Raw genomic sequence first — 50541 nt, 5'->3', positions numbered from 1 at the left:
TTTTAATTTTAACTCTTTTGAATGCTTCGGAATTGGCATAGAGCACACCTCATAAGTTTTAAAAGTCTAACTTATGGGGTGCAGTTCAGAACGGGAGGGGGACACCCACGGGTGTGCTGATCTTTTGGGTATCAGTCTGTCAACCTTCTCTCGTTTCGCCACCATTATTTGACAGTAATGTGGTGAAGCTTCTTTATACCCAAAGGAGTCCGCTATACGTACTATTTCTTCTTTATTGGCTTTTGCCAAAGTCTCTCTATTCATACCACTCGAGCAATCTATAAAGCGGTTCAATCGACTCTAGGTTTTCTACACCTTAAGAATCTAAAACACAGCAACTATAAAACTTGAGATAGGTCAGCACGCCATTTTGTGCGGCTTTTGCATGCCTGTTTTTAGCACTCATTTTAAGAGTAACGGCATTTCTATCTCATTTACATGCAACAAAAAATTATTCTAAGCGGTATATCTATGCCAAATTTACAATCTTCCTTTAAAGCATTAAAAGTGCTTCACGTAGCAAAAGACTTATTTAATCAATATGGGTTTCATAAAGTTGGTGTCGACCGAATTATTAGTGAAGCCAAGGTTTCCAAGGCCACTTTTTATAATGCCTTTCACTCAAAAGAACGGCTAATCGAGAGGTGTATCAGTTTCCAAAAAGACACGCTAAAAGACAAAGTGTTTTCCATTCTCTATTCTTACAATGAACTCATGGTGCTGGATAAACTTAAGCAAATTTATTTTTTACATGCGAGTTTAGAAGGGCCATATCATTTACCCTTTAAGGCATTGTTTGAAATTAAAAGAGTCTATCCCAAGGCCTATGGCGTTACCATTGAGTATCGAACTTGGCTCATCAATGAAATTTATAAACTGCTTTTAACTGTCAAAACTACGGCTTCGATTGAAGATGCTTACATGTTTTTATGTATGATTGACGGGGCGATGTTCCGACTTTTTGAAAAAAACAGCATTGATGAAAGCGTGCTAGTTCGATTGTTTCTTTTTAATCTGTGTCGGTCTAGATAACTCTTAAACGAAAGAAAGCCTCCCAAAAAGAGGCTTTACTTTGTATTGAAATAAGCGCTTAGCTTGATTACATAGGTTTTGCAGCCTGTTGTGCCATTCCTTCAAAATATTGAACTGCAGGCGAGCGAGCCATATAAGCTAAAGCTTGCTCGGTGTCTCCCTCATGAATTGGGTTAAATTTTGGTGAAGCCCATCTTAACGTCGCTTTCCACAAATATTTAATAGTCGGTAAGTTGTCTGAGCGAGTCGCAGTTTTTTCAAACTCTCGAATAATTTTGAAGTAGCCACGGCGCATCAATTTTTGAATATCTTCATGCTCTAAATCTTGCTTACCTAAACTACGGGCAAAGTCAGCAAGGAAGTAAATAAACAGTGGGAAAACCGCAGCCATAATCACTTGGCGCGACACATAAAACCCAAACTTGTTTGTTAAAAGGTGCTCAAATAAATCATAAGCAACACAGCGATGTTCAACTTCTTCAGCTAAATGCCAACGGAACAAATCTGCCATAGCAGGGTCAGCTTGGTCCCAAGATTTACTGTCCAGTGTCCACTGACCAATGGTTCCCGTAAAGTGCTCGATTGCAGCAATCACACCTACTCGGAAAAGTAACCAATATTCATCAAGCTTTTCGCCTTTTAAAAAGGGCATGCCGAGCGGTTTGTCACCCAATAAAATGTTAAAAACAAAATGGGCACGGTTGAGTGTTTCTTGAATGTCGTAACCATTTTCACGTAAGAAGTCCTGTGCTTTTTCATGCGCACGTGCATGAGCAGCTTCTTGGCGGACAAATCCAATCACTTCTTGTTTTAGGGTTTCATCGGTAATTAAGGGCAGGGTTTTATTAAACACACGGCAAAACCAAAACTCACCAGCTGGCAAGAGCATGTTAATGCCATTGGCTACATGCGAGCATAGCGGATCATTCGGCATCCAACAGACGGATGAATCGGTAAAATCGAAATGTACCTTTCTGGCTTTAAGCTGATGATTCCCTGTGATCATATACGTCACCTTATTCATAATTGTTCATTTAATGCGAATGCACAATTTTTAGCATTAAGTAAAAACGATCACCATGTGCTTAAGGGACAAAATGAACCACAAAAAGGTTTGTAGATATAAAAGCAGCTCCGTTAAAGACTAAGTGAATTTGAAATAAAACGAGGTTAAGTTTTATTTATTTTAAATATGAGATAAATAAAAAAAGGCTCCTTTATAAAAAGGAGCCTTAGTTTTAGATTATTAGTAATAAACTAATTTTATTTTATTAGTAAAAAATAGCTTATTTAAAAAAGCTAACTCTTTTATAGTTATATTTAGAAGTCTAGATCGCTTGCCACTGATCTTTAACTTCCTCTGAATTTTTATTCAGAATGACTTGGTCTTCTTTTACTTCCCCAATCCATCCTGTAGGAATAAGGTGATGTTGACCACTTTCGTCTCGGGTGAGCTTTAATTGGTTTTCACCTTCGAGGTGATCGACTGTTCCTACTTTAGTGCCACAAGAAGCAATAACATCTGCGTGTTTTTTAATATCATTAATATTTAAAGTGTTCATTTTAGACCTCTTCTGTAGAAATAGAAAAACGGTAAGAACTAAATTACTTTAAATAATGAACTAAATGTTGAGTTTTTAATAAACCTTACATGATCGGTTTATAAGTTCACTTAATGGGGGTATTTGAATAACAATGAAATAATTAGATATAAAACTAATAATATTTATCTTTTTATTACAATTTATATGTTTATTTAAACAGAAGTATTTAGATATGGTTAAATCAAGTCTTATAAATAATTATTTGCAATGAATATTAAAATACCTATAAATATGACGATATTAAGTATCTTGAGTGAATTTGAAGCTGCCTTAGCTGAAGAGAAAAGTAAGCTTCGTATAGATTTGCTCAATCAATTGGTAAGTTTAACTCACAATTTGCCTCACCCAGCTTCTGGCCAAACCTATCAACGTTGGCAACTTTTTGCTCAGATTGCTGGAGTCGACTTAAGTTTAGCTAAGCTTTTTGAGTCTCATTGCGATGCTTTAAGCATTTTGAGGGAATTAGATTATCAACAACAAATAGATGACCAGACTTGGGCAGTTTGGGCAGCAGACGGTGGACCAGCACAATTGCAAATAAAAGACAATCTTTGTAATGGCATAAAACCTTGGTGCTCTGGTGCTGAATTCATTGAAAAAGCTTTAATAAGTTATAAAGATCAGCAATGGCAAGCGCAGCTTTGTATTGTTGACTTAAGTCATCCATCCATTACAACCGATTTAAGCCACTGGCACGCTGTAGGCATGCACGCAACACAGACTGCACAAGTTCGTTTCGAGAATACGCCTGTTCAGATGGTTGGTCAGCCAAACAGTTATTTAAAACGTCCAGGTTTTTGGCATGGTGCAGCAGGTGTAGCGGCCTGTTGGTATGGTGCCGCCGTGCGTCTAGCTAACTTTTTGCAAGAAAGCTGTCAGGCAAATCCGAATCCTTATAAAAAATTGTATTTAGGTGAGGTCGCTCAGCAACTAGAAATCACTAAGCAGTATTTTCAATATGTTGCCAAGCTCATAGACCATAAACCAACGCTAAGTCATGAGCGCGAAATTCGAATATTGCGTGCCCAAACAGAACAATGCTGCCTGAGCATTATTGAGCGAGTAGGGAAAGCTTTAGGCGCACGTCCTTTTTGTGAAGATGCAACATTTGCTCATCTCATGGCAGATTTACCTGTGTTTATACGACAAAGTCATGCTGCTTTTGACTATGAACAAATTGCAGAACTCTGTGTGTCGGAGCAAAGCTTATGGGAACTTTAAAACATCCATTGGTTGAAGACCGCGTTATTTTTGGTGAGGGGACAGCCAAAGAACAATGGTTAAACGCATTTAAAGAACAACCGTTAGCAGCTTTAGATCTTGAGCTATTTCGCTCAAAAAGAGTGATAATTGTTGCGCCACATCCGGATGATGAAGTACTTGGCTGTGGCGGATTAATGCAGCAGCTGATTGCACTGAACTGCAAGATTTTGGTTTTAGCGGTAAGTAACGGCACCCAAAGTCATCCTAACTCTACAAAATATCCTCCAGATCAGCTTAATATTCTTCGCCCGCAAGAAAGCTTGGCAGCCTTAAATTGTCTAGGCGTAGCAGAGTCAACCGAGCATATAGAGCTTAATTTGTTAGATGGCCAGATCCATTTGCAAACCGAACAACTGTGGCAGAGTTTAGACAAGTTAGTTCAAGCCGACGATATTCTAATTTGTAGCTATGAATTTGATGGTCACCCAGACCATGAAGCCGTGGGTAAAACCGTACAAGCCTATGCAACCGCTAAGCAACTACTCTGTTTACACGTATTAATTTGGACTTGGCATTGGGCAGAGCCTTTAGACCCACGCATTGATTGGCACCGAGCAAAAGCCTACCGCTTAACCGAAGAACAGCTAACTAAAAAACATCAAGCAATTTTGCAGTTTAAAACCCAACTTGAAGCAGATGAAACTACGGGTAATGCCGCCGTTCTCTCTCCAAATGCGATTAAACGTCTTTTAATGCCTTATGAGGTTTATTTGAGTGATTCATTCTCGCATGTACTTTGAAGATTTATATCGTCATAACAGTGATCCATGGGGCTATGACTTTCATTGGTATGAAGCACGTAAAAGACAAATTTGTCTCGCGTTGCTGACAAGACCCCGCTACCCAAAAGTGTTGGAAGTGGGCTGTTCAAATGGACATTTAAGTTTTCATTTGGCGCAAAGAGCTGATGAGTTAGTGTGTATAGATGTCTCTGAGCGTGCTGTTCATTTAGCTTCCGAGCGGCTACAAGAGTTCGAGCATGTTGTGGTTGAAAACAGAAAAATACCCGAAGACTACTCGATTCAAAAATTTGACCTGATTTTAATTAGTGAGATGGCCTATTACTTATCGGCAGATGAACTGCATCAGTTTATTGAAAAGTTAAAGCATAGTTTAAATGATGATGGCGAGATTCTGTGTTGTCACTGGCGCCATGAAATTCAAGATTTTGAATTAAATGCAGAGCAAGTCCATCAAGCTTTTCAGCAACATTTTCCATTTCATCACTACCTCAGTTTAAACGATCCAGATTTTATGATTGATTTGTGGACGGCGAACACTTCCTCTTTAGCACAGCAGGAAAAACTAAGATGAAAATAGGTATCGTCATTCCAGCGCATAACGAAGAGTATTATCTATCGGCCTGTTTGCAATCTATTCAGGTCGCCATAGATAACATTAGTGGTTATGAGGTAGAAGTGCTTGTTGTACTCGATAGCTGTACAGACCAGTCGCGGTTGATTGTCCAAAGCCATCACATTAACTGGATTGAATGCAACTATGCATGTGTCGGCAAGGCGAGGGATTTAGGAATCCGTCATTTAATCGGGTGTGGTGTAACTTGGATTGCATGTACCGATGCAGACACCGTGGTGAGTCCTGATTGGCTGCGCTATCAAATCCAGCATCAACCAACAGATGCAATTTGCGGTACTGTAACGCTAGACGATTTTAGTCATCTCTCTATAACGAAACAGCAAAAATATTTAGCACACTATAAAGATGAAATGGACCACGCGCATATTCATGGGGCCAATTTAAGTTTTAGTGCAGAGGTCTATCTTTTGGTCGGTGGCTTTGAGCCGATTTCATGTCATGAAGATGTGTCTTTAATCAAAAAATTGATCAAGCATTGTTGCAATATTACTTGGAGTAATCTGGTACGAGTAACCACAAGTAGTCGTTTAAATGGGCGCGCCCCACAGGGATTATCGTATTTTTTAAATAATCTCTAATGACCTAAATCATCACTTCGCCCAATATCGAAATATTCTTTAAGTTTTTAGGGTCATATTTAATATTAATAATACTACCGACTTTATATTTATAGTGATCTTGCTTAGCAATAAGCACCTTTAGATTTTCAGTAATGACTTGGCCTTGCTCAGTTTGAAATTTCAATTTGACATAACATAAAGGGCGATATTCCACCTTAGCTAATGAGTCTTGAAAATATACGACCTCGGCAGAAGCAATCTTTCCTCGTTTATAAATCAAAAATCTTTGAACCTGACTTTTAAGAAAAAATGTCCAAACAATATAGATAAACAATAAGCTGAACCAGACTGTTCCAATAAAAGTCAAAAAATCAGAAAATTTCACTCACTCAAACCAGAATTATTCGTTTAACGCATTATTCTAAATGAACCGATAAGCCCGATCTAGTTTATATAATTGGTCTGAAACATAAGCAAATGAAGCTTTAAAATTAACGGATCATAATTAAATTTGGACAGGGTATATAACTTAGTTGTTGTATTTATGACTACATATGTAAACAAACCTTATGAGAAACGTTCTTAACCCCTAAAATTCTACAAAAGAAATTTTAAAGGTGTATAGGTTTGGATTTTTTAAATTTTTTCCGTGATATTCGGGGTGAGTTAAGTCAATATCCTTGGCTAGAAATGTTGGTTTCACTCACGATTTTGATTTTATTTGCTGCAATAGCAAATTTTATTGCCAAACGCATTATTGTTCGGGGCGTTCGTCATTTAGTCACAAAACTCAAATCACCAAATCAGTCTATTTTCGCTCAGCATAGCGTTATAAAGAAATTTGCAAATATTGTTCCTGCTGTTGTGATTATGAACGGCATTGCAACAGTGCCTCATCTATCTCCAAAGTTTATTGCTTTTGTAGAGATGGCAGCGCAAGCATTCATTTTTCTTACACTCGCGCTTACGGTTAGCGAGCTATTAAATATCTTTAATCTTATTTATCAGCGTAATCCAAAATCTAGAAACAAACCGATTAAAGGTTACTTACAACTGGTTAAACTCATTTTATTTGTTGTCTGTGGCCTTATGATTTTGGGGACCTTCCTTAAAAAGGATGTGTTCACGTTACTTGCAGGTTTTGGTGCAATGGCAGCGGTATTAATGCTGGTTTTCCAAAACACCATTTTGTCTTTGGTGGCGAGTGTACAAATTGCCTCTTATGACATGGTGCGTATTGGGGACTGGATTGAAATGCCATCACTCAATGCAGATGGTGATGTAATTGATATTTCACTGCATACCGTGACTGTTCAAAATTTCGATAAAACCTATACCACCATTCCAACTAATAAGCTCGTGACCGACACATTTAAAAACTGGCGTGGTATGAGCAATTCGGGTTGCCGTCGAATGAAGCGTTCACTTTTTATCGATCAAAGTAGCGTTCATTTCATGAGTGATGAAGAGCAACAAAAGCTCAAAGACTTTTTATTGCTAGATCAATACTTAAATGCAAAGAATTCTGAAATTGAAGAATTCAATAAGCATTTAAGCAATCAATCTCGTTACAACAAGCGCCGTCTAACCAATATTGGTACATTTAGGGCCTATGTAGAATTTTACTTGCGTCAGCACAAGGGTATTGCTCAAAATCAAACTATTATTGTTCGTCAATTACAGCCGACCAGCCAAGGGTTGCCGCTAGAGATTTATGCATTTACCAACACGATTGCGTGGGTTTCTTATGAAGCAATTCAGTCAGATATTTTTGACCATTTAATTGCAATTCTTCCCGAGTTTGGTTTACGTGTTTACCAAGCACCTTCGGGTCATGACTTGCAAAGATTGACGGCAGAAATTCATCCAAGTTAAGTTTTAGGCTGCTAAACGAATTTTAAAAAGCTCCCAGACGGGGGCCTTTTTACTCATACTCTTCACAAAAGATTATCCGGCAAACCAAATATTCTGATGATCACACATGGGGCTCAAATGTTTAATGCGTAAATTGTCTTGCTCAAAATTACCAATATTTCCAGTAATATCTAATATGCCCCCTAAGCCGATCTGCTGGCCTTTATAACTTAAAGTGTTTTTTTCAGCATCCCACTGAGCGCTATGTTCTGGAAAGACAATGAGTATATCTTTCACATAAAGACATCCTTGCTTTAACTCCAAGTTTCCTTTTAAGCGTGCTGAACCAGAGAAACCATCGTACTGATAGGCTGGGAGTTTCACAGCATTTGTACTGTCGTTTGCTTCTTGCTGGTGGCATCCTGCAACAAGGGCAAATACAACCGTGTAAAGCAATTTATTATTAATACCCAATTTTGTTCCTATAGGGATTTGCATATATTTGATAGTAATTGTCTAAAGTTGCATATCAATCTTTAGATTGTTAAAGAAGATTTCATTCTATTACCGCTCGAACTTAAGATTTAAAGACTAAACTTTCTTATTCATGGGCTTATAAAACTTTGGATTATTATATTTTATTTATTTATATATTGTTATCTTTTCATGAGTGATTTGAGGCACGATATGACGTGTCATCCACCAAAATAATAGAGCCAAGAAACTTACACCTGCACCGAGTGCACACACGCCAAGCCAACCAGCATAAGCATAAGTCGCTGTTGTGCTGATTGCACCCAATCCACTACCTACTGCATAAAAGAGCATGTATAGACCAACAAGACGGCTATGCGCTTCTGGACGAGTACGAAAAATCATACTCTGGTTGGTCACATGCAAAGCTTGCCCACCTAAGTCTAGTAATACGATGCCAATCACAAGTGCCCAGAGCGAGTAGGCCATGAGTGAAAGCGGACCCCATGCGAGCAGTAATATTAACAGTGCTGCCAAGCTTGTACGCTGAGCATATCCACGGTCTACCCAGTAACCCGCACGTGCAGCAGCCAGAGCACCTACAACTCCGACGAGTCCAAAAGACCCAATTACAGTATGCGAGAAGCTATAAGGCGGGGCACTTAACGGCAGTACTAATGCGCTCCAGAAAATATTAAATGCCGCGAACATGAGTAAAGCTAACACACCGCGCACTTGTAGCACTTTTTCTTGGCGTAGTAGTTTTAACATAGAGGCTAGAAGCTGCGGGTAGCGCATGGCACTAGGTTGAATATTTAAATGAGGCAGACGTTTCCAAAGCGGCAATGCAATCATGAGCATGATGATAGCTGCGCAGAAGTACACGCCGCGCCAACCCGCCACATCACTAATTCCCCCTGAAAATACACGGGCAAGCAGTAAACCAATGAACACACCACTTTGTGCAGTACCAACTACATGTCCTTGCTCATGTGGGAGAGCAGCACCAGCAGCATAGGCGATAAGCCCTTGGGTCATGGCTGTGCCAAGTAAACCTACCGCAAGCATTCCTGCCAAAAGAATAATCGTAGAATGGGCAAAGCCAACTGCTAGCAAAGCAAATATTAAGGCTAGTAACTGTAGAGCCATTAATCGACGTCGGTTTACCAAATCACCCAACGGCACTAAAAAGATTAAAGCTAGGGCACAACCTATTTGAGTGGCTGTCACTACACCACCAATGGCGGCATGACTAACATTAAAGTCTCTTGCCAAAATGTCGAGCAAGGGCTGCGCATAATAGACATTTGCTACGCTTGCACCACTAGCAATCGCAAATAGCAAAATTACGCCACGAGGCATGCTTGAAAGCGGTTTATCACTTTCAGTGGTTGAGGTTGAAGATGCAAGAGAAGCTTTCATTGTCCTAAATCCAGTTAATCTAGTTTTAAAATGCAACTAGTTGAATGTTAGATCGACTAGTTTTAAAATGCAACTAGATAACTTGTTGCTGATGATTGGTAAGGAAACTCAATGGCGAACTCTACATTGATAAAAAATGAACCTTGTCCTGTTGCGCGCTGCGTCAATCTCATAGGAGATCGCTGGTCACTGCTTATTGTGCGTGATGCTTTTGATGGAATGCGCCGTTTTGGAGATTTTCAGCGCAGCTTAGGCGTTGCACGAAATATTCTTTCAGATCGACTGAAAAAATTAGTCGATGCTGGTGTTCTTGAACTACAAGATGCTTCGGATGGCACGGCTTATCAAGAATATGTATTGACCAATAAAGGGGAGAGTTTGTTCCCAGTGATTGTGGCTTTACGACAATGGGGAGAGCAAAACCTATTTGAAAGTGGTGAGCGCCATTCTCTGTTAATTGATAAAACTACAGGACAAGAAATTCCATTTATGGCACCAGTCGCGGCAGATGGAACAGTGCTGAGAGCTTCTAATACTCAAGTGCAAAAGGTGAAATAAAAGAAGAGAAAACAAAAATAACCTTTTTTAACTTAAATTTGCAGAGATTAGTTGATAACCTTGCGCGTCAAATTAAGGTGAGATTATGAGATTTATATTCCTCTTTATCAGCGCAATTTCAATTCAATGTTATGCAGCATCAGAAGCAATGGAACTTCATTACTGTGAAACTGTGAAAAAAGCAGCGAGTGGCGTAATGGATGCTAGACAACATGAAGTGCCAGCTAAAGAGTTACATGACATCGCCAATCATCTTGAAGAGCAACAAGCCAAACAACTTTATCAAGAGCTTATCAAATCTGCATATTCTTCAAAGCTATTTGAAGACCCTCTTATCAAATCAAAAGCTGTCGAGAATTTTCAAACCACTTGGCATGAACAATGTTTGGCAAAAGAATTAGCTAAAAATATTTGAGGGTTGAATTGAAATATAGTTAGCTGGCAGATGATAAAAAACTATTTAATTAGCTTCTGAACGTCCAATTCTCTGAAATTACTGCAAGTAGTTGCAGAATGAATGTGCGAGCAGAATTTAGAAAGATAGATTTTAATGGCCGTGAAATAGTGAAGCTCTATTCTTTAATAGTTGGTTATTGACTTAGCTGAGTTATTGTTTGAGTAAAGAGAGGCTTTTTTTACGTTCTTATATTGCCGTATAAAAAGCACTCAGAGCTTTTCCGTGATAATTATTAAAGAGGATATAAAATTCAAATTTTACATAAATATCTGAAAAATTAATTCGGATAAGATCTTTTAAAGATTATCTTTTAACCAGTGTGAACCTTTAGAATTAAATCCTTTCCAAGCAGCTACACTAGTAAGTCCTGCTACGAGAAGTTCATCATCCTCATCAATATATGGCGAAAGAAGATCTCTAATTTCAATAGTAGATTTTGTGGATTTAATAATCCATGTTGAATCTAAGTGATGCCACCAGATACCTGAAATTTTCTTAATTTGATTAATTAGGCCACTATAATCTTTACCAGATTTATTAAGATCATAACCTATCATATATGAATTCACGATAAATACTCCTTTTAGCTGTTTAAATTGCTTGAATTAAAATGTTCTGCGAAACACATTCTGCGTTTGATACATATCTAATATTAAGATATAAGTCCAAATTCAAAAAATCAATAATTTCTTCATAATTTTTAAAATTTCTTCATTTTTTTTAATATTTATTCATTTTTTTTGAAAAATATTCATTGTTGTGTATAATGCTCTTGTTATGAAAAAACGTACTTTGAGGTTGGAATGGATCATTTATCAGAGGTTTTAAAGATAATTGAGGGGGGTATAAAGGGGAATACAACTCAAGTCACCTCATATGCCTCATTATTAGCAGATAAGTTGGAAAAAGAGGGATTGGAGCGACAAGCAAAAAATATCCTTAATAAAATTAATAGTTCGCTTTCATCAATTCAAGGTTATACCACTGCGACTATGAAATCTGGTGTTATAAATGCTGCTCTTCCTATAGACGGAGATAGTAGGTTGACTCTAGGAGATGAAACCAAGCCAGTTTTGGAAAATAATCAAGTAGTCTTTAGTGACTATATACAGAATCAAATTGATGAATTTTTAAAATTCATTGATAAATCAAGTTTATTAGAAAATGAAGGGGTGGGGATAGCGCCATCTATGCTTATTTATGGACCACCTGGGTGTGGTAAAACCATCTTAGCAAACTATATGGCGGCAAACCTTGATTTACCATTAATTACAGCTAGATGTGATACCTTAATTTCTTCTTATTTAGGGTCAACCTCAAAAAATTTAAGAAGTCTTTTTGACCATGTGGCTAGTAGACCTTGTGTATTCTTTTTAGATGAGTTTGATGCTTTGGCAAAAGCTCGAGATGATCAACATGAGCTTGGAGAATTAAAAAGAGTAGTAGTAAGTTTACTTCAGAATATTGATTCTTTGCCTACAAGTACTATATTAATTGCGGCTACAAATCATCATGAATTACTAGATCCAGCAGTTTGGCGTCGATTTGCATACCGAGTTCAAATACCTCTACCAGATAAGTTCTTAAGAGAGGAATTAATACAAAGATTCTTAGGCAAGTTTTTACCAAAAAATATTAAGAATGTGGTTGAAGCTAGCCATGGTATGAGTGGGGCAGTTATAAAGCAAGCTTGCCAAAGTGCGATTAGAAATGCAATTTTAAATGATAAAAATACTATTGAAATTGATGAATTAATATTTAGATTAATTCATAATCAGTACGATGAAATAATTTCAAAAGATATTAGTATTGAAGAGAAAGTTAAAAAATTGAGAGAGCTTAATCCTAAATTATTTACAGGGACTAAGTTATCTTCATTATTTAATATTTCATCAGGAAAAGTATCGAATATTTTAAATAATTAAGATGGGTTAGGGGGTAAATATGACTAAAAGAGAAAATCCAATTTTAATGGTTACTCCAACTACTAGGGATCATAGACCACCTGTAAGAGTTACTCCTGGTCCGCCTAAGGTTTTTGGTAACGGAGCTTGTAAATCAAGAAGGGAGGAACTTGCGGAACAGACAGATCAGATACTTGATTTTTTTCAGTCTGAATTTAAAAGATGGCCTGATTTACCAGCTGTAGCAAAAATCACCTTAAAAGAAGAAGCAATAGCAAAATCTCACCGCCCGACTGCTTTATTTTCTCAGTCCACTTGTCCCATTATTGGGACTATGGGTTTTGGGGAAATTTTGGTAAGCGCAACTCCGCAAGGGTTAAAAAGTCTTAAAAATAAAATTTTAACAACTGAAGCCAAAAAACCAACTGCTAATATTTCTACTATTGAAAAAATAGAGCCATTTACTGAAAGAGAAAGGCTAAACTATTATGATTGGAATCAATTAAATAAAAAAATAAATAATAGTCTGATAAAACTTTCAATTTTTGATCATCAAGATTTTGAAGAGAATGAAAAACTAAAAAAGGCATTATTTGAATTAGCAAAAGAGCATAATATTCCTATTGAAGAACTACATTATGGGAGTATAAAAAATTTATATGTGGCAAGAGTTGAAAATGATAGTGTAAGAGATGTGCTAGGGAATTTTATTGGATTACGTTCTGTACTACCCATGCCATACTACCAAACCTTAGATACAATTAATCCTATGGTGGTTTTAAGTAACGCAGATATTTCTGTCTTTCCTGCACCAGATGCTACTAAAGATTATCCTGTGGTGGGGGTAATTGATTCGGGAGTATGTCCAAATAATACATTATTGTCACCATGGGTGGTTGCTAGAGAGTCTTATGTTCCTTCTGGCTTGGAAGATTATAATCATGGAACAATGGTTGCGGGATTGATTGTTAACAGTAAAGCTTTAAATCATAATGATCATAGATTCCCTAGCTCTCAAGCAAAAATTGTAGATGTAAATGTTTTTCCGCGTTCATCGGTAGGTATTTCTGAAGATGATCTCATATCAGCTATAGCAGAGGTGATACCTAAGTATCCTGAAGTAAAAATATGGAATTTATCATTAGGTGCTTCCAACCCTGTTGGTGAAACAGACTTTTCTGATTTAGCTTGTTTTTTAGATGAAATGCACGATAAATATCAATGCTTATTTATAATTGCGGCGGGGAATCAAAGTGATAATAGTTGTTGGCCTACAATGGATAATATTGCTTCTTTGGCAAAAAATAGACTTTCCTCTCCGGCAGATTCAGTTCGTGGTTTAACAGTAGGTAGCCTTGCACATAAAGACACACCTTTAACATTAGTTAGAAATGAGGATGTATCACCATTCTCTAGAATTGGTCCGGGCCCTTGTTTTATCCCTAAACCAGAAATTACACATTATGGTGGTAATAATTGTATAAATGGTAATTTTACACAAACTGGCGTTATTAGCTTGGGACCTAATAATACTTTATGTGAAAATATTGGTACTAGTTTTGCAACACCTATAGTTAGTAGTCTAGCGGCAGAAATTTATCATTTTCTTTCATATAATAAGTCAGAAAAAGTTACGCCTGAAATGGTTAAAGCGCTCTTAATACATTCAGCACTTATCTCCAATACAAAAAAAGTTTCTGCAACTAATTTACATTATTATGGTTTTGGCCGTCCCCAAAATATTACTGATACATTATATTGTGAATCAAATTCAATAACCTTATTTTTTAATGTGGATGTACGTCATGGAGGATTTGAATTTGAGAAGGTTCCATTTCCCATGGCATCTTGTTTATTAACATCAGATGGCAAGTTTAAAGGGGAAATATTAATGACTTTAGTCTATTCACCATTAACTGATAAAAGTTTTGCATCTGAGTATTGTAGAACAAATGTTGATGTTGGAATGGGAAGTTACGATTTTAATGAAGAGAAGGGTAAAAATGAATTTCATAGTTTAGTTCCCGCAACCCCAGATGATATTAATGAAAGATATGAGGTATCGCAAATAGAGCATGGTTTTAAATGGTCACCTGTTAAAGCTTACTATAAGAGATTTCCAAGAGGAACAGGGGTTGAAACTTGGCGGTTAAAGATGAAAGTAATGCGTCGAGCAGAAGAGGATATGCCTCAAACAGCACAAAATGCTATTTTAGTATTGACCATAAGATCTTTAGACCCTGAGTTACCAGTATATAATGAGATGATTCAAGAGTTTCGTAGTATGGGGTGGGTAACTCAACCTATTGATAATCATTTAAGATTACGTCCTTAAAAAATTGTAAAATAACGGGTGATATTTTTAAATATCACCCATTTAATATCCAAAAATCGACGACTTTATATCTTTATTGGTCAAACATTATCTTTTATACAATTTAGAATTTACGGATTCTAAATACATACTACTTTTCGATCTAATTTTAAATTCTATGAAAAAAACTCTAATTTATTCTTCTATAATCATAGGAATTTTTTTGATTTGTTTGAGTTCATCAATTATTTTTAAACATTTTTTAGATATTGAAGCGGATTATCTTTCGGCTTTTGCAACTCTAATAGCTGCTGTTGTTGCAATGAAGCTTTACAATGATTGGCGTGAACAATTACAGATTGATATTTTTGTTTCTTCTAAAGAAAATTTAAATAAACTCTTTAATGACCTATTGATAACTCATGATGAAATGTTAAGGTTTTTATATGATGTTAGAGATGCTGAAGAAGAAGATAATTGGCCAAACTATCATATAATCTTAAAAAAACTCCTTATTAGCCTCGAAGATATTTATGCAGAATTAGATAATAATATCCTTATTTTAGAAAAGCTTACTAAAAGTAAAAAGTTAAATGATGATTTTACGCCCATAGTTGTTTCTGCAAATAATTGTTTAAAAAGTATTTTAGATAGAATTAATGAATTAAGTAGTATAAAACCAGCTCCTCGTTATTACGCAAATTTTTACAAATTATTAGCGAAGGATGGATTTGAAATCGAAAGTTCAATAGGAGATTATAAGGTGAAAGTTCGAAAAAATAATGAAATGGTACTAAATATATTGCTTAATGAAAAATAAAAGGACATTACCCTCTTGAGTTTTTTTTCGACTGCCGTTGCTGCCTTTGAATATAAAGTTTTTAAGCGCAGCTCGTGAAATCTGATTAAAGATATTTATGAGGAAAGGTTGGAGTAATCCAGCTTTAGCTAACCAATAGACAATAAAAAACCACCTAATTCTTTCGAATTAAGTGGTTTTTAAATTTTGGAGCGGGAAACGAGACTCGGACTCGCGACCCCAACCTTGGCAAGGTTATAATAAATATTAAATAACAATAGGTTATATTTAAATGGTGCCGAAGTGGTGTCGAATAATTTTTTACAATTAAAGCAGGGATATTAAGCGATTTGGAGAGTAATTAGTTTAACAATTACTATATAAAAGAAAAGTGCATTTCAATTAATGAAATACACTTTTAGTAGATGTTAAGTTATCCAGCAAACCAAATACTTTTATGATCACATAAAGTACTTAAGTTTTGAATTCGCTGGCTATCTCGTTCAAACTGACCAAAACCACCAGCTATGTCCAATTCTTCACCTAAGGCAATTTTTTTACCTTTATAAGTTAAAGTCTGATTTTTGCTATTCCATTCTGTAGATCGTTCAGGAAATACAACTAAAATGTCATTCACATATAGACACTCATCCTTAAGTTGTAATGGTCCTCTTAATCGTGCAGAAGCAGAAATACCATTGAATTGATAAACAGGAATTTTTACTGAGTTAAGTTGATCTTTATTTTCTTGCTTACTGGGTACTTGCTGCTGACATGCAGCAAGTAGTCCTAACGAAGCAACCGCTAATAATATTTTATTGATATACAAGTTGAGCTCCTATATCAGCCAAGTAATCTACGCTGGTATAAATGACTGTATTTGTGATTGTTTCGCCAGTATCTTTCCATGAGCATGCTGACTGAATACCAAATGCTACATTTAAAGCAAACCATGGGCCGCCACTGTCACCACGCACACAACGCAAAGTACCTAAGCCAGATGTATGATTAGTGCCAGCTCCACTTTGGGTATTGGTAACAACTACATAAGTGTTTCCACCTGGATGATGATTCGCACCAGTAATTGATATTACTTCACCACAGCTTTGCATCAATGCTGGATTTGTTGGTGAAGTTTGTCCAAGGTGACAAACATAAGATCCTTTAACTGTTCCACTTTTTACTGCAGTACTTGTTCGATTTCGTTTACCTGTTAATGCTCGAGCTGGTGATGTAGCATCCGCATAAAACTCTGGTACAGCTTGTTGAGTAGTAGTCGTTCCAGCTTTCATAAAAGCTAGATCCATTCCAGTATCGTCACGATACATACCTGCTACTGGTGAAATAGCATATTGAGTTCCATCTTTATCTTTATAATTTAAAGGAACATTTGGATCTATACAGTGGCCTGCAGTTATAACACCGAGTTCACCAGTTGAGATCCTTTTAGCAGTAAAACCAGTCATACAATAGTTACCACCTGAATTTGTTACTAACCATGATCCACCACGTGTTTTAGTAGGGCGAATACCAGTAGGAATTTCAGATAAGTCTACTTTGACGTTGAGTAGTCTTTCGAGAGCTTGTTTATCAACTTGTTTTAGAGATTTCACATAGACTAATGCATTTCCTGTCTGCTCATTATCTAAAATCATTTCAACTGTAGGGTACGCCTTTTTAACAGCAGCAAATGATTTATTAAGATGATTTACTCGTTGTTGCTTAGTATTTGAAGCTCCTTGTATAAGGGTAATAGGGGCACTTACACCGCGCTCAATAGCTCTATATGCTGATTCCACTTCAGTTTCAGTTAAATTTGCCAGCTTTCTAACTTGAATACGTTCTTGAACATTTTTATTTTTTAAAAGTTTAACTGATGTATCTGGTTTTCTTTCTAATTTAAAAGCTTGTTGAGAATTATTATTTCCAACAACTTTTACTTTTAATCCGAAGTCAGGTCCATTATCAAAATATAGACCAGAAATAACATTTTTATATTTATCACTTAAACCTGCTACTTGGTTATCTGTACCATGCATAATAAGTAATCTTCGCATAGCTTCGTCTAATGTAACTCCATAAGATGCTGCATAGTGTTTTGCATCAAATGCTAATGTCTCAGCGACATTCATTACAGGTTTTTGTTGATTTAAATTACTATCTGCTGCAAATACACCAGTCGAAGTGAATGCAATAAATAAGGTGGTTGAAAGGGTTTTTAATTTAAATTTCTTGTATTTAGATGACATTTTTTATCTCACAATGGAATCAATTATGAGTCTAAAACCTAACATATAGTTTTTTTATAAAATATTAAAGCGTGTAACTAAATATTTTACCAATTGATAAAATATAAGAATTGATATGTTAAATAGTTAATATAAATATAAAAATAAAATCATTATAAAATTGTAAATAAATTAATTTATAAGTGGTTTTTACATTGAATAACTTTATTAAAAACATTGTTTTTAAATTTGTGATTTTATTTATTTAAACTTGGATTTTTGGGGGAATATATTTTTATGAGAAATAATGAAGGGGCGTAAAGCCCCATATTAATTCTTCCGTCTCGACTGCCGTTGCTGCCTTTGTCTATTTAAATTTTCAAGGATAGGAATAACTTCATTTGGATCGTAAAGATGCTTGCCATCAGTCCCTTTATTGAATGGACGAAGCTCATCAATAATCAATTTACGGGACAGGCTATAGCGCTCCATTAACCATGCTGCAGTCACACGGTTTGGTATTTCCTCAGCTTTCATTTCAATGACTCTCCCCACATTAGGAATAATTTCATGAATGAATACCTGAGGTGGTTTTTCTGCTTCAACAACGACAATATATTTTCCCATACCTTTACCTATCTAATTACCCCTAAATACTGCAATGTTCTCAAGAGTGACCGCAGAGGGTCAGCAATACAGTCACTCATGTAGAACATTGCAGCTCTAAAATTGTTTTACTTTCTCCAAGTCGCTTCTTTAAATTTCGCCTCATCAACTAAGCTATCGATTTGAGACGCGTTCACATTGTCGTAGTAATGGTTCATCAGGTTGCCGAACACAATCAGTGTTCGGGCAGTAGAGGAGTAACGGAAGCTCATAGTTAGTCCTCCAGTAAATAATCTGGTTCGTTGGTAGCGGCACTTTCTAATTCAAAGCGACGCTTTTTAACAGCTCCCATGAGCTTTGGTTGAATTAGTGGATCTCGTCCTGAAACATCAATTTCCAAAGCATCTAAAGTGGTAAGGTCGGATGCAGTCTGGATTTGAACCAACAACGACGGTGGCTCACTATGTATAGGCTTTACTTCTGCAAGTTTGGTTAGACGTTTATGCGTAGCTTGAAGTAAAGGTTCCATTTGCTTATCAGTCCACGCACGTGTATAGCGATAAACAGCGTTTACTTCTGCAGGTGTCTTTGACTCACTGACTCGTTGTAGAAGGGTATCTAAGGTTTTTTGATAATCATCTTCGATACTTTCGTTTCTTTGTTCTGCTTCAGTTAATGTCTTTTTTTTAACATCATCTGATGTTGATTTTTGGACATTTGAAGCATCGTTAATATTTTCAAATGGCGCAGGTTTAACTTCTGAGAGCTCAGCTTTTAGTCGTTTATTACGTTGTCTTTTCGGCTTGTCATTAAATCCATCTTTAATTTCAACATCGCCAATTACCTGACCGAATGTCGCGCCAATAGCTTTTAGTTGCAAAATTGCATTTTCAACATCTGCCTGAGCAAAACCGTTCATTACACTGCAAAGAATCTCGCTATTTTCTTCATCAAACTTCGTTCTCAATATGCGAGTCGGCATTACAATATAGATTTCTTGTTCTGCTTCTACATCGTGGGGAGTTAAAGGCTTGGTAAATTCAATACCAGCTAGTTCCATTAATTCAGCTTTAATACAAAACTCGTAATAGGGAAGTCCAAATACAGTTGCAGGCATTTGATCAAGGGAACTGAAAGAACTATCAGCTTTAAGTACGCCATCACCAGCGTAGCGACAAAGAACTGTTTTACCTTTCTGGAGAGCAGCAAATGCTTCAGTTGCGTTTAATAAATTAGACATAAATAGCTCTCCTTATCAGTGGTGCAATGATGATGGTTGTTGTGTTTGCTGCGGAACATTTTTAGAGCTCCATCCCATTTGATCAGCACGTGCTTGGCATGCTCTATTAATACCCGCCTCATAAGTAGTACCTTTAAACTTTTTAATCGCAGCATTTAAGATGTTAGTGTCTGGAGCATCTTTAATTGCTTTTAATGCATCTTGATAAAGTTGGTCCTGAGTACGAGGTGGCTTCTGGTTACCACCCTGAGCGGTTGTCTGATTATTCTGATTTGTATTTTGACCTGCTGGGGTAGAGGTAATTTGCTCTTGGTAAGCATAGTCATAGTTGTATAGATATTTACTTCCATCAAAATTACCGAGGTAAACATCAGCTGCCACACCAACAGCTTTAAACGCTACTCCTAGAGCATCAGTAACGGCCTTTTTATAACCTTCATCAATCGCTACTAATTTGCCTTTGTGAATTTCAGCAATTGCTGAACCACCGTTGCCGAAAAACTCTTCACCCCAAACACCATCAATCTTGGTTTTTACTGCTACTTCAGCAAAAGCCATAATGGTTCCATCTGGAGCAGTTTCAGACCATAAACGAACATGTCTATAAGTCCAGCCATGACCAACAGGACCAAAGGCCTGAGTCATAGCCATTAAACGCCATTGAGGGTTAATGTCTGACTTGCCTTTCAAATAACCAATCTCAATCTTTTTAAGAAAATTGGTAGGCGTCTGCTTAACTGCATTCCAAATATGTAAGTTGTCTTTTGAATTTTCAGTAGTCATTTTTCTTATCCTTATTTTGAACCCGTAAAGCCGCGCTTCTTCTTATAAGCTTTACGGTCATACGAAGGGATATTGCTAAGTTGCAGGGCAGTCGCTAATGCTTTTTTACGCTGGAAGTTAATTTCTTTCATTAAGCTTGCGTAAACCTTAGGCCGCTTCGCCTTAAACTCTTCAACATTTAAAGGTGTCTTCACTTCACCTTTTACGGTGTACAGCACACTGCCATTTGCATTAGCTGCATAAACAGTCCAGCCGATACGTACAGAGTAGAGACCTGTTAAACGGTCATGACCGATATAGGCTTTAATACCATCTGGATGTGGTTTGAATTGAGCATTCATGATTAGCCTCCCATCATCCAAGATGCAGCAGCTACAGCAATTACCCAAAGGATGAATGCAAGAGTAATAAACTTAATAAAGTCGATGACATTCGCTTTAATAATGGCGAAACGAGAAGGGCGCTGTTCTTCAACAGTTGGGTGTTGATATAAGCGTGATGTGGTTTGACTAGGAATAGGGTTTTGTTTCATACTTACCTCGCGTAATGCAAAGCACCCATGAGTTCGAAGGCAGGGGTGCTTTTTTATTGTCTACGAGATAAATATTACCAAAAAGGTAATTTAATTCAAGGGTAACACAAAGAATTTATAGAAATAAGGTAATATTTCTAAAGGGTAAATAATAAAAATTAATTTAATTTATTGATTTATTGCATATTAATTTTATTACCTTATTCATGGTTAACTTAATGTTTTTACTGTATAGGTGTTAAGTAAATTGAATAAATATGCCATTCTTTTACACCTATAGTTCTGTTTTCTAAATGAAGTGGATGATCATAAAGTAAACTTACATCTTTAGAATGTAAATTAGCAAACAAAGCACTTGCAATAGTCGTGGGTTTTGTCCCTAAAGGAGCAACAAAAAGTTTTTGTCCATCATCTAATGATTTTTTATAATAATTTAAGAGCTCAAAGGAAGAAGTAGGATCCAAAGCAGAACAGAAATCAATTTCAAAATTTCTATTATCAATGAGTAAATTTAAATGGGGAACAATGGATTCTAGCTCTAATCCAGAATTAAATGCAGGAGTCGCAAAAATTGTCTTAATTGATTTTCCTTGTATCATTTGGAATTCTTCTAAAGCAATTTCCATCCTAGATGGGTCAAATCCTACAAAAAAAACTCCTAAATCTAAATCGTCATGGTGTAAATCTCCCACTGCGCCAGGAATAGGTTTATATCCAATTGGGTAGTGCGATAATTTATAAAAATCATCACTTTCATCTTTATTGTATTTCAATGGTTCGATATAGATAATTTTAAAGTGTAAAAAGCTTAACGCAATGAATTGTTTAATTAAATAAAATATCTCAGGTAAACCTAAAGTGGTACTATCAATAATAATTGTATTTTCAGCGTTTATGAATTCACTTAAGTATTCAATATTATTAAATTCAACAATTTTGTTATCAATAGAAAATTGCATTGTATTAGGTTCAAAATGAACGGAATGAATAGTCGAGCTTTTTTCTGAGAAAACCTTTAATAATTCTCTTCCTCTATCGTCAAGTGCTTTACCACAAAATAAGTGAATATTTGAAGTAGTCTGAATAGAAAAATTATCTTTAATATCAGTGTATATATGAGCTTTAAACTTTTTCATTCAAAAAAACCTAATTGAATAGTATTTTGTTGATCACTATTTAAAATAACTCTTTTGGGGCGAACTAGTTGTGTTAGTAAGCCTTTATATTCTGTTTCTGTGCCATTAATTAAATAATGGAAATCTTCAACTGATAGTTCGATCTTTCTTTTTCTTCTATAAGAAATATTGAAATAAGGAGCGTAAATGGGATTTAAAAGATAATCAACAATATCTAATCCTATTTTAGACTTGGTTTTAGTTTCAGAAGATTCTATAAGAATACTGTGTTTTTTTGCTTCTTCAATAAATATTAACTCATCCTCATTTAGCAATCTGTTTCCTGAGTTGATAGTAAATTGGTTTTGCTCAGGTTCGCTTAGTAGTGGGTTCTCTTGTAATACTCTAAAAATATTACCCAACCTTAAAGTAAATATTCTTAACTTCTCTCCATACTTACCTAATGTTCTAATTTCCTTTATTAGAGCATTTGAGGCCTCAAATGCAGATTGAGCTTGGATTTCAATATTAAACTGATTATTATCTAAATCAAACATTTCATTAATTTCTAGAGTTTTATAGCAAAGTATTAAGAAGTGTCTTAAATTTCCATTTGCCATTGTATAAAATGCTTCGAATCCACTAAATAATGGGCATTTATTATCATTGAATGGTCTGTACAATTCTAATAAAGCACCAAAAAGATTGTTGTGAACCCAATCATTAAACTTACTAGGTTGCTTATTATGATAAGCAATATATTGTTCAAGTATAGATTCAGGAGTATTACTTTTCCTTTCTAAGAGAAAAGGAATAATTATTAAGGCTTCAGGAAGAAAGCCTGCAAATTTAAAATCAGAAAGATTAATAGAGCTTTTTTCTAATTGTTTACTAATTTTTTGATCTATTTTATTAGAAATTCGCTCAGTTTTATATGCGTTCTCTGCATGTTCTTTTATAGTTATACTCGGGAATTTTTCTTTAATTAATTGAATCATATTGTTTTGATAATCTACATCAGCTCGTTCGCTTAAGCGAGTTTCATCTGTTACAAGATTTATATCAATTTTTGTATCTTTATTAAAAGCTAAATTAAAATTATTTATAAAGACTTCAGAGAAAAAAGCTCTTCTTTCATTATCTTTCATTAACTCATCTAAGTCTTTATAGTTATAATCATGTGTAGCATTAATTGATTCATTTCCAATAGTCATATTTTCATCAAAAAAAACTTTTGAAGTAAAGTTTACAATTAAAGGTTTTTGTGAATGTTTGAGAACGGTATTCATGAAACGTCTTTGATAACTAAGAAGATTCTCAATTTCATCGATATAAATATAGAAGTTAATATTGCTTAATTTTTCATTTGATTTTAATGATTCGATAAATACTTGTAAAAAATTGAGACCTGGAGGGTAAGCTTGGGGTTCAACAACTTCAATATTTGAAATCCAAGAGCTAAAAGATCTATGTTTTACTTTTAAATAAGTTTCTAGCTCTAATAGATTTGTAGGAATATCTAAACCAAAATCAGCTAATTCATTAAGTTTAATATTTTTAAGATCATCATGGTTAAAAAAGTTATAATTACTTTTAGAAATATGATAAAGGGATTTGCAAATTTCACTAGAAATTATAATTGCAAAGTATTTTTCAAAAATATTAATCCATTCTTCAATACTTTTATTTCGTTTATACATGGAACTACTAAAGTGAGTATCAATCCTCCAATAAATACCTACATGCTCAATCTCTTGTTGAGGAATAAAGTCTCGCTTCAAAGAAAACTTTGATTGATAAGATAAATATTTAAGTAACATTGTTTTACCGCACCCTCTTTTTCCAATGAAATAAGTAGGTTTGGTAGCATTAGTTAGATTTAGACGTTCGAAATATGGAGGGATATAAAAAGTACCCCATACATCCGCATCATGTTCTTCCGCTCGGGTTTTTGTAAGTAATTTATAATCAATAGTGCTCATTTATCTACTCACTAGACTTGTCCACGAAGTGGAGTTATCTCTAAGAATTTGAATTGTATTATCTGGTGCCCCAAAAAAATATGAAAGCAAAAGAGCTTGATTCAAATGACCTAAAGAATTTTTTTCATGAAAAGACGCTCTTTCGTTTATAGCATTAAAAACATCTATAGGTGCAGCATAATTAGATGGCCAAATAGATGATTCTACCCATTTACTACATAGCTTTACAAAAGATCGGTCGGAAGTTAGAAGTTCACCATAAAAAACTTTTAAAGAAGGAAGTTCTTTTTTTAGATAATTTAAGGCATCTTCATGGGCTAAACCTACAACAAGTGCCGAAGTTGAATTTTCATCAAGCATTAAATTTTTGTAATGTCTATTTATCCATTCCTCAATTTGATGTCCACTTAAAATAGCATCATCGATTAAAAAGTAAGCCTCTTTAGCATTAAGCCCCATTCTATAAGAATCAGGATATTGAAAATTACCTCTTGGAACATATTTTTTTAATAAAGGTATAATTATTTCTCCACTTTTACCTGGTTTACCATATCCATCAATATTGAAATTTACAGGACCCATGTAAAATATTTTGCTGTTATATCCTTCAAATAATATTTGTTGCCATGTAAATCTATAACGATCTTCATCTTTGATAAAATAACTAATGGCTCTTCTAATAGCCTGAAGCATTAGCTGAGTCATTTGTTTTTCATTTCTTACAATCATATTTCTAACTATAAGATGTCCTAGAAGCTGTTCTTCAGGCCCTTCAAATTGCCTTAACCAGATTCTTGCACTTTCATGAGTAATATTATCCCATAGCTCAATTTCACTTAATTGTTTTATTTCTCTTTTTAATTGAAATAATTTTGAATTAAAAGACATGTATATCTTCCATATTTAATGGTAAATTTAATATTTGATCATGTGTAATATATTTTGCGCCTGTTCCTTGTGAAACAGTTTTTAAATATTCTTGACCATCATTGCTTGTAAGTATCTTATAAATGAGTTTTGTTTTATTTTTTTTAGGTCTTATAACAATAATTGAGTCGGAAATTTCTAAATTATTAATATCTACTATTTTTATTTTTTTATAAAAATGTCGACCAACTCTTGCTATTAAAATATCATTTTTTTGCGCGTATTTTATACAAATATCTGCAGAAGAGTTAGAAGTAATAGACAGAAAATTCTTTTCATTATTATTAAAATTAGTTGTATGAAATATTTTCCTATTTGGATTTTCTTTGATAAACTTTGAAGAGACATTCCCTCTAAATATAGTTTCAATGTAATTGCTAAGATTTTGATTATTTTGTGGATTTCTATTTAAAAAGTAATCCATTCTTTCATAGCATGATATATTTGATCTTAATGCTGGATTAATTAATTTATTTTTTACTAATTCATAAAACTGAATTGGATATTTATTGTCTGGTACAGAATTCTCAATTATTAATAAGTGGGCGTAAGTTTCTGTTGAATCAAATACATAGGGTTCTAGTTTTATAATTGTGTTAATTTTGTATTCGTTAAGCAATATTTTTCTAATATTTTTATAAGCCTTATTTACTAATAGGCCATTAGGAAAAATTAAACCTACTTTTCCATTTTTTTTAACGGCACTTAAAATTTTTGTTAAAAAAATTAATGGAGCAGGAATTCTATTTAATTTAATGATTTCTTTTTCTAAAGATGTTTCACTTTTTAATTTTTCTAATATTTTTTCCTTTGAGAAATAAATATAAGGAGGATTACTTATACCAATATCAAAACTTTCATATGGAATATTTCCATTAATAATGTCCATATTATAAGTAAAGATGTTTTTCTTTTGAAAAGAAGCTAATCTGTTAATTGCTAAAGTATCTATATCATAAGCATGATAAGTACAATTTTTCCAACTTTTATAAGAACCTAAAATTAAATTACCGCATCCGCAGCCTAAATCAATAATATTTTGATTATCTACCTTACCTACAAGCTCACATAAAATTTCAGCAATCGAAATTGGGGTATAATATCTACCTAGTTTATCTGTAAGCTTACGAGTGTGGATTTGATTATTATAAAAATCTGATAAATCCATTAATTCATTTTTTTCAAACATCTCTGTAAAGTCCTACAACTTTTCCAACTAGTTTGCATCCTTCTCGAAGTTCCATAATTTTTTCATGCCATTTTGGATTCAGTGGTTCTAAATACATACCGTTGCTTTCTACAATCAATTTCTTGAAAGTTGCTTCTGTTTCCCCATCACACGACACAATCACCAAATCACCTGTTTTTAAATCACTTATTTGAAAATCAGGATTTACATATATTTTGTCACCTGGTCTAAAATCAGGAGACATAGATTCTCCTACCACAATTAAACCGTAGCCATTTTTGCCACATTTAGGATTTGGAGGTAACCATTCCTTGAATTGAGTTCCTATTGGAACAGAATCTGCTGTAGTCCAAGTGCCAGCCTGAACCCAAGAAATTACTGGTACTAACCGTCCAGCTATTGGAAAAGGAGTAGAAATATTTTTATCAATATTATTTGTAGCTTCTTTCTCTTCGTGAACTTGATCTAACCACCCATGTGGTTTATTAAATGCTTCTTCAATCTCTCTTGCTACTTTATTACCAATCCCTTTAATTGGATTAGTTCCAGCAAATTGACTAGTTTGAGACTGACCTTTATTAATCTTTTCAGCAAAATTAGATACGCCGCCCACTTGCTCTACAAGAATACGTGTATTTAGATAGCGGATACTCTTACTGTCCATAAAATTCTCAAAATAAAATCAGTTAAAACTGATTATTTAAGCTTTTGTTTCTACAAATATTTATAGAAATAATAAATAGGCCTTGATAAGTAAGTACTTACTTACGTACTTATTTTATCTTTATCACCTTTAAGGTAAACAAGAAAAAAGGTTGTATTTGTATTACCTAAAAGGTAATATTTGGATTGATTAATGAGGATCAATCTATGAAGTTTCGTGATTTCATCCTGAATATGACTCCAGATGAACTAAATCAATATGCAAAAGCTACTGGTACAACAACTGGTTATTTAAAGACGCACCTTTTGTATGGTTATAAAGAACCACGTAAGAACTTACGTAAAGCTTTAGCTGAACAAAGTGGGGGGAAAGTTTCAGAGCAAGAAGTATTACAACATTTCGGGTTGTATCCCACCTCAAATTTATTAAACCAAAATGGTAATGAAGTAGCTCAGACTTAAATTTAATAAGCAAGGGAGCTGCTCTTTTCATGAGAACCGATGAAATGAATGAAGCAAGAGAGTTGGGCTTTTTAGGTGGAAAGCTCGATAACCCTGTAACGGTCAAATTTAATGACTTGACCGATGAGTCCATCGAAGGCGTGGCAAATGCCAGCGACATGACGAAAGCAGACTGGATACGTGAAGCTTGCATAGAAAAACTCTTGGTGGAGAGACGCAAGTTCAATCGTATGCGGAAGGTGTGGGGTCATCCTAAGGAAACAAGAGATGCCAGAGGATGCCATGAGAATACAGGGTCAAATTTAGAGCAATAAAAAAGCCTGATCTCGGAAATCAGGCTTCTAGGCATTCAATTGAGGTGAATCAAATGAACACAAACAATTTATCAGAACAACCAATTGAACTCAACTCAGAAGAATTTGTAGTCGGTGACATAGTGGTTGTTAATGAACTGGATCATAACGAAATTTTTGAAGTGTTTGGGTTTTACTACAGCACACCTAAACGACTTTTTGTTAAGTCAGTATGCGGAAAGCAGTTAGCTCTACCAGTTCAATTCTTTAGATCAGCATCAATTGCTGAGTTAGAGGCAAAGCGTCGATTAAGTGCTGAAGAGTTAGCACGGGCGGAGGTGTCATGAGTAGTTTAAAACATCCGCTTATCCGTTATCACGGTGGAAAGTTCCGGATTGCTGATTGGGTTATCTCATACTTTCCCGTCCACAAAACTTATGTTGAGCCATTTGGTGGTGGAGCTTCCGTTCTATTTACTAAAGAACCTAGTGTTATTGAGATCTATAACGATTTAGATAATGAAGTCGTGAATTTATTCAAAGTACTTAGAGAGCCGGAGCAACGAAGATGTTTAGAAGAGAAATTATATTTAACACCATTTTCTCGCACTGAATTCTATGATGCCTACGATGAAACTGAAGACCCTGTAGAAAAAGCGAGAAGAATGATCATTCGAGCTCAGATGGGTTTTGGTTCAGCTGGAGCAACTAAAGGAAAAACTGGTTTCCGAATGGCGGGTGGCCGGCAAAAGAATTATGAAATTGCATTATGGGAACGTTATCCAAATCGATTATTGCAGTTTGCTGAGCGCTTAAAACAGGTTCTTATTGAAAACCAGCCAGCTGCAAAAGTAATTAGCCAATATGATGATGAGAACACATTATTTTTTGTGGACCCACCGTATGTAAGAAGTACTCGAACATCAAACATGACGGCTTATCGATATGAAATGAGTGATCAGGACCATATCGATTTATTAGATCTATTAAATCAGGTCAAAGGTAAAGTCATTTTATCGGGTTATGACCATGAGATTTACAACTCACGCTTAACACACTGGGTAAAGAAGACTAAAGCTGTACAGGCCTCAGGGAATAGAGGTGGTGTGAGTCGCCAAGAATGCCTTTGGATTTCTCCAAATGCCCAACAAACCGATTTATTTGGAGTGGGCTTATGAGTCTGGACGCAACCATTTGGGCTTTCAAAGCAGAGGTTAAAACTTCAAGTCAGAGACTCGTTTTATTGGCTTTGGCTGATAGAGCGGGAGAATCTCACAAGTGCTACCCAAGCATTAAGCGAATGGTTAAAGACACTGTCCTTAACCGTAAAACAGTCATCAAAGTATTAGATGAGCTTGAGGCAATTTCATTAATTAGATTTACAGGTGAAATCACAGGAAATGGTGTGAAGGTTTACCAGTTACTTGGTGTTATGGGCCGTGAAGAAGCTGATTTAACCAGTCCCAAAAATGGGACTAGTACCAATAACGGAACTAGTTCCAATTTCGGTACTGGTTCCAAAAACGGTACTAGTACCAATAATGGGACCGCAACCAGTCCCAAAAACGGTACCGAGACCAGTCCCAATATTGGGACACAGAACCTATCAGGGAATCTATCAGATGAATCTATAAATAAAAAAACATGGTTGAGTTTGAAAAAACTTGGTGAAGAAATTCTTTTGGCAACTGATCGGGAAACTTACGAGCAGATCAAAAACGCGACATGGTTCGATCGAGAGTTACGTGCATTTGAACTCTACAACGCTGAGAAGAATCTCTGTGATGAACTTATGAATTACCACTTTGCAGATTGGTTAATCAACGCATGTGGCAAATACCAAGCTCGTGAACAGGCAAAGATCCAAAATTCAACGACGCGGGTTCTAGTCCCGCAGGGGGAATCAAATCAACTCAGCGATAAACAGATTCACACCTTTGCTCAAAAACTCTCTCAACATCCTGAGTTCGCAAGTCAGTTTGCAGCCGCAGGGGAAAGCTACGATCAACTCGCAGCACGTATCGCCGTGAAACTTAGCGATCCAGTTCAGGCCAAACAATGGGAACCGTATCTCAAGCAAGTCGGGTTCAAAGGCTCATTGCAGGGGGTAGCATGACATCAATGAGCCTTGCTGAATACCGTGAATTATTTCCAGTGAAGACAAAGAAACGCCGTTCAGCAAAGCAAGGTATCAGACAGCCAAGTGAAGGCGAGACGGTACTGGCAACACACTTAAGAGCATGCAAGATCAGTTTTGAGCAGGAATACAAATTCCATCCAAAACGTAAATGGAGAGCTGATTTTCTGATTACCGGTACAAAGATTCTGATTGAGATAGAAGGCGGTATCTGGATGGCAGGCGGTGGACGTCACACAAGAGGTAAAGGTTATATCGGGGATATGGAGAAATACAACGAAGCAGCAATGATGGGTTTTACAGTTTTACGGTTCAGTACAGAGCAAGTGAAGTCAGGTTTAGCGGTTCAGCAAATAGAGAAAATGGTTGGGGGAATGAATGACACTAATGATCGATAAGAAGCATGTTATGCACTCAGTGGACTGGACACGATTCGATCTGGAAGGCTGGTTATATCAGTTCGGTGCATGGTTAGATGAAAAGAGTTTTACCGGTATTCCTTCTGGTGTATATAGCAATCCGATTGCCTCAGCGATGGTTCAGGCTGAAAAGCAGCGCCGTTTAAAACGATTAGGTAAGAAGAAACAACGAGAAATCATCGCCAATTACTTTGTGAGTGAATCAGATCCGTTTCGTAAAACTAAATCTAAAACCCAGTGCCAGATTGTTGACAATGAAGCCCGTGCAGTACAGCGTTTAATATTGGATTTAATGGGGCAGAGTGAAGTTATGGATGAATGGATGGACGCGATTATTGACCGTTACTTCCGTGGGCAGTCATGGCCTGAGATGGTAAGAGAAAATCGTTCACAGTCAGATGCACGTAGTGATGTGAAATGTGGGTTGGCAGTGTTGCATTGCCGGTATGGGTTTATTGAATATTAATTTAAGTTATTGTATATATTAATTTAAAATATAAAATATTGTGGGCATAATGTTAGAACCTATATTAAAAAATGAAGGTGTGAATGAAAGCGAGAGACAACTATCTAAGCTTTTGAATACTACTTTTTTATCTTTGTGGAGTTATATTGGCCCATACAGTGATGAAGGGGCTGCTAAAAATAAGCAAGGTAAAGAGATATGTGATGCCTTAGTCGTTTTTGGAAATAAAGTAATTATATTTTCTGACAAGGAAATAAAGTTCAATGAAGAAAAAAGTTTAGATGTAGCTTGGAAGAGATGGTACACAAAATCTATTACAGATTCAGTACGTCAATTGCATGCTGCGGAGTCTTGGATAAAAAACAATCCACAAAGAATATTTCTGGATAATTTTTGCACAATTCCTTTTCCCATTAATTTAGATAATAAAAACTTAGAGTTTCATCTAGTTGCTCTTACAAAAAACACCTTAGTGCCTGCTAGAAAATATTTTGATACTTATCAAGAAGGAAGTACGGGTACTTTTATTCATTTTTATCCATTAGAAGAAAGTGAGTGTCTAAAAAAGCCTTTTGTTCTCTGTGACGTTAATAAAAGTAAAACCTTTGTACATATTTTTGATGAATTTTCTATAGATTTAGTCATAAATGAATTGGGAACAATAACTGATTTTTTAAACTATTTAAAAACTAAAGAAAATCTAGTTAGAAAATATAATTTACTGAATGTTCCTGGTGAAGAGGATTTACTAGGATATTATTTAAATAATGAGAAATTTTCTTATGGTGTAAATACATTTGAATATCCCAAAGAAGATAACCAATTATTAGTTATTAGTGAGGGATATTGGAACAGTTATAAAAAGTTTAATTATAAAAAACATCAGTTTATAAAGGAGATGGGAGCATCTTGGAATAAATTGGTTGCTAGTATTTCCGACAGTATTATTACAGCTAAAGTTGGTGAAGGAAAAGATAGTCCTTTTAGTATGCATGAAAGAGCTGCTCGATCGCTTGCATCTGAAAACAGATCATCTAGAGCATATCTAAGCCAAGCATTTTTGGATAAAATTCAGAATGTTCCAGATAACCGAAGATCAGCAAGATGTTTACAGTCTCCTATAAATAAGTCTAAATTTTATATTTTAGTAATATTGCCATTTTCAGAAAGTGAAAGCATAGAGGACTTTAATCAAAAACGGCCAATAGTAGCATGGCAATATTCATTAGCTTTGAAGTATAGACAGTCAAAAGCAAAGGAGATAGTCGTTGTCATAATGCAACCACAAGATAGTGAAATACAATCTGAAGCAATATATACTTATGATTACTCAAAGCCGCTTGATTATAAAGACACAATTTTAGCGAAAAAAATAATTAAAGATTATTCCATACTCAGTGAGTTTACAGACTATAGTGATTCATCAAAAGACCATAATGCTAAATTGAAAATTAAATGGGGAAGAAATGAAAAGTGTCATTGTGGCTCTGCATTAAAATATAAAAAATGCTGTCTACATAAAGATGAGCTCACTCATAGTAGATACACATAAAAAGCATCTCTCAGTGCTTTTTAAACTTTAAAACTCTCATCAAAACTCTCATCGGGTCGTAGTTTTTTATGTACTAAGGAAACAGGTTCATACAAATGATATGAGGAGAAGAGTGGCTTGGCGGTATTACATTTTCAGTATGACTTTATTGGTTATTAGTATTTGATTTTAATTCAATTTTCAATTATTTTAATCGAAAATCTAAATATGATAATTTACTTATGAATTTATACGAATATTTTAAGACTAACGATTTAATTTCTAAAGTAGGCGAGTTCAAGCTAATTCAAGTTGGGGTAAAAAGCGGCGGAAATTCTAATGTACTTTTCTTTAAACAAAAAAATGGAGAAAAGGAATTTGCAGTGAAATTTTTAACTGAGCAATCATTGAGCACCAGAAAGCTTAAAAGATTTGTAGATGAATATTTTTCTTTAATTCAATTACCACCCCATAAAAATGTTGTCAGACAGTACCACTTGGATAGCTTTGAATATCCAAGTAAAGCAGGGAATAAAATTGAAATTTCTTACATCATAATGAAAAAATATAGTTCAAGTTTAAAAGATAAAGCTGTTCCAGATTATGATGGGCTAAAAATTCTAAAGCAAATTGGAAGTGGATTGAAACATCTTCATAATTTTGGTGTTATTCATAGAGATATAAAACCAGAAAATATTTTTTACGATGATGAAATAGGTGAATATGTAATAGGTGATTTCGGAATTGCTCATTTTGATGAGGAATTTGTTACAAAACTATCAAGTACTTCCCCAACAGAGCGTTTGGCCAATTTTTCTTTTAGTCCAGAAGAATCGACTATTAGAGGGTATGTTGCAAATCCAAGTTATGATATTTATTCATTCGGTCAGGTCATACATTGGTGGTATGCAGGTCAAGCTTCAAAAGGTACTAGAACACCATTCGTAGATGATTCTTCTGATCCACATTTAAAAGCTTTAGATAAAGTTGTACATAATTGTATATTTAATAATCCTAAACAACGCTTTCAATGCATTGATGATATATTCTCATTTTTTAATGATATTCTTTCTAATAAGAGAGATGTTTATCAAAGAACTTATGATTTAAATAATGCAATTACTAAAACAGTTCCATTTATAAAGAGTATAGAAACTATAGATACTTTAAATAGGTTTGAAAGTTTTTATAAAAATTTAAATGAATTTTTGATTTATGAAGAGTTTTGGTGGGTGGATTTAAATGGAGGTGATTTAGATTTTAAGGGTTTAGTTAAAATTGATAATAATAAATTTTTATTTAGTAAATTTTATGAAATAGAAGTCGAAAAAATTATTTTTTATAAACATGATTCTAGGCTATATAATAACTTTTTTATTGTGTTAACTAAACCTTCAGAAATGTTTGATATTTATGATAGAGATGGAAACATAAAACCTAGAAAAAACTCCAATTACTACAAAGATATTGCAATTTTATTTGATGGTAAATATTACGATCCCTCGCTTTTTCAAAATAAGTATTTTGAACTACCTGATGGTCAAGTAATAGATTTAACTGATCATATTTTTGAAGAAAGGCATCGATTTTTAAAACCGTTCGCATTTCTTGTATGTCCTAAATTAGCAGGACCTGCATGTGGTGGTAATGATATTGCTGCTGAATTACTAAGAACCGTTCGACAGAATGATGAGTTAACAGAAGATGATATGAATCTATATTTAAGAAAAATTCGTAAATATCACTCATCAGAATTTACAATGTGGGATTAAAAAGAAGCACCTTAAGGTGCTTCTTTTAACTTTTTAATCCTTGAAATCGGTTGTGCAGATTGTTCCGGTGGATAAATTATAGCTTCTTTGTTATCTAGGGAAATTCCATAGCATTTGTTGTAACCGCATAGAATAGTTTTGACTCGTACTTTTGTATTGTTGGAAGTTATATATCCATCTGAAGTATCACAAGCCTGTGAATTAAAAATTTCCTGAACTTTATCTTCAATCTCTTTTATCCCTAATTTATAGTAAAATAGAATTAATAAAAAAGTAAAAATAAATATGACAAAATATAAGCCTAAAATTCCAACCAAAGAATTAATTGCTTTTATTAAATCCTTTTTTTGTTTATCTAAGCCGATTTTTACTCTTTTGAAACTTTTTTGAATATATTCACGATATTCAATTTTTGTGCCTTTATGCTTTTGTAACCAGCGAATACTGAAAGTCACAAACACAATACATAAGATCAAAGTTATAGATATTGCTGACCAAAGAATAAATTGTAGTACTGGTAGAGAAATATATAAATATCCCATTAACACTACTTCTGGGTAATTTAAACCCAAAGAAGTAACGTGAATATTTAAAGGCTCGCCTAATCCTGCATAATAGGCAAATTGACAGGCATATACTAATGCGGGTAAGTAGATAAGAAAAAAAGATATACGTTTTAAAAACTGTTCCATTATTTATCCATTACTTTTTCTATGAAATGAGTATGTTTTAAGAATGTGTTTGTAAATTTCTTGTCTTTAATAAGAGCTTTTCCCGATCTGCCTCAGCATTCACAACATGCATTTTCTTATGGCAATTCGGGCAAAGCGCTACCGTATTTTCGACGGTGTCTGGTCCGCCGTGAGCTAACCATTCAATATGGTGAGTTTCCAGGTAAGGCTCACCATTTTGGTCTTTAAAAGGGGCAGGCTGTTCACATAGCTGACAAATACCATTCGCTAAACGTTTTGCAAGCTGGGCAATCGCATCTGAACGAATAAAGTATTTTGTTTTGGTATTACGGTAGCTGACTTCTGTTTGTGCTGTAGCTTGAGCATCTGCCATCAATTGCTCAATCGATTTCTTCTTATACTTACGCTGCTTTTTCTGACTAGTTCGCTCTATGGTCTCTACGCTGATCGCCGTATTAGAATCAGACAATTTAAGTGGGAATATCCAGACTAACCGATCTTGTTTATTGGCATCCGGTTGAACTTTTTGATATGGATCTGCCACTAGAGTAACAGGACCCTGGTAGATATATTCTTTATCGACAAACACTTCAAAAAGATGGACAGAAACGCCATTACTATTACTTTCAGCTAGTGTTCTATTTTGATTTATCAATCCCTGGTCACCGAGCTGGCCCATACCTGTGTAATGCAGCTCATCACCGATCCATCGGTCTTCATAGACGGACTCTATATGGTTTGAAACAATGATGAGGGTGTTGGTCTTATGAGATCTACGCATTCCGCCCTGAGGTGAGCAAAGGAAGTAATCACGTAATCCATCATTATCTAAAATGGTACCTGGTTTTAATTGTCTAAAATCTTTCAACATGCTGCAGTCTTATTATCAAGTAAGTATTTTACGATGGGGATATCAGCAGCAGCCCAGTCGAGCTGTTCTAATTCATCGATAGTGCACCATTGTACATCCTGGTGCTCACTTAAAACCAATTCTTCAATAGTCTTGGTCATGCACATAAAAGTGGCCAGCTCGATCTTAAAGTTGGGGTAAGCATGCTCTACAGTTAATAGATACTCTGTTACTTCAATATCTAAATTGAGCTCTTCTTTAATTTCTCGAATGAGTGCTTGCTCGAGTGTTTCTTCAGCCTCAACTTTGCCACCGGGAAATTCATATTTATTGGATAAATAAGGGTACTTATGTTCACCTTTAAGGGCACATAAAATTTTATCCTGGTGTTGGATGACTGCGGCAACGACTTCTAGAGATTTCATAAGCACTTAAAATAGTTATCTAACTATTCTTCATCAAGAAATTAATGGCTATATTTTAGCTCTAATGGCGTCAATTTATAGTTGAGTCGATATTTAATTCTTAGTGCCTTCGCTACCTTAATGGCATCTAAAACTTCAGTATCTGAACCAGGGTCTTTTACTCCTACGATTTGTGCTTCAACCATAGGTTGATAGGAATCATTTCTTACCCCAGAAGCAATTTGATAGTTTGAGGTCACAAGAGTACCTTGATTCATTTTGGGAATCTTAAAGTAGCGAAAATCATTTTGCATGACTAACTCAGCACCGCGTAGAACAACAAAATCTCTTGCTTGTTCTGGTGAGCTACCACGATCACCTTTATAGCTGACATAGAAGGAGTCCTTACTCGCTTGTCCTTCTCTGAAATGTGACATCACTGCACCAGGATTATAAGCTGGAGGAATTAAAACAGCACAACCTGATAAGGATAATAAAAGGACGGATAGGAAAATTTTATTCATCTATAGAATTCTCTTTATATGAGTTGAAGAAGGTTGTTATTTTTATCTTCATAAATAGTTCGTGAGCAGTATATCGAAAAGTAATCAATATGCGAATTCTGGAATTTATAAATATCAAAAAATTAAAATTTGATAGTGCAGTGCCTTTTATCGTAATTTTTTTTTATATAAATCTTATGATAATTATTAGGTTTAAAAATTTAATAAAACTAAACTTAATCTAAAGGTACTAAAAATGAAAAAAGAGATAATTTTAGCACTGTCTTGCTTACTTCCTTTTCCTGTTTTAGCTGATTGTAATGTTGGAGCTATGACATTAACAGGAGCTTCTAATAGTGGGCAATGGTCCAGTTTGGTTACACTCACAGGGCAGAAGTTAACTTCTTATACTCAAGCTAACAACTCTTTGGAGAGTCAAGCAGTAACTAATAGTCCAACTAATTTACCTGCATCAAATATCATTGCTTTCGAATATAGATCTGTAACACCTATAAATTTAATAGGCAACGAACAGACCGCAGGATGGCTTCTTCATAGCTCTAGCACGAATGGCACAGTTACTAGTGGAGCATTATTTACTCCGACATCGGATAGTACTGGTTTGAATCTCGTTTTAGTTGGGGTAGGCAACCCAACACCCAAATATCAATCCTTTGAAACTTTAAATAGTGGAAGTAATAGAATAGGTGTGTATATCAACAGACAATCCAAGCAGATTGGATATATTCTTAATGGGGTAAATAAAGGATATAAGTGGACCTTTACTGATCCAATCAACAATATTAGTTTCGTTCTGATAAATGGATTTTCAGGTTTCATAAATAGCTCTTCGAACCTTGGAAAAGAAGTGACTATGGAATTAATAACGGATCATTCATTATTGCAATATACCTATCCAACAGGAGCTACAGATATATGTGGCAATTCTTTATAATAGCTATAGAAAACTTGGCGTTGATCAAAGAAGTGCTATTTTGCGTTATAGTGGTCGAAGTGTAAATGAAGATCGCACAAAATATTAAAAGCTCATCATTTGGTGAGCTTTTTTTGAATTCTAAAAAGAAAATTAGTATTTTCGAAATGCGAATATCCGTTTTACGACTCGCAATAAAGACTACACTGAAGTTTTTGTGTGTCCCGTTTTTTTTGATAAGTTGTTTTTTTATAGAAATTTTTATTAACTGGAAAAATCAAAGTTAAAATATTTATAAGAAAAAGCTAAAGAAATTTTTACTTCTTTAAGAAATAGAATAAATGTATATTAAATGTTCAAAAAATTAAAAATGGAAATCACGATGAAAAAAATAGTTTTAGGATTAACTTTGGGTCTGACGAGTATGGGTGCTTGGAGTATTTGTCCATATAATTTTGATGTTACCCAAGATCAGATTCTAAAAATTTCACCAGTCCCTCCCAGTCAGGCTGATGTTTTTCCTGTTATTAGTGGACAAAAAGTTAGTTTTAAATTAATTGAAACTACCAATCCCAGTAAAGGAAAAGGTTACCTTGCTACTAGTAAGGAGTTTGCTAATATTTGGATAGCTGCAATGGCACCAACTACTACAGCGAGCTTAACTAATACATATTCAAAATTATTAACCAAAAATAATTTAAAATTATCAGTTAAGAATAGTTTGCCTTCTTCTAATACTCGAACTGCAACTCAATCAAGCATAAATATCTATGGGGATAAAGCTATACCACAAACTGGTATTCTCGCATTTGAGTTTAGATTTAAACTGATTAATCAACTTACCACAGGCCAGATAGCTACCTTCCCAGTTCCAGTATCAGCTTTTGGCCAAACTCAAACTGGAGAAACTATTACTTTAGGGGCATTCTATGCTAACAACAGCTCCAATAATGTTTTGAGTTCTACAGTCGCAACAAATCTGGATATTCTGAATCCAGCTAATCCTATTTATAAAGAATTTATTACCCAGGAAGGCTATCAGCATATAGGTTTTTATATTAATCAGAATAGTCACCAGATTGGATTAATCATTAATGGTACGAATAAAGGTTACATTGCTACGCTTCCTTCGAAATTAAAAAATATTGGTTTTATTATTCCTTTTGAATATGGCTACATAGAGCCAGAATTCCTGAATAAGGAAATTTCAGCCGAATTAATTACTGAGCGGAGTAAGTTGCAGTTTTCATATCCATCAGGCACTACAGATATTTGTGGTGTAGGAGTCTAAGAAAAAACTAGGAACTATTAAAAAGCTCACTTAAATGTGGGCTTTTATCTGTCTATCTGTTCAATAATATATGCTGTATAAATGCAAAATCTTTTGCAGAGATTTAAATCCATGCCTATATTTACTTTAAATAATAATGAACTAAATGCAGTTGAGACCACCTCTTTTAAAGAAGAAGCTATTCTGGAAAGATTGCATCTTCAGCAGGCACTTAAGAAAAATATCGGAGTAATTGCTGAGGACTGTCTTGTTATTGCTGAAGAGTATGCTGAATGGGATGGTTCAAAGAGAAGAATTGATTTACTGGCAATCGATAAAAATGCAAATCTTGTAATCATAGAGCTGAAGCGTACTGACACAGGTGACCATATGGAGCTTCAGGCTCTCCGGTATGCATCAATGGTTTCTACAATGACTCTGGATATAGCGATAGATATCTATCGTCGATATAAAATAAATAATGGCTATCCATCTTTTGATCACGACAATGCACGTAAAGAAATTTCAAATTTTGTAGATGTTGATAATCTGGATGAAAGTAATTTTGCGGATGACGTGAGAATCATTCTGGTCTCATCAAACTTTTCAAAAGAACTAACCACCTCAGTGATCTGGCTTAATGAGCGTGATCTGGATATTACTTGTATAAGAATGCAGCCATATACTCACAATTCTCAGATTCTGGTTGATATTCAACAAATCATCCCTTTACCGGAAGCAAAGGATTATCAGATTAAGGCACAGAAAAAATCAGAAGAAAGACGAGAAGCTAAGCTTACGAATGCAAGGGATTACTCAAGCTTCATGTTCAATGGTAAAACTCTGAACAAGCGTTATCTTGCCCTTGAAATTATTAAAAGCCGGTTTAATGAAATTCAAAATAAGAATATCGAAGATCTTAGGGCAGAGTTTAATGAATATCCGAATCTGGATAGATTGCTGGTTAAACTTAACCAACTGGATGAGCAAAGATATGACCGTTATTTTATTGAGAAAGAACATCATCTACAGATGAGTAATGGAGACATATATGTTATTTCCAATCAGTGGGGCAAAGGTAATATTTATCAGTTGATAGAAATTGCAGCCAACTTTAACTATGAAATTATTAACACTTCAAAGGATCAGTTAAAACGTTCAGTTGAATATGGTGATTATTTGATAGAACAGTTAGAAGACACCACTATACTGGTTTATAAAAATGGCGAGAAAGTATCGGCTTACGGGGTTTTGCTAGAGCTGGCAACTAGCAAAGGTATCAGTCATTTAAATAGTAAAGGTGGTAAAAAGAACACAAGGCAACTTGGTAAAGACTTGATTGATCAATTAGACACTAACTCGTAGATCTATTAAATTTTACCTAATTAAAAAATAGATGCTTTAAATACAAAACTTGACCCTGTACAGGGTAAATGCTATTTTTGCGTTAGAGTGGTCGAAGTGTAAGTAATTTACTTAATATCACAAATGTGATTTATCGATTCTTGTTGAAATACGTTTGCAATTGCAATTTATTTTGATACCACGAATGTGGTTAATTTTAAAAGCTCATCATTAGATGGGCTTTTTTGTTGTCTATGTTATATTTATTTTAATAGATATAAGAGACTTAAGTCATGGATATGGAAGAATACTATTTAGAATTTCCAGATCAAAATCCTGAAAACTTTGATGAGAACGGTAATTTAAAGGAAGAAATAGCTATAGAAATAGCACTAGAGAGAGATTTTTTCTACCTTGAGAAACTGCAGAAGGTAAAAGACATTCGTGAAGAGCAGAAAGCTCTTTTACTAAAACATAAAGGTATTAAATAATCCTCAACAGAGCTCCTTTAAATTCATCATCTTTTAATTTTAAATTATTAATAAATTTGACTATTTCTTAGAGAATATATTTAACTTATAATTCAATTTATTAGCATAGCTTAGAAAATTAAAAAACAAGGTTAGATATGAAAATTAAAATGAAAATATTATTTTTACTCGTTGTATTTCTTTCTGGTTGTGCTCAGTTAAATATCAAACCAGGAAAAGTTCTATCGGAAAGTACCAATAAAGGAGTATTAGCTGTAGGACTCACTGCTGAAAATGATATTCCTAATTTTTATTGGAAACTCCGTAAAATAGGAACTAATCAGTCAAAGGATTTAACCTTTTACACTTTGTACGATCCATTAATTTGGAGTAATCCTCGCGGGCGTTTAGTAGTAATTGAATTAGATGAAGGTAATTATGAATTCTATGATTGGACTATTGTTCTTGGCCTAACTCCTAAATCCTACTTCTCTATTCCTTTTACCATAGAAAAAGGTAAGGTGACTTATCAAGGACGGCTACATCTTAAAGCTGATAAAAAATCAATGATTTATGCAATTAATGTATCTGATCATATATTAGAAGATAAAAAGATAATTAGTAATTATATTATTAATTTAGATGATAAAAATATTACCAAACAACTAGCAACTATTCATAAATGCAATGATTTTGAATGCGTAAAACCCAAAAAGCAGGACAATAGTTATTTCACATATCCAATTTTCATTCCTAGTACTCGATAATTTAAATAAAAACCCATCATCAAAGCTGTTTTTTTATTGGATTTAATTTATGAAAAATGAAGTTAGCTTTCATGTTCAATTTAGGCCAATGCTTTTTTATAAAGTAGTCTGTTACGGTTGAGCCTGTAAATATTATAAGAGTTCCATATAGCTGATATTTTAATATTGATTTGTATTTGTGGAGATAGATGAGTGAAACTAAAACTTATAGTAATTTTAATGTCAGTTGGAAGTCTATTGCATGCTGAAGAAAATGAATTAACGGTCTGTGAAAAGCTTAACAGTGCAGCATATCAAATCATGTTAGAAAGACAGTCTGGTATTAAGCCTCTTGATTTGCTTGAAAAGCTACTTATTCCATTAGATCAAGATAAGGAAAATTTAATACTGAATTACCATATCAATCACTTTTTTGGTCATGTAAGTGGTTTGGCTTATGAGACACCTCTATATACAACAGAAGATGAAAAACAAAAAGCAGCTACAGATTTTGGTTTGAGAATTGAAAGAATTTGTACAAAGGATAAGACGGCATTATTTGCTCCTCCGCGATTTCAGACTTTTGAGGAATAATTAGATTAATGCTAAATCAAAATGAACCGATTAATAATATAGAGCAATTAGAAGTCGAGGATGAGCAAAAGCAAGAAAACTCTGTGCTTAATTCTGTGAATCCTGATCCAGTCGATGTGACAGATTTGCTTGTAGAAATCGGGAAAGAAGTAGTCGATTTTGCGTCATCTATTCTAGACAATATTGATATAAATTTTTGATTTAAAACTTCCTCAAAAAGGGAGACTTTTTTATAGAATTTTGAAATATGAATTTGTAGTTGCGTATATGCGAATATCCATATATAGTTCATATCAAATACTGCGCTGAAAGTTTTTGTTTTTGTGACCCGTTTCTTTTAGAAGCGGGTTTTTTAATATTTACTTTTTAACTTGCTGAGAGTATTACGGCATAAAATGGCCCCGCTAAATATCGATTATTGGCGGGTCTCATCTTTTTTTTAACTATTTTTAATCTTTAGCGATATACTTTCTCAATAAAATTACCTTCTTAGAATGTTGATAAATATGAAAGTGCATTTAATAATAAGTTCTTTGCTATTGGGACTTATTTCATTTCAGGCATATCCAAAATCGAAATTAGAATTTTTAACAGAGGCCAATGTTCTATTTAATGCACGCGAAGAGGCTATCAATAGATTCCAAACACTAGGAATGCTTTCAGAAGAAAGACAACTTAACTTTAAAGAGCAGTTAGAACTTACAAATTCAGTTTGTGATCTGGCTAATGCAAATGAGCAGATTAAAAAATTCTATAATGATAATTTTGAACAATCTCAAGAATTAGCAAAAGAGCAAACCACTCGTGAACAAATGAATCTAGAATTTGATAAAGAAAATCAGTCTTATCTTGATATTGCTAAACAATTAACTGGTACTCCTTATGAGTGCGGTAAGCAGAATTATAAGAAGTTGCTGTGATAGTTTTACTATTTAAAAACCACCTTTGAGGTGGTTTTTTTATTGGACTTAATTTATGAAAAATGAAGTTGGCTTTCATGTTCCTGTTCGTCCAATCCCTCCAGAATGGCTTTTTGAAATGGATACACCAAACTTTGCACCAGCTCCAGAAATGTGGGAATGGATTAAACAGGTGTTTCTAGATCCAAAATCAAAATTATTTAATCCAGACCATTTGCACTTACGGTCCTTTAGATATCCCGATATTGCAGTGATGTGGGCTAGATCTGGTTTTAAAAAGCAAGGACGTCAGGTCATTGGTACTACTGAAAAAGTCATGATCAATGCTGGTGGCTGGAAGAAAGAACGACAAGAAGAACAATTTATACAGTGGTTTAACCATATTCCTGAATATCTCATTACTTTTGATGCTTCTTATTCACAGATTGCTAGTGATGTGAACTTTTGTGCCTTAGTTGAGCATGAGCTTTACCACATTGCACATAAGAAAGACGAGTGGGGAACACCTGCATATAACCGGGAAACAGGTATGCCTAAATTAGCTATACAAGGGCATGATGTTGAAGAGTTTACTGGCGTTGTACGTCGATATGGTGCAAGTGAGGATGTCAAAAGAATGGTTGAAGCAGCTAATACAAGACCTGAGATGTCGAGAGTTGATGTTCACTATGCATGTGGCACTTGTTACTTGAAGGTGGTTTAAATTTTTTTGCCATTCTTCTTAGATGTACTTAGATGGAATGGTTGAAATGGCACGTATTAATAAAAAGGTGAAATTATTCATCGTTAGAATGCTTGCCGAATTTGAAACACCCACTGAGGCAGCTAAAACGGTTAAAGAAATATTTAATGTAGATGTAACCCCGCAACAATGTGAAGCATACGATCCTACAAAGAAGATTGGAAAAGACTTAAGTCAGGAGTTTCGAGATTTATTCTTTACATGTCGCCGTAAAGCCAATGAAGAGCTAGAAGCCATACCACTTGCCAATAAAAGATATAGATTGCAACTCTTGCAGGGTCTAGTTGAAAAATATCCTGACAATCCAGTATTGATGCCTAAATGGATTGAACAAGCTGCAAAGGAAATGGGTGGGCTATATACCAACCGTCAAGTGATAACAGGGGGAAGTAGTAGTGAAGAAGGCCAAACCAAAGCTGAAGTAGAACTTGAGATCAAAAAGCTTGAACTTCAGAAGTTACAGCGTGAAGTAAATCCACCAGAACATAGACCACCTGATGAGGATTATAAACTTGTTTTGAATCCTGATGAGGAGATCCCTAATGAGCCAATTCTTTAATCCTCCTGAAGGTTCAGTTCAATTAACACCTAAACAAGCAAATATCTATTTATGGGGCTGGCAAAAAGAAGCCCGATTTCGCGATGCTGTTTGTGGCCGACGTTTCGGTAAGACCTTCCTAGCAAAAGCGGAAATGCGCAGGGCCGCAAGACTGGCGGCTAAATGGAATGTCTCTGTTGAGGATGAGATTTGGTATGCAGCACCTACATTTAAGCAAGCTAAACGGGTTTTCTGGAAGAGATTAAAGCAGGCAATTCCAGCATCATGGCGAGCTGGTAAGCCGAATGAGACTGAATGTTCAATCACACTAAGAAGTGGTCATGTCATCCGTGTTGTAGGTTTAGACAATTATGATGACCTTCGTGGATCTGGCCTATTTTTCTTAATTATTGATGAATGGGCGGATTGTAAATGGGCCGCATGGGAAGAAGTACTTCGCCCGATGCTTTCAACTTGTAAATATGTGGTAAATGGAGAACAACGTGTTGGTGGACATGTTTTAAGGATTGGTACTCCTAAAGGGTTCAACCATTGCTATGACACATTCATGGATGGTCAACCAGGGCATGAACCAGATTGTAAAAGCTTTTCTTATACATCCCTACAAGGGGGAAATATTCCTGAGTCCGAAATCATTGTTGCTAAGCGCAAGATGGATCCTAAGACATTTAGTCAGGAATATGAGGCAAGCTTTGAAAGTTACCAGGGCGTTATCTTTTATTGCTTTAATCGTTTACTAAGCGCATCAACAGAAACAGTTCAGCCAAATGATGTGCTTCATGTAGGGATGGACTTCAACGTAACCAAAATGGCTGCGGTTGTATATGTTCGCCGTGGTGAGCAGATGCATGCTGTTGATGAGTTCGTAAACCTTTTTGATACTCCAGCAATGATTGAAGCTATTCAGGAGCGTTACCCTAAACATGAAATAGCTGTATATCCGGATGCTTCAGGTGAGAATCGAAAGTCGAGCAATGCAAGTGAGACGGATCTAGCCTTACTTAGAAAAGCAGGATTCAAAGTCCATGTGAATAACAGAAACCCTGCTGTTAAAGATCGCATCAACTCTATGAATGGCATGCTCTGCAATACGTTATCTGAGCGTAGGCTCTTCGTGAACGTGACCAAATGCCCGCACTTTGCTAAATGCTTAGAGCGACAAATTTATGATGATTATGGACAACCTGATAAGAAATCAGGATTTGACCATATGAATGATGCTGGTACATATCCAATCGCGTATTTATTCCCGATTGATAAAAAATCAATTGGCATGCGTAGGATTCGCGGCATGTCTTAAACAACGCACCTTTATAGGTGCTTTTTTATTGGTGTTTTTATGGCAGTTACTGATAAACATCCGCAGTATATTGCTGCACAAAAAGTCTGGTTGGCTATGCGTGACGCCGTTTCTGGTGAAGAGCAAATTAAACAGGCACAAACCAAGTATCTTCCTAAATCTGCAGGGATGATTGAGGCTGAAAAGCAGGGAGATACGACTGGAGAGATTTATAAAGCCTATCTCAGTCGTGCTCAGTATCCACTTTGGGTTCAAGATTCACTACGCACGATGATTGGTTTAGTTTCAAAGCTTGAACCCCACATCGTAATTGAAAGCTCTCTTTTAAAGGGTTTGATAGAGAATGCAACCAATGATGGTTTTGGGCTTAAACAACTCTTTATCCGTATTTGCCTAGAGTTACTAGAGTATGGTCGCTGCGGCTTGCTTGTCGATGTAGATGCTAAAGGCGTACCTTACTTCGCGCTCTATGATGCGTTATCCATTATTAACTGGAAAGAAAACAGTATTGGTGGCCGTAAGGATCTGAAACTATTAGTGCTCGAGGAGCAATTTGATGATAGCGAAGATGAATTCGGGCACGATACAAAGACGGTCCACCGGGTTTTAGCTATGCAGGAAGGTGCTTTAACAGTCCGTTTGTTTGATGGATCTTCCGAAGAGGATAAAACACCAGATCTTGGTGGTAATAAGCTTTCATTTACACCATTCGTTTTCTGCGGTACCACTGATAATTCTCCACAAGTTGGTACGGTACCATTGCTTACCATGGCAAAAGCAGCACTTAAGTATTACCAGCTCAGCGCGGACTACTTTCAGTCTCTTCACCACACAGCTCATCCACAGCCTTGGATTAATGGTTTAGACGGGGAAGAAGATGATGATATTAGTGTTACAGGTGTTATGGCTGTCTGGAGCCTACCTAAGGAATCTCAATGCGGTTACTTAGAGATTTCTGGAAATGGTATCGAACTGACTAAGAGTGAAATGGATGCCCAAAAGAATGCAGCATTAGAAGCTGGTGCAAAGGTCATCGATACCAATACACAAGAATCAGGTGAAGCTCGCCGTGCACGTCAGGATGACCAGCATGCAAGTCTACATAGTATTGTGATGTGTGCGGCTCAGGCGATCGAACAGGCAATTAAATACGCTGCTCAGTGGTTAAAGCTGGATGCAACCAAATATACATTTACAGTAGAACCTGAGTTTATCGTTCAGCAGTATGACATCAATCTCGCAAAGCAGCTTTATGAAGGTGCTCTTGCAGGTAAGAACTCATTCCAAACGTATTGGGAATATATCGCCACAGGCAAGCTACCAGCTCATGATTTTAAGGAAGAGCTGAAGCGAGTTGAAAGTGAGCGGAATAGTATAACGCTTTAGAGGTGTTAAATGACTTCAAAAGATAAAACGCTGATTGAAGTACTTACACAACATCAGGCGTACTTATATCGGGCTTCTTCTCATTCAGTGAATGAGTTACTAAAGATCTTTAATGATGAATCAGCTGTAATGCTGGCAAAGCTTCGGGACTTACTGGATGAGTTAAATGATTCTGAAAAATTAGCGCTTGCTGGTGGCCAGTACACCACAACAAACCTAAAAGAGATTCGTGATTTAATCTCTCAGTGGTTTACGGCCATAAACACTTCTTTACCAGAAGCCTTCGCCGTATCTGCTACAGCATTGGCCGTATATGAAGCGAATTACACAGCTAAGCTATACGGTGGCAAGATCAGAAAACCAAATGGTGAAAAGCTTTATGCTGCAGCCAAAAAAGTACCTTTGGTTGGCGGAGCATTGGTTGATGATCTTCTTTCCAAGATTGCTGAAAGCGCCCGCCAAAAAGTTGAATATGCGATTCGCGATGGAATTGGCTCAGGTAAAACGAATCAGGAAATTGTTCAGCGTATTCGTGGTACTAAGCGTCTTAATTATGAGGATGGTCTATTAACTAGTTCTAAGTCTGATATTGATCGGACTGTTAGAACTTTACGTAGCCACGTGGCGAATCAAGCTTATCTGAATAGCTTCACCCAGATTGGCTTTGAATATGTAAGACTTGTTGCAACGCTGGATGGTAGAACCTCAAAACTTTGTGCTTCATTAGATGGTACTGTCTGGGAAATTAACGATCCTGCAAAGCGTGTACCGCCATTGCATCCAAATTGCCGAAGTATTCTGGTACCAGTTGAGAAAGACGGTCGATTAGTTGGTGAACGCCCATTTGTTATGGATGAGCGAAGAGTTAAGGATATCCCTAAGGATGAACGTGATCACTTGATTGGCCAATTGGATGCGAACACCACATTCAAAGAGTTCTTTAAGAAAACAGATGATTTCTTTCAAAAAGAATGGCTCGGTCCAAAGCGTTATAAACTCTATAAAGAAGGGAAATTTGATTTTGAAAAGTTCTTTGATCCAGAAGGTAGGTTATATAATCTGGAAGAGTTAAAAATATTGGACAACAGGGCTTTAGAAGAATTGGGTTGATAAAAGATACTTGATATCATCGATATATTTTAAATAGGAGATATTTAATTAAATGAAAAGAAAAATTCTAAGATATATTTTTGGTGTTTTCGTTAGTGCGCTTTTTATAATACTTTTATTAGCTCTAGGTTGTGCTATAGAAAACAATGAAAAGTTTATTCCTGTAATTGTGGGGTTGATGAGCGTATTCTCTGGTTTGGGTGGTGTTTGGATAACAAACTATTTTAATAATAAAAATCAAAAAGAACGTTTTGAATTTGAATCTAATCAAAAAGAAACTGAAAGATCTTTTAACCTAAAAAAGGATATATATTTAAATGCAGTTGATGAGTTGATTAAAATTAACTCATTGATAGGTCAAGTTCCTAATTTAGAATTTGATTTAAAAAGAGCAAATGAACAATTTTTTCAATTTTGTTATGCAATTAATCGCCTACAATTGATTTCTAATGTATCCACAACAAAGCAAGCAATACAAGTTATGAAATTATGCTCTAAATTGTATTTCTTAATGCTTAAAGAGAGGAAGCATTTAATAGACTTAACTGCTGAATTGAATGCAATTAAACCGTATATTAAGGTTTATGAAAATGAAAGAAATAAGGCTCTTGCACTGATTAAAGAAAATGAATTTTCTAAAATTTTTGATCATGAATTAAACAAGAAATTATGGAATGAATACAATAATAATGAGAAAAGAAGAAGAGATTTAGAAGATGAACATTTAAAATTATTAGAAGAATCAAATTTGGAAGTACAGAAATTAAATGAAATTTTTATGAATCGAATTTCAGATGCGAGTGTTGAAATTAATAAATTAAATGTCCTAATTCGAAAGGATTTAAATGGGGGAGATATGATCAACGAATTTGAAGATGTTTTATCTAATAGTAGCTCTGATGCTATGAATTATATGAAAGAAATGGTGAGAGATTTTGAAGAAAATTATAAAAAAGACGATGGAGAGTAGAGAATCCCCATTTCTAATTTCCTAATTCCAATTGAAGGAATAAGCAGCCAAATGGCTGCTTTTTTATTGCCTTGAGATAAGGCTCAACTTAATCAAACGAGAGGTTTGAACATGTCACTACCATTTATTGTCGATTCACTGGACGACGTTAAAGAAGAACATCGTGGCCTATATGTCGAGGAAGACGGGAAGTTTCGCCTTGATCTGGATGGCTACGAAGATCCAAAAGGACTTAAAACTGCACTTCAAAGCGAGCGTGATGCCGCCAAGACAGCAAAGCAGGAACTCCAGAAGCTTCAAAAACAGTATGAAGGTATTGATCCTGAAACAGTCAAAAAACTGTTTGCCCAACTGGAGCAGGATGAAGATGCGAAATTAATTGCTGAAGGTAAGGTGAGTGAAGTCATCCAGAAGCGTACCGAGAAGATGCGTGAACAACATGACAAGTTGCTCAATGCCGAAAAAGAACGGGCCGATAAAGCAGAAGCTTATGCCAACAAGTTCAAGCAATCGGTTGTTCAGAGCCAGATTGTACAGGCTGCTCTTGAACTAGAGGCTTTGCCTGAAGCAACTGCAGATATCGCATTTCTTGCTCAATCCAAATTTGTACTCGACGAAAACGGTAAGGCCGTAGCAGTCGATACACAAGGTGAAGTGATCATTGGTAAAGACGGTAAGACGCCGTTATCACCAAAAGAATGGGTCGAAACCTTACGTGAGCAAAAGCCTTATTTCTGGCCTAAAGCAAATGGTACAGGTTCACCAGGTAGCTCCAATACAAAAGGACAGGTCGATATCACCAAGCCAGACGGTTCGGTGAACCTAACCAAACTTGCTCAATTACGAAATGAAAACCCGCAGCTAGCTAAAGAGCTGGCGGCAAAACACGGTATTAATCTTTAAGGAGTAAAGCCTAATGGCTGAGACAAAAATAGCTGATGTAATCGTACCCGAGTTATTCACTCAGTACGTTTTAAATAAAACTGCCAAGAAATCTGCTTTATGGCAGTCGGGAATTGTAGGGGAGCTGGATGTCGAAGTTGCATTCGGTACACAAGGCGGTTCCACCGTTAATATCCCATTCTGGAATGATTTGGACGGTGAGTCTGAAGTACTTTCAGATGCGACACCTTTAACCGTAAACAACATTGCAGCGGGTCAGGATATTGCCATTTTACATGCACGTGGTAAGGCATGGGGTGCCAATGATCTAGCGAAAGCATTATCTGGCGACGATCCCCTTGGTGCAGTTGGTGATCTGGTTGCTGATTACTGGGCACGTGAGTTTCAAGGCTTTACCGTGAATACACTTAAAGGTGTGTTCGGTTCTGCAAGTATGGCAAGCAATACACATGACATCTCTGCTGGTACTGGAGCCGCGGCAGTTATTGATGGTGTTTCATTTATCGATGCCTCATACAAGCTCGGGGATGCCGTCGATAAATTAACGGCTATTGCCATGCATTCTGCAACCATGGCTGCACTGGCTAAGCAGGGCTTGATTGAAACCGTACGTGATGCAGATGGTGTGGTTCTCTATAAAACCTTCATGGATCGCCGTGTGATTGTCGATGACGGTATGCCAGTTGATGGTGATGTATTCACATCATTCCTCTTTGGCCAAGGCGCTATCGGCTTTCAGGATATCGGTGCTCCTGTAGGGGTTGAGACGGATCGAGATAGTCTCGCAGGCTCGGACATTCTCATTAACCGCCGTCACTTTGTCTTGCATCCTCGTGGCATCAAGTGGGCTGGTGCAATGGGTGTTGCACCGAACAATGCAGG

General features: G+C 35.5%; 59 protein-coding genes (1 of these 59 only partly in view). 36 read left to right on the top strand and 23 right to left on the bottom strand.

From position 1 onward, the window contains the following. Positions 1-471 precede the first annotated feature (471 nt). A complete protein-coding gene (locus ACTJJH_RS15950; protein WP_274861358.1) occupies positions 472-1032 on the top strand; it encodes a TetR/AcrR family transcriptional regulator in 561 nt (186 codons plus the stop codon). Positions 1033-1099: 67 nt separating this feature from the next. On the opposite strand, the gene ACTJJH_RS15945 is transcribed toward ACTJJH_RS15950, so the two are convergent. Together ACTJJH_RS15945 and ACTJJH_RS15940 are read right to left on the bottom strand one after the other, a co-directional pair. After that, positions 1100-2038 carry a metal-dependent hydrolase gene (locus ACTJJH_RS15945; protein ID WP_440601442.1) on the bottom strand — a complete coding sequence of 313 codons (939 nt, stop codon included), beginning with the start codon at positions 2036-2038 and terminating at the stop codon, positions 1100-1102. Positions 2039-2360: 322 nt separating this feature from the next. Beyond that, on the bottom strand, positions 2361-2594 hold the full coding sequence (locus ACTJJH_RS15940) for a DUF2171 domain-containing protein (RefSeq protein WP_014206240.1): 234 nt from the start codon (positions 2592-2594) through the stop codon (positions 2361-2363). Positions 2595-2843: 249 nt separating this feature from the next. Between ACTJJH_RS15940 and ACTJJH_RS15935 the strand changes: the two genes are divergently transcribed. From ACTJJH_RS15935 to ACTJJH_RS15920, 4 genes are read left to right on the top strand one after another with little or no spacing between them, the layout of a single operon-like run. Further along, a complete protein-coding gene (locus ACTJJH_RS15935; RefSeq protein WP_440601441.1) occupies positions 2844-3857 on the top strand; it encodes an acyl-CoA dehydrogenase in 1014 nt (337 codons plus the stop codon). Then, the gene (locus ACTJJH_RS15930) at positions 3845-4639 is read left to right on the top strand and encodes a PIG-L deacetylase family protein (RefSeq protein ID WP_440601440.1); all 795 of its coding nucleotides are present in this window, start codon (positions 3845-3847) and stop codon (positions 4637-4639) included. Before ACTJJH_RS15935 ends, ACTJJH_RS15930 begins: the two co-directional genes overlap by 13 nt. Then, on the top strand, positions 4614-5213 hold the full coding sequence (locus ACTJJH_RS15925) for a class I SAM-dependent methyltransferase (RefSeq protein WP_440601439.1): 600 nt from the start codon (positions 4614-4616) through the stop codon (positions 5211-5213). The genes ACTJJH_RS15930 and ACTJJH_RS15925 overlap by 26 nt, the downstream gene beginning before the upstream one ends. After that, on the top strand, positions 5210-5854 hold the full coding sequence (locus tag ACTJJH_RS15920) for a glycosyltransferase (RefSeq protein WP_440601438.1): 645 nt from the start codon (positions 5210-5212) through the stop codon (positions 5852-5854). The genes ACTJJH_RS15925 and ACTJJH_RS15920 overlap by 4 nt, the downstream gene beginning before the upstream one ends. Positions 5855-5858: 4 nt before the next feature. On the opposite strand, the gene ACTJJH_RS15915 is transcribed toward ACTJJH_RS15920, so the two are convergent. Then, positions 5859-6221, bottom strand: coding sequence for a DUF3592 domain-containing protein (locus tag ACTJJH_RS15915; protein WP_440601437.1), 363 nt, complete (start codon positions 6219-6221; stop codon positions 5859-5861). A 242-nt stretch (positions 6222-6463) separates the two neighbouring features. Between ACTJJH_RS15915 and ACTJJH_RS15910 the strand changes: the two genes are divergently transcribed. Then, positions 6464-7711 (top strand): mechanosensitive ion channel family protein, encoded by a 1248-nt coding sequence (locus tag ACTJJH_RS15910; protein ID WP_005070199.1) that lies wholly within the window; start codon positions 6464-6466, stop codon positions 7709-7711. Between the two features lie 72 nt (positions 7712-7783). On the opposite strand, the gene ACTJJH_RS15905 is transcribed toward ACTJJH_RS15910, so the two are convergent. Beyond that, positions 7784-8188 (bottom strand): hypothetical protein, encoded by a 405-nt coding sequence (locus ACTJJH_RS15905; protein ID WP_075382625.1) that lies wholly within the window; start codon positions 8186-8188, stop codon positions 7784-7786. Between the two features lie 144 nt (positions 8189-8332). After that, positions 8333-9586 carry an MFS transporter gene (locus ACTJJH_RS15900; protein ID WP_440601436.1) on the bottom strand — a complete coding sequence of 418 codons (1254 nt, stop codon included), beginning with the start codon at positions 9584-9586 and terminating at the stop codon, positions 8333-8335. A gap of 111 nt (positions 9587-9697) precedes the next feature. Here ACTJJH_RS15900 and ACTJJH_RS15895 point away from each other — a divergent pair, with 111 nt between their 5' ends. Next, positions 9698-10144, top strand: a complete 447-nt coding sequence (locus ACTJJH_RS15895; RefSeq protein ID WP_440601435.1) for a winged helix-turn-helix transcriptional regulator — start codon at positions 9698-9700, stop codon at positions 10142-10144. Positions 10145-10229: 85 nt separating this feature from the next. Further along, positions 10230-10559, top strand: coding sequence for a hypothetical protein (locus tag ACTJJH_RS15890; RefSeq protein ID WP_016138707.1), 330 nt, complete (start codon positions 10230-10232; stop codon positions 10557-10559). 338 nt (positions 10560-10897) lie between these two features. On the opposite strand, the gene ACTJJH_RS15885 is transcribed toward ACTJJH_RS15890, so the two are convergent. Beyond that, positions 10898-11170, bottom strand: a complete 273-nt coding sequence (locus tag ACTJJH_RS15885) for a hypothetical protein (RefSeq protein WP_440601434.1) — start codon at positions 11168-11170, stop codon at positions 10898-10900. 234 nt (positions 11171-11404) lie between these two features. Between ACTJJH_RS15885 and ACTJJH_RS15880 the strand changes: the two genes are divergently transcribed. The 3 genes from ACTJJH_RS15880 (at position 11405) to ACTJJH_RS15870 (ending at position 15639) form a co-directional block, all read left to right on the top strand. Next, positions 11405-12526, top strand: coding sequence for an AAA family ATPase (locus ACTJJH_RS15880; RefSeq protein WP_440601433.1), 1122 nt, complete (start codon positions 11405-11407; stop codon positions 12524-12526). 19 nt (positions 12527-12545) lie between these two features. After that, positions 12546-14840: a S8 family anti-phage peptidase IteS gene (gene iteS, locus ACTJJH_RS15875; RefSeq protein ID WP_440601432.1), complete on the top strand. Its 2295-nt coding sequence runs from the start codon at positions 12546-12548 to the stop codon at positions 14838-14840. 211 nt (positions 14841-15051) lie between these two features. Continuing rightward, positions 15052-15639, top strand: a complete 588-nt coding sequence (locus ACTJJH_RS15870; protein ID WP_440601431.1) for a hypothetical protein — start codon at positions 15052-15054, stop codon at positions 15637-15639. A gap of 412 nt (positions 15640-16051) precedes the next feature. Here ACTJJH_RS15870 and ACTJJH_RS15865 read toward each other — a convergent pair whose 3' ends face one another. The 13 genes from ACTJJH_RS15865 to ACTJJH_RS15805 all read right to left on the bottom strand — a co-directional run bounded on the left by ACTJJH_RS15865 (position 16052) and on the right by ACTJJH_RS15805 (position 26884). Continuing rightward, entirely contained in the window at positions 16052-16447 is a 396-nt protein-coding gene (locus ACTJJH_RS15865; protein WP_031960191.1) for a hypothetical protein, read from the bottom strand. Beyond that, the gene (locus ACTJJH_RS15860; protein WP_057075392.1) at positions 16434-17867 is read right to left on the bottom strand and encodes a hypothetical protein; all 1434 of its coding nucleotides are present in this window, start codon (positions 17865-17867) and stop codon (positions 16434-16436) included. Before ACTJJH_RS15860 ends, ACTJJH_RS15865 begins: the two co-directional genes overlap by 14 nt. 309 nt (positions 17868-18176) lie before the next feature. Next, entirely contained in the window at positions 18177-18473 is a 297-nt protein-coding gene (locus ACTJJH_RS15855; protein ID WP_440601430.1) for a hypothetical protein, read from the bottom strand. 107 nt (positions 18474-18580) lie between these two features. Then, positions 18581-18724 carry a hypothetical protein gene (locus tag ACTJJH_RS15850; protein WP_164905565.1) on the bottom strand — a complete coding sequence of 48 codons (144 nt, stop codon included), beginning with the start codon at positions 18722-18724 and terminating at the stop codon, positions 18581-18583. A 2-nt stretch (positions 18725-18726) separates the two neighbouring features. Next, on the bottom strand, positions 18727-19692 hold the full coding sequence (locus ACTJJH_RS15845) for a hypothetical protein (protein WP_440601429.1): 966 nt from the start codon (positions 19690-19692) through the stop codon (positions 18727-18729). Positions 19693-19707: 15 nt separating this feature from the next. Continuing rightward, entirely contained in the window at positions 19708-20475 is a 768-nt protein-coding gene (locus tag ACTJJH_RS15840; RefSeq protein WP_440601428.1) for a hypothetical protein, read from the bottom strand. Between the two features lie 11 nt (positions 20476-20486). Beyond that, entirely contained in the window at positions 20487-20816 is a 330-nt protein-coding gene (locus ACTJJH_RS15835; RefSeq protein WP_440601427.1) for a hypothetical protein, read from the bottom strand. Between the two features lie 2 nt (positions 20817-20818). After that, entirely contained in the window at positions 20819-21007 is a 189-nt protein-coding gene (locus ACTJJH_RS15830; RefSeq protein WP_440601426.1) for a hypothetical protein, read from the bottom strand. Between the two features lie 224 nt (positions 21008-21231). Further along, entirely contained in the window at positions 21232-22143 is a 912-nt protein-coding gene (locus ACTJJH_RS15825) for a hypothetical protein (protein WP_109428879.1), read from the bottom strand. Then, the gene (locus ACTJJH_RS15820; RefSeq protein ID WP_213066329.1) at positions 22140-24104 is read right to left on the bottom strand and encodes an ORC-CDC6 family AAA ATPase; all 1965 of its coding nucleotides are present in this window, start codon (positions 24102-24104) and stop codon (positions 22140-22142) included. Before ACTJJH_RS15820 ends, ACTJJH_RS15825 begins: the two co-directional genes overlap by 4 nt. Beyond that, the gene (locus ACTJJH_RS15815; RefSeq protein WP_440601425.1) at positions 24105-24992 is read right to left on the bottom strand and encodes a phosphoribosyltransferase-like protein; all 888 of its coding nucleotides are present in this window, start codon (positions 24990-24992) and stop codon (positions 24105-24107) included. Then, positions 24982-26220 (bottom strand): N-6 DNA methylase, encoded by a 1239-nt coding sequence (locus ACTJJH_RS15810; protein ID WP_440601424.1) that lies wholly within the window; start codon positions 26218-26220, stop codon positions 24982-24984. Before ACTJJH_RS15810 ends, ACTJJH_RS15815 begins: the two co-directional genes overlap by 11 nt. Then, a complete protein-coding gene (locus tag ACTJJH_RS15805) occupies positions 26213-26884 on the bottom strand; it encodes a LexA family protein (protein WP_109428882.1) in 672 nt (223 codons plus the stop codon). Before ACTJJH_RS15805 ends, ACTJJH_RS15810 begins: the two co-directional genes overlap by 8 nt. A gap of 206 nt (positions 26885-27090) precedes the next feature. Between ACTJJH_RS15805 and ACTJJH_RS15800 the strand changes: the two genes are divergently transcribed. The 9 genes from ACTJJH_RS15800 to ACTJJH_RS15760 all read left to right on the top strand — a co-directional run bounded on the left by ACTJJH_RS15800 (position 27091) and on the right by ACTJJH_RS15760 (position 33962). Continuing rightward, positions 27091-27345, top strand: a complete 255-nt coding sequence (locus tag ACTJJH_RS15800; protein WP_109428883.1) for a hypothetical protein — start codon at positions 27091-27093, stop codon at positions 27343-27345. A 29-nt stretch (positions 27346-27374) separates the two neighbouring features. After that, positions 27375-27659 (top strand): hypothetical protein, encoded by a 285-nt coding sequence (locus ACTJJH_RS15795; protein ID WP_272345403.1) that lies wholly within the window; start codon positions 27375-27377, stop codon positions 27657-27659. A 53-nt stretch (positions 27660-27712) separates the two neighbouring features. Continuing rightward, positions 27713-27985, top strand: a complete 273-nt coding sequence (locus tag ACTJJH_RS15790; protein ID WP_440601423.1) for a hypothetical protein — start codon at positions 27713-27715, stop codon at positions 27983-27985. Next, positions 27982-28815, top strand: a complete 834-nt coding sequence (locus ACTJJH_RS15785; protein WP_440601422.1) for a DNA adenine methylase — start codon at positions 27982-27984, stop codon at positions 28813-28815. Before ACTJJH_RS15790 ends, ACTJJH_RS15785 begins: the two co-directional genes overlap by 4 nt. Then, the gene (locus ACTJJH_RS15780; RefSeq protein ID WP_440601421.1) at positions 28812-29753 is read left to right on the top strand and encodes a helix-turn-helix domain-containing protein; all 942 of its coding nucleotides are present in this window, start codon (positions 28812-28814) and stop codon (positions 29751-29753) included. Before ACTJJH_RS15785 ends, ACTJJH_RS15780 begins: the two co-directional genes overlap by 4 nt. After that, entirely contained in the window at positions 29750-30172 is a 423-nt protein-coding gene (locus ACTJJH_RS15775; protein WP_440601420.1) for a DUF559 domain-containing protein, read from the top strand. The genes ACTJJH_RS15780 and ACTJJH_RS15775 overlap by 4 nt, the downstream gene beginning before the upstream one ends. Continuing rightward, entirely contained in the window at positions 30153-30659 is a 507-nt protein-coding gene (locus ACTJJH_RS15770) for a hypothetical protein (RefSeq protein ID WP_440601419.1), read from the top strand. Before ACTJJH_RS15775 ends, ACTJJH_RS15770 begins: the two co-directional genes overlap by 20 nt. A 49-nt stretch (positions 30660-30708) precedes the next feature. Further along, on the top strand, positions 30709-32211 hold the full coding sequence (locus ACTJJH_RS15765) for an SEC-C domain-containing protein (protein ID WP_057069712.1): 1503 nt from the start codon (positions 30709-30711) through the stop codon (positions 32209-32211). Between the two features lie 221 nt (positions 32212-32432). Beyond that, positions 32433-33962 carry a protein kinase domain-containing protein gene (locus tag ACTJJH_RS15760; protein WP_440601418.1) on the top strand — a complete coding sequence of 510 codons (1530 nt, stop codon included), beginning with the start codon at positions 32433-32435 and terminating at the stop codon, positions 33960-33962. Between the two features lie 11 nt (positions 33963-33973). On the opposite strand, the gene ACTJJH_RS15755 is transcribed toward ACTJJH_RS15760, so the two are convergent. The 4 genes from ACTJJH_RS15755 to ACTJJH_RS15740 are packed head-to-tail and all read right to left on the bottom strand — an operon-like array spanning position 33974 to position 36432. Next, complete coding sequence (locus tag ACTJJH_RS15755) at positions 33974-34654, bottom strand: hypothetical protein (RefSeq protein ID WP_440601417.1); 681 nt, start codon at positions 34652-34654, stop codon at positions 33974-33976. A 37-nt stretch (positions 34655-34691) separates the two neighbouring features. Continuing rightward, a complete protein-coding gene (locus ACTJJH_RS15750) occupies positions 34692-35525 on the bottom strand; it encodes an HNH endonuclease (RefSeq protein ID WP_440601416.1) in 834 nt (277 codons plus the stop codon). Beyond that, positions 35519-35929: a (deoxy)nucleoside triphosphate pyrophosphohydrolase gene (locus ACTJJH_RS15745; protein ID WP_440601415.1), complete on the bottom strand. Its 411-nt coding sequence runs from the start codon at positions 35927-35929 to the stop codon at positions 35519-35521. Before ACTJJH_RS15745 ends, ACTJJH_RS15750 begins: the two co-directional genes overlap by 7 nt. Before the next feature lie 41 nt (positions 35930-35970). After that, the gene (locus ACTJJH_RS15740) at positions 35971-36432 is read right to left on the bottom strand and encodes a CC0125/CC1285 family lipoprotein (RefSeq protein WP_440601414.1); all 462 of its coding nucleotides are present in this window, start codon (positions 36430-36432) and stop codon (positions 35971-35973) included. Between the two features lie 235 nt (positions 36433-36667). Between ACTJJH_RS15740 and ACTJJH_RS15735 the strand changes: the two genes are divergently transcribed. From ACTJJH_RS15735 to ACTJJH_RS15660, 16 genes are all read left to right on the top strand, one after another. Further along, on the top strand, positions 36668-37366 hold the full coding sequence (locus ACTJJH_RS15735) for a DUF4882 family protein (protein WP_440601413.1): 699 nt from the start codon (positions 36668-36670) through the stop codon (positions 37364-37366). Positions 37367-37727: 361 nt separating this feature from the next. Further along, entirely contained in the window at positions 37728-38636 is a 909-nt protein-coding gene (locus tag ACTJJH_RS15730) for a DUF4882 family protein (protein ID WP_440601412.1), read from the top strand. Between the two features lie 81 nt (positions 38637-38717). Then, positions 38718-39980 (top strand): hypothetical protein, encoded by a 1263-nt coding sequence (locus tag ACTJJH_RS15725; RefSeq protein WP_440601411.1) that lies wholly within the window; start codon positions 38718-38720, stop codon positions 39978-39980. A 272-nt stretch (positions 39981-40252) separates the two neighbouring features. Further along, entirely contained in the window at positions 40253-40450 is a 198-nt protein-coding gene (locus ACTJJH_RS15720; RefSeq protein ID WP_004791071.1) for a hypothetical protein, read from the top strand. Positions 40451-40587: 137 nt separating this feature from the next. Next, complete coding sequence (locus tag ACTJJH_RS15715; protein ID WP_440601410.1) at positions 40588-41196, top strand: hypothetical protein; 609 nt, start codon at positions 40588-40590, stop codon at positions 41194-41196. 219 nt (positions 41197-41415) lie between these two features. Continuing rightward, positions 41416-41769 carry a hypothetical protein gene (locus tag ACTJJH_RS15710; protein WP_057069684.1) on the top strand — a complete coding sequence of 118 codons (354 nt, stop codon included), beginning with the start codon at positions 41416-41418 and terminating at the stop codon, positions 41767-41769. A gap of 8 nt (positions 41770-41777) precedes the next feature. Continuing rightward, positions 41778-41969 (top strand): hypothetical protein, encoded by a 192-nt coding sequence (locus ACTJJH_RS15705; protein WP_440601409.1) that lies wholly within the window; start codon positions 41778-41780, stop codon positions 41967-41969. Positions 41970-42275: 306 nt separating this feature from the next. Continuing rightward, on the top strand, positions 42276-42689 hold the full coding sequence (locus tag ACTJJH_RS15700; protein WP_440601408.1) for a hypothetical protein: 414 nt from the start codon (positions 42276-42278) through the stop codon (positions 42687-42689). A gap of 55 nt (positions 42690-42744) precedes the next feature. Next, the gene (locus ACTJJH_RS15695; protein ID WP_440601407.1) at positions 42745-43392 is read left to right on the top strand and encodes a putative metallopeptidase; all 648 of its coding nucleotides are present in this window, start codon (positions 42745-42747) and stop codon (positions 43390-43392) included. 46 nt (positions 43393-43438) lie between these two features. Next, positions 43439-43990 (top strand): DUF2280 domain-containing protein, encoded by a 552-nt coding sequence (locus tag ACTJJH_RS15690; protein WP_287083609.1) that lies wholly within the window; start codon positions 43439-43441, stop codon positions 43988-43990. Further along, positions 43974-45290: a phage terminase large subunit family protein gene (locus ACTJJH_RS15685; protein WP_347750601.1), complete on the top strand. Its 1317-nt coding sequence runs from the start codon at positions 43974-43976 to the stop codon at positions 45288-45290. The genes ACTJJH_RS15690 and ACTJJH_RS15685 overlap by 17 nt, the downstream gene beginning before the upstream one ends. A 39-nt stretch (positions 45291-45329) precedes the next feature. Next, positions 45330-46676 (top strand): DUF4055 domain-containing protein, encoded by a 1347-nt coding sequence (locus tag ACTJJH_RS15680; RefSeq protein WP_440601406.1) that lies wholly within the window; start codon positions 45330-45332, stop codon positions 46674-46676. Positions 46677-46685: 9 nt separating this feature from the next. Beyond that, positions 46686-47786, top strand: a complete 1101-nt coding sequence (locus ACTJJH_RS15675; RefSeq protein ID WP_440601405.1) for a minor capsid protein — start codon at positions 46686-46688, stop codon at positions 47784-47786. A gap of 52 nt (positions 47787-47838) precedes the next feature. Then, positions 47839-48756: a hypothetical protein gene (locus tag ACTJJH_RS15670; protein ID WP_440601404.1), complete on the top strand. Its 918-nt coding sequence runs from the start codon at positions 47839-47841 to the stop codon at positions 48754-48756. A 111-nt stretch (positions 48757-48867) separates the two neighbouring features. Then, positions 48868-49659, top strand: coding sequence for a hypothetical protein (locus ACTJJH_RS15665; protein WP_057069653.1), 792 nt, complete (start codon positions 48868-48870; stop codon positions 49657-49659). Positions 49660-49672: 13 nt separating this feature from the next. Continuing rightward, positions 49673-50541, top strand: the 5' portion of a protein-coding gene (locus tag ACTJJH_RS15660) for a major capsid protein (RefSeq protein WP_057065992.1). The gene runs 82 nt beyond the window's last position; 869 of the gene's 951 nt are visible here — the first part of the coding sequence; the start codon lies at positions 49673-49675; its stop codon lies beyond the right edge, outside the window.

Origin of the sequence: Acinetobacter sp. 22301, from assembly GCF_052045285.1 — a bacterium.
In the GTDB taxonomy this organism is placed as follows: Bacteria; Pseudomonadota; Gammaproteobacteria; order Pseudomonadales; family Moraxellaceae; genus Acinetobacter; species Acinetobacter pittii.
This window is presented reverse-complemented; position numbering and strand designations above follow the sequence as displayed.

What these genes read in the sequence shown, in the direction of transcription:
- ACTJJH_RS15950 (WP_274861358.1), top strand. Translation starts at nt 472, where the DNA reads ATGCCAAATTTACAATCTTCCTTTAAAGCATTAAAAGTGCTTCACGTA.
- ACTJJH_RS15945 (WP_440601442.1), bottom strand. Translation starts at nt 2,038, where the DNA reads ATGATCACAGGGAATCATCAGCTTAAAGCCAGAAAGGTACATTTCGAT.
- ACTJJH_RS15940 (WP_014206240.1), bottom strand. Translation starts at nt 2,594, where the DNA reads ATGAACACTTTAAATATTAATGATATTAAAAAACACGCAGATGTTATT.
- ACTJJH_RS15935 (WP_440601441.1), top strand. Translation starts at nt 2,844, where the DNA reads ATGAATATTAAAATACCTATAAATATGACGATATTAAGTATCTTGAGT.
- ACTJJH_RS15930 (WP_440601440.1), top strand. Translation starts at nt 3,845, where the DNA reads ATGGGAACTTTAAAACATCCATTGGTTGAAGACCGCGTTATTTTTGGT.
- ACTJJH_RS15920 (WP_440601438.1), top strand. Translation starts at nt 5,210, where the DNA reads ATGAAAATAGGTATCGTCATTCCAGCGCATAACGAAGAGTATTATCTA.
- ACTJJH_RS15905 (WP_075382625.1), bottom strand. Translation starts at nt 8,188, where the DNA reads ATGCAAATCCCTATAGGAACAAAATTGGGTATTAATAATAAATTGCTT.
- ACTJJH_RS15900 (WP_440601436.1), bottom strand. Translation starts at nt 9,586, where the DNA reads ATGAAAGCTTCTCTTGCATCTTCAACCTCAACCACTGAAAGTGATAAA.
- ACTJJH_RS15895 (WP_440601435.1), top strand. Translation starts at nt 9,698, where the DNA reads ATGGCGAACTCTACATTGATAAAAAATGAACCTTGTCCTGTTGCGCGC.
- ACTJJH_RS15890 (WP_016138707.1), top strand. Translation starts at nt 10,230, where the DNA reads ATGAGATTTATATTCCTCTTTATCAGCGCAATTTCAATTCAATGTTAT.
- ACTJJH_RS15880 (WP_440601433.1), top strand. Translation starts at nt 11,405, where the DNA reads ATGGATCATTTATCAGAGGTTTTAAAGATAATTGAGGGGGGTATAAAG.
- iteS (WP_440601432.1), top strand. Translation starts at nt 12,546, where the DNA reads ATGACTAAAAGAGAAAATCCAATTTTAATGGTTACTCCAACTACTAGG.
- ACTJJH_RS15860 (WP_057075392.1), bottom strand. Translation starts at nt 17,867, where the DNA reads ATGTCATCTAAATACAAGAAATTTAAATTAAAAACCCTTTCAACCACC.
- ACTJJH_RS15855 (WP_440601430.1), bottom strand. Translation starts at nt 18,473, where the DNA reads ATGGGAAAATATATTGTCGTTGTTGAAGCAGAAAAACCACCTCAGGTA.
- ACTJJH_RS15850 (WP_164905565.1), bottom strand. Translation starts at nt 18,724, where the DNA reads ATGAGCTTCCGTTACTCCTCTACTGCCCGAACACTGATTGTGTTCGGC.
- ACTJJH_RS15845 (WP_440601429.1), bottom strand. Translation starts at nt 19,692, where the DNA reads ATGTCTAATTTATTAAACGCAACTGAAGCATTTGCTGCTCTCCAGAAA.
- ACTJJH_RS15840 (WP_440601428.1), bottom strand. Translation starts at nt 20,475, where the DNA reads ATGACTACTGAAAATTCAAAAGACAACTTACATATTTGGAATGCAGTT.
- ACTJJH_RS15835 (WP_440601427.1), bottom strand. Translation starts at nt 20,816, where the DNA reads ATGAATGCTCAATTCAAACCACATCCAGATGGTATTAAAGCCTATATC.
- ACTJJH_RS15830 (WP_440601426.1), bottom strand. Translation starts at nt 21,007, where the DNA reads ATGAAACAAAACCCTATTCCTAGTCAAACCACATCACGCTTATATCAA.
- ACTJJH_RS15825 (WP_109428879.1), bottom strand. Translation starts at nt 22,143, where the DNA reads ATGAAAAAGTTTAAAGCTCATATATACACTGATATTAAAGATAATTTT.
- ACTJJH_RS15820 (WP_213066329.1), bottom strand. Translation starts at nt 24,104, where the DNA reads ATGAGCACTATTGATTATAAATTACTTACAAAAACCCGAGCGGAAGAA.
- ACTJJH_RS15815 (WP_440601425.1), bottom strand. Translation starts at nt 24,992, where the DNA reads ATGTCTTTTAATTCAAAATTATTTCAATTAAAAAGAGAAATAAAACAA.
- ACTJJH_RS15810 (WP_440601424.1), bottom strand. Translation starts at nt 26,220, where the DNA reads ATGTTTGAAAAAAATGAATTAATGGATTTATCAGATTTTTATAATAAT.
- ACTJJH_RS15805 (WP_109428882.1), bottom strand. Translation starts at nt 26,884, where the DNA reads ATGGACAGTAAGAGTATCCGCTATCTAAATACACGTATTCTTGTAGAG.
- ACTJJH_RS15800 (WP_109428883.1), top strand. Translation starts at nt 27,091, where the DNA reads ATGAAGTTTCGTGATTTCATCCTGAATATGACTCCAGATGAACTAAAT.
- ACTJJH_RS15795 (WP_272345403.1), top strand. Translation starts at nt 27,375, where the DNA reads ATGAGAACCGATGAAATGAATGAAGCAAGAGAGTTGGGCTTTTTAGGT.
- ACTJJH_RS15790 (WP_440601423.1), top strand. Translation starts at nt 27,713, where the DNA reads ATGAACACAAACAATTTATCAGAACAACCAATTGAACTCAACTCAGAA.
- ACTJJH_RS15785 (WP_440601422.1), top strand. Translation starts at nt 27,982, where the DNA reads ATGAGTAGTTTAAAACATCCGCTTATCCGTTATCACGGTGGAAAGTTC.
- ACTJJH_RS15780 (WP_440601421.1), top strand. Translation starts at nt 28,812, where the DNA reads ATGAGTCTGGACGCAACCATTTGGGCTTTCAAAGCAGAGGTTAAAACT.
- ACTJJH_RS15775 (WP_440601420.1), top strand. Translation starts at nt 29,750, where the DNA reads ATGACATCAATGAGCCTTGCTGAATACCGTGAATTATTTCCAGTGAAG.
- ACTJJH_RS15770 (WP_440601419.1), top strand. Translation starts at nt 30,153, where the DNA reads ATGACACTAATGATCGATAAGAAGCATGTTATGCACTCAGTGGACTGG.
- ACTJJH_RS15765 (WP_057069712.1), top strand. Translation starts at nt 30,709, where the DNA reads ATGTTAGAACCTATATTAAAAAATGAAGGTGTGAATGAAAGCGAGAGA.
- ACTJJH_RS15760 (WP_440601418.1), top strand. Translation starts at nt 32,433, where the DNA reads ATGAATTTATACGAATATTTTAAGACTAACGATTTAATTTCTAAAGTA.
- ACTJJH_RS15755 (WP_440601417.1), bottom strand. Translation starts at nt 34,654, where the DNA reads ATGGAACAGTTTTTAAAACGTATATCTTTTTTTCTTATCTACTTACCC.
- ACTJJH_RS15750 (WP_440601416.1), bottom strand. Translation starts at nt 35,525, where the DNA reads ATGTTGAAAGATTTTAGACAATTAAAACCAGGTACCATTTTAGATAAT.
- ACTJJH_RS15745 (WP_440601415.1), bottom strand. Translation starts at nt 35,929, where the DNA reads ATGAAATCTCTAGAAGTCGTTGCCGCAGTCATCCAACACCAGGATAAA.
- ACTJJH_RS15740 (WP_440601414.1), bottom strand. Translation starts at nt 36,432, where the DNA reads ATGAATAAAATTTTCCTATCCGTCCTTTTATTATCCTTATCAGGTTGT.
- ACTJJH_RS15735 (WP_440601413.1), top strand. Translation starts at nt 36,668, where the DNA reads ATGAAAAAAGAGATAATTTTAGCACTGTCTTGCTTACTTCCTTTTCCT.
- ACTJJH_RS15730 (WP_440601412.1), top strand. Translation starts at nt 37,728, where the DNA reads ATGAAAAAAATAGTTTTAGGATTAACTTTGGGTCTGACGAGTATGGGT.
- ACTJJH_RS15725 (WP_440601411.1), top strand. Translation starts at nt 38,718, where the DNA reads ATGCAAAATCTTTTGCAGAGATTTAAATCCATGCCTATATTTACTTTA.
- ACTJJH_RS15720 (WP_004791071.1), top strand. Translation starts at nt 40,253, where the DNA reads ATGGATATGGAAGAATACTATTTAGAATTTCCAGATCAAAATCCTGAA.
- ACTJJH_RS15715 (WP_440601410.1), top strand. Translation starts at nt 40,588, where the DNA reads ATGAAAATTAAAATGAAAATATTATTTTTACTCGTTGTATTTCTTTCT.
- ACTJJH_RS15710 (WP_057069684.1), top strand. Translation starts at nt 41,416, where the DNA reads ATGTCAGTTGGAAGTCTATTGCATGCTGAAGAAAATGAATTAACGGTC.
- ACTJJH_RS15705 (WP_440601409.1), top strand. Translation starts at nt 41,778, where the DNA reads ATGCTAAATCAAAATGAACCGATTAATAATATAGAGCAATTAGAAGTC.
- ACTJJH_RS15700 (WP_440601408.1), top strand. Translation starts at nt 42,276, where the DNA reads ATGAAAGTGCATTTAATAATAAGTTCTTTGCTATTGGGACTTATTTCA.
- ACTJJH_RS15695 (WP_440601407.1), top strand. Translation starts at nt 42,745, where the DNA reads ATGAAAAATGAAGTTGGCTTTCATGTTCCTGTTCGTCCAATCCCTCCA.
- ACTJJH_RS15690 (WP_287083609.1), top strand. Translation starts at nt 43,439, where the DNA reads ATGGCACGTATTAATAAAAAGGTGAAATTATTCATCGTTAGAATGCTT.
- ACTJJH_RS15685 (WP_347750601.1), top strand. Translation starts at nt 43,974, where the DNA reads ATGAGCCAATTCTTTAATCCTCCTGAAGGTTCAGTTCAATTAACACCT.
- ACTJJH_RS15680 (WP_440601406.1), top strand. Translation starts at nt 45,330, where the DNA reads ATGGCAGTTACTGATAAACATCCGCAGTATATTGCTGCACAAAAAGTC.
- ACTJJH_RS15675 (WP_440601405.1), top strand. Translation starts at nt 46,686, where the DNA reads ATGACTTCAAAAGATAAAACGCTGATTGAAGTACTTACACAACATCAG.
- ACTJJH_RS15670 (WP_440601404.1), top strand. Translation starts at nt 47,839, where the DNA reads ATGAAAAGAAAAATTCTAAGATATATTTTTGGTGTTTTCGTTAGTGCG.
- ACTJJH_RS15665 (WP_057069653.1), top strand. Translation starts at nt 48,868, where the DNA reads ATGTCACTACCATTTATTGTCGATTCACTGGACGACGTTAAAGAAGAA.